Annotated in this window: 45 protein-coding genes, 1 tRNA gene, 4 pseudogenes and 1 other annotated feature (1 of these 51 only partly in view); of the genes and pseudogenes, 34 read left to right on the top strand and 16 right to left on the bottom strand. The window is 61.8% G+C overall.

Annotated elements, in window-relative coordinates; genetic code table 11:
• Nucleotides 1–29 precede the first annotated feature (29 nt).
• Nucleotides 30–1,270 (bottom strand): IS3 family transposase gene (locus B2J86_RS07995; RefSeq protein ID WP_173024986.1). Its coding sequence is split into 2 segments (ribosomal slippage): nt 30–973 and nt 973–1,270, totalling 1,242 coding nucleotides; the frame shifts between segments, so codons are not numbered across the junction.
• Between the two features lie 266 nt (nt 1,271–1,536).
• On the opposite strand from B2J86_RS07995, the gene B2J86_RS07990 reads away from it, so the two are divergent.
• Nucleotides 1,537–2,823 carry a pitrilysin family protein gene (locus B2J86_RS07990; protein ID WP_173025164.1) on the top strand — a complete coding sequence of 429 codons (1,287 nt, stop codon included), beginning with the start codon at nt 1,537–1,539 and terminating at the stop codon, nt 2,821–2,823.
• A gap of 51 nt (nt 2,824–2,874) precedes the next feature.
• Entirely contained in the window at nt 2,875–3,510 is a 636-nt protein-coding gene (locus B2J86_RS07985; protein WP_371736282.1) for a dienelactone hydrolase family protein, read from the top strand.
• Nucleotides 3,511–3,802: 292 nt separating this feature from the next.
• Here B2J86_RS07985 and B2J86_RS07975 read toward each other — a convergent pair whose 3' ends face one another.
• Complete coding sequence (locus tag B2J86_RS07975) at nt 3,803–4,675, bottom strand: hypothetical protein (protein WP_173025162.1); 873 nt, start codon at nt 4,673–4,675, stop codon at nt 3,803–3,805.
• 1,956 nt (nt 4,676–6,631) lie between these two features.
• On the opposite strand from B2J86_RS07975, the gene B2J86_RS07970 reads away from it, so the two are divergent.
• Nucleotides 6,632–7,252 carry a hypothetical protein gene (locus B2J86_RS07970; RefSeq protein ID WP_173025161.1) on the top strand — a complete coding sequence of 207 codons (621 nt, stop codon included), beginning with the start codon at nt 6,632–6,634 and terminating at the stop codon, nt 7,250–7,252.
• Nucleotides 7,253–7,373: 121 nt separating this feature from the next.
• On the opposite strand, the gene trfA is transcribed toward B2J86_RS07970, so the two are convergent.
• The 3 genes and pseudogenes from trfA to B2J86_RS07955 all read right to left on the bottom strand — a co-directional run bounded on the left by trfA (nt 7,374) and on the right by B2J86_RS07955 (nt 8,576).
• Nucleotides 7,374–7,952, bottom strand: coding sequence for a plasmid replication initiator TrfA (trfA, locus tag B2J86_RS07965; RefSeq protein ID WP_173025160.1), 579 nt, complete (start codon nt 7,950–7,952; stop codon nt 7,374–7,376).
• Nucleotides 7,943–8,437: pseudogene (locus B2J86_RS07960) on the bottom strand (integrase core domain-containing protein); the annotation flags it as partial. The pseudogene B2J86_RS07960 and the gene trfA, both read right to left, overlap by 10 nt.
• Nucleotides 8,409–8,576, bottom strand: coding sequence for a hypothetical protein (locus B2J86_RS07955; RefSeq protein ID WP_173025159.1), 168 nt, complete (start codon nt 8,574–8,576; stop codon nt 8,409–8,411). The pseudogene B2J86_RS07960 and the gene B2J86_RS07955, both read right to left, overlap by 29 nt.
• An 808-nt stretch (nt 8,577–9,384) precedes the next feature.
• On the opposite strand from B2J86_RS07955, the pseudogene B2J86_RS07950 reads away from it, so the two are divergent.
• The 22 genes and pseudogenes from B2J86_RS07950 (at nt 9,385) to B2J86_RS07845 (ending at nt 29,473) form a co-directional block, all read left to right on the top strand.
• A pseudogene (locus B2J86_RS07950) lies at nt 9,385–10,571 on the top strand (IS3 family transposase).
• Nucleotides 9,663–9,778, top strand: a sequence feature (AL1L pseudoknot). It overlaps the preceding pseudogene by 116 nt.
• A gap of 397 nt (nt 10,572–10,968) precedes the next feature.
• The gene (locus tag B2J86_RS07945; protein WP_173025158.1) at nt 10,969–11,685 is read left to right on the top strand and encodes a beta-ketoacyl synthase chain length factor; all 717 of its coding nucleotides are present in this window, start codon (nt 10,969–10,971) and stop codon (nt 11,683–11,685) included.
• Nucleotides 11,678–12,454: a 1-acyl-sn-glycerol-3-phosphate acyltransferase gene (locus tag B2J86_RS07940; RefSeq protein ID WP_173025157.1), complete on the top strand. Its 777-nt coding sequence runs from the start codon at nt 11,678–11,680 to the stop codon at nt 12,452–12,454. Before B2J86_RS07945 ends, B2J86_RS07940 begins: the two co-directional genes overlap by 8 nt.
• Nucleotides 12,441–12,719: a phosphopantetheine-binding protein gene (locus B2J86_RS07935; protein WP_173025156.1), complete on the top strand. Its 279-nt coding sequence runs from the start codon at nt 12,441–12,443 to the stop codon at nt 12,717–12,719. Before B2J86_RS07940 ends, B2J86_RS07935 begins: the two co-directional genes overlap by 14 nt.
• Nucleotides 12,720–12,747: 28 nt before the next feature.
• Nucleotides 12,748–13,008, top strand: a complete 261-nt coding sequence (locus B2J86_RS07930; protein ID WP_173025155.1) for an acyl carrier protein — start codon at nt 12,748–12,750, stop codon at nt 13,006–13,008.
• 18 nt (nt 13,009–13,026) lie between these two features.
• Nucleotides 13,027–13,614 carry a hypothetical protein gene (locus B2J86_RS07925; protein WP_371736279.1) on the top strand — a complete coding sequence of 196 codons (588 nt, stop codon included), beginning with the start codon at nt 13,027–13,029 and terminating at the stop codon, nt 13,612–13,614.
• 5 nt (nt 13,615–13,619) lie between these two features.
• Entirely contained in the window at nt 13,620–15,326 is a 1,707-nt protein-coding gene (locus tag B2J86_RS07920) for an AMP-binding protein (protein ID WP_173025171.1), read from the top strand.
• Nucleotides 15,327–15,328: 2 nt separating this feature from the next.
• Entirely contained in the window at nt 15,329–16,093 is a 765-nt protein-coding gene (locus tag B2J86_RS07915) for a glycosyltransferase family 2 protein (RefSeq protein ID WP_173025154.1), read from the top strand.
• 98 nt (nt 16,094–16,191) lie between these two features.
• Nucleotides 16,192–17,076 carry an acyltransferase gene (locus tag B2J86_RS07910; RefSeq protein ID WP_254067998.1) on the top strand — a complete coding sequence of 295 codons (885 nt, stop codon included), beginning with the start codon at nt 16,192–16,194 and terminating at the stop codon, nt 17,074–17,076.
• 36 nt (nt 17,077–17,112) lie between these two features.
• A complete protein-coding gene (hutH, locus tag B2J86_RS07905) occupies nt 17,113–18,663 on the top strand; it encodes a histidine ammonia-lyase (protein ID WP_173025152.1) in 1,551 nt (516 codons plus the stop codon).
• Nucleotides 18,653–19,093: a thioesterase family protein gene (locus B2J86_RS07900; RefSeq protein ID WP_173025151.1), complete on the top strand. Its 441-nt coding sequence runs from the start codon at nt 18,653–18,655 to the stop codon at nt 19,091–19,093. Before hutH ends, B2J86_RS07900 begins: the two co-directional genes overlap by 11 nt.
• A complete protein-coding gene (locus B2J86_RS07895; protein ID WP_173025150.1) occupies nt 19,090–19,770 on the top strand; it encodes an outer membrane lipoprotein carrier protein LolA in 681 nt (226 codons plus the stop codon). The genes B2J86_RS07900 and B2J86_RS07895 overlap by 4 nt, the downstream gene beginning before the upstream one ends.
• A gap of 12 nt (nt 19,771–19,782) precedes the next feature.
• On the top strand, nt 19,783–22,149 hold the full coding sequence (locus B2J86_RS07890; protein ID WP_254067997.1) for an MMPL family transporter: 2,367 nt from the start codon (nt 19,783–19,785) through the stop codon (nt 22,147–22,149).
• A gap of 115 nt (nt 22,150–22,264) precedes the next feature.
• Entirely contained in the window at nt 22,265–23,506 is a 1,242-nt protein-coding gene (locus B2J86_RS07885; protein ID WP_173025149.1) for an NAD(P)/FAD-dependent oxidoreductase, read from the top strand.
• Between the two features lie 11 nt (nt 23,507–23,517).
• Nucleotides 23,518–24,147, top strand: coding sequence for a DUF3261 domain-containing protein (locus B2J86_RS07880; protein WP_173025148.1), 630 nt, complete (start codon nt 23,518–23,520; stop codon nt 24,145–24,147).
• A complete protein-coding gene (locus B2J86_RS07875; protein ID WP_173025147.1) occupies nt 24,144–25,337 on the top strand; it encodes a beta-ketoacyl-ACP synthase in 1,194 nt (397 codons plus the stop codon). Before B2J86_RS07880 ends, B2J86_RS07875 begins: the two co-directional genes overlap by 4 nt.
• Nucleotides 25,338–25,350: 13 nt before the next feature.
• On the top strand, nt 25,351–25,830 hold the full coding sequence (locus tag B2J86_RS07870; protein WP_173025169.1) for a hypothetical protein: 480 nt from the start codon (nt 25,351–25,353) through the stop codon (nt 25,828–25,830).
• Nucleotides 25,823–26,566 (top strand): 3-ketoacyl-ACP reductase FabG2, encoded by a 744-nt coding sequence (locus B2J86_RS07865; RefSeq protein WP_173025146.1) that lies wholly within the window; start codon nt 25,823–25,825, stop codon nt 26,564–26,566. The genes B2J86_RS07870 and B2J86_RS07865 overlap by 8 nt, the downstream gene beginning before the upstream one ends.
• Nucleotides 26,563–27,807 carry a beta-ketoacyl-ACP synthase gene (locus B2J86_RS07860; protein ID WP_173025145.1) on the top strand — a complete coding sequence of 415 codons (1,245 nt, stop codon included), beginning with the start codon at nt 26,563–26,565 and terminating at the stop codon, nt 27,805–27,807. The genes B2J86_RS07865 and B2J86_RS07860 overlap by 4 nt, the downstream gene beginning before the upstream one ends.
• Before the next feature lie 9 nt (nt 27,808–27,816).
• Complete coding sequence (locus B2J86_RS07855; protein ID WP_173025144.1) at nt 27,817–28,212, top strand: hypothetical protein; 396 nt, start codon at nt 27,817–27,819, stop codon at nt 28,210–28,212.
• A 65-nt stretch (nt 28,213–28,277) separates the two neighbouring features.
• Nucleotides 28,278–28,712, top strand: a complete 435-nt coding sequence (locus B2J86_RS07850) for an excinuclease ATPase subunit (protein WP_173025143.1) — start codon at nt 28,278–28,280, stop codon at nt 28,710–28,712.
• Nucleotides 28,709–29,473, top strand: a complete 765-nt coding sequence (locus B2J86_RS07845) for a 4'-phosphopantetheinyl transferase superfamily protein (RefSeq protein ID WP_173025142.1) — start codon at nt 28,709–28,711, stop codon at nt 29,471–29,473. Before B2J86_RS07850 ends, B2J86_RS07845 begins: the two co-directional genes overlap by 4 nt.
• A 1,343-nt stretch (nt 29,474–30,816) precedes the next feature.
• Here the strand turns inward: B2J86_RS07845 and B2J86_RS07840 are convergent.
• Both B2J86_RS07840 and B2J86_RS07835 read right to left on the bottom strand, forming a co-directional pair.
• On the bottom strand, nt 30,817–31,614 hold the full coding sequence (locus B2J86_RS07840) for a hypothetical protein (RefSeq protein ID WP_173025141.1): 798 nt from the start codon (nt 31,612–31,614) through the stop codon (nt 30,817–30,819).
• Nucleotides 31,615–32,492: 878 nt separating this feature from the next.
• Nucleotides 32,493–33,288 (bottom strand): IS5 family transposase gene (locus B2J86_RS07835; RefSeq protein WP_371736275.1). Its coding sequence is split into 2 segments (ribosomal slippage): nt 32,493–33,017 and nt 33,019–33,288, totalling 795 coding nucleotides; the frame shifts between segments, so codons are not numbered across the junction.
• A gap of 525 nt (nt 33,289–33,813) precedes the next feature.
• On the opposite strand from B2J86_RS07835, the pseudogene B2J86_RS18380 reads away from it, so the two are divergent.
• A pseudogene (locus B2J86_RS18380) lies at nt 33,814–34,287 on the top strand (DUF6573 family protein).
• A gap of 204 nt (nt 34,288–34,491) precedes the next feature.
• Here the strand turns inward: B2J86_RS18380 and B2J86_RS07830 are convergent.
• From B2J86_RS07830 to B2J86_RS07815, 5 genes and pseudogenes are all read right to left on the bottom strand, one after another.
• Nucleotides 34,492–35,967 carry an integrase gene (locus tag B2J86_RS07830; protein ID WP_254067996.1) on the bottom strand — a complete coding sequence of 492 codons (1,476 nt, stop codon included), beginning with the start codon at nt 35,965–35,967 and terminating at the stop codon, nt 34,492–34,494.
• A gap of 198 nt (nt 35,968–36,165) precedes the next feature.
• A pseudogene (locus tag B2J86_RS18375) lies at nt 36,166–36,330 on the bottom strand (DUF6538 domain-containing protein); the annotation flags it as partial.
• A gap of 134 nt (nt 36,331–36,464) precedes the next feature.
• Nucleotides 36,465–36,554: transfer RNA gene (locus tag B2J86_RS07825), tRNA-Ser, on the bottom strand.
• A gap of 67 nt (nt 36,555–36,621) precedes the next feature.
• Nucleotides 36,622–37,539 carry an SPFH domain-containing protein gene (locus B2J86_RS07820; protein WP_173025138.1) on the bottom strand — a complete coding sequence of 306 codons (918 nt, stop codon included), beginning with the start codon at nt 37,537–37,539 and terminating at the stop codon, nt 36,622–36,624.
• Between the two features lie 22 nt (nt 37,540–37,561).
• Nucleotides 37,562–37,987, bottom strand: a complete 426-nt coding sequence (locus B2J86_RS07815) for an NfeD family protein (RefSeq protein WP_173025137.1) — start codon at nt 37,985–37,987, stop codon at nt 37,562–37,564.
• Nucleotides 37,988–38,137: 150 nt separating this feature from the next.
• Here B2J86_RS07815 and B2J86_RS07810 point away from each other — a divergent pair, with 150 nt between their 5' ends.
• Nucleotides 38,138–40,522, top strand: coding sequence for an arginine/lysine/ornithine decarboxylase (locus B2J86_RS07810; RefSeq protein ID WP_169167408.1), 2,385 nt, complete (start codon nt 38,138–38,140; stop codon nt 40,520–40,522).
• A 61-nt stretch (nt 40,523–40,583) separates the two neighbouring features.
• Here the strand turns inward: B2J86_RS07810 and B2J86_RS07805 are convergent, their stop codons facing one another.
• Nucleotides 40,584–41,441, bottom strand: a complete 858-nt coding sequence (locus tag B2J86_RS07805) for a DNA ligase (RefSeq protein WP_173025136.1) — start codon at nt 41,439–41,441, stop codon at nt 40,584–40,586.
• Between the two features lie 102 nt (nt 41,442–41,543).
• On the bottom strand, nt 41,544–42,341 hold the full coding sequence (gene fabI / locus B2J86_RS07800) for an enoyl-ACP reductase FabI (RefSeq protein WP_169167406.1): 798 nt from the start codon (nt 42,339–42,341) through the stop codon (nt 41,544–41,546).
• A gap of 104 nt (nt 42,342–42,445) precedes the next feature.
• Between fabI and B2J86_RS07795 the strand changes: the two genes are divergently transcribed.
• The 4 genes from B2J86_RS07795 to B2J86_RS07780 are packed head-to-tail and all read left to right on the top strand — an operon-like array spanning nt 42,446 to nt 48,226.
• The gene (locus B2J86_RS07795; protein ID WP_169167405.1) at nt 42,446–44,302 is read left to right on the top strand and encodes an extracellular solute-binding protein; all 1,857 of its coding nucleotides are present in this window, start codon (nt 42,446–42,448) and stop codon (nt 44,300–44,302) included.
• A gap of 3 nt (nt 44,303–44,305) precedes the next feature.
• Entirely contained in the window at nt 44,306–45,337 is a 1,032-nt protein-coding gene (locus tag B2J86_RS07790; RefSeq protein ID WP_173025135.1) for a microcin C ABC transporter permease YejB, read from the top strand.
• Entirely contained in the window at nt 45,303–46,478 is a 1,176-nt protein-coding gene (locus B2J86_RS07785) for an ABC transporter permease (RefSeq protein ID WP_206041548.1), read from the top strand. Before B2J86_RS07790 ends, B2J86_RS07785 begins: the two co-directional genes overlap by 35 nt.
• Before the next feature lie 11 nt (nt 46,479–46,489).
• Nucleotides 46,490–48,226 (top strand): ABC transporter ATP-binding protein, encoded by a 1,737-nt coding sequence (locus tag B2J86_RS07780; RefSeq protein WP_254067995.1) that lies wholly within the window; start codon nt 46,490–46,492, stop codon nt 48,224–48,226.
• Between the two features lie 71 nt (nt 48,227–48,297).
• Here B2J86_RS07780 and B2J86_RS07775 read toward each other — a convergent pair whose 3' ends face one another.
• On the bottom strand, nt 48,298–48,876 hold the full coding sequence (locus B2J86_RS07775; protein ID WP_169167402.1) for a lipocalin family protein: 579 nt from the start codon (nt 48,874–48,876) through the stop codon (nt 48,298–48,300).
• A gap of 253 nt (nt 48,877–49,129) precedes the next feature.
• On the opposite strand from B2J86_RS07775, the gene B2J86_RS07770 reads away from it, so the two are divergent.
• Nucleotides 49,130–50,455 carry an MFS family transporter gene (locus B2J86_RS07770; protein WP_169167401.1) on the top strand — a complete coding sequence of 442 codons (1,326 nt, stop codon included), beginning with the start codon at nt 49,130–49,132 and terminating at the stop codon, nt 50,453–50,455.
• Here B2J86_RS07770 and B2J86_RS07765 read toward each other — a convergent pair.
• Nucleotides 50,406–53,054 carry a cation-translocating P-type ATPase gene (locus tag B2J86_RS07765; RefSeq protein ID WP_169167400.1) on the bottom strand — a complete coding sequence of 883 codons (2,649 nt, stop codon included), beginning with the start codon at nt 53,052–53,054 and terminating at the stop codon, nt 50,406–50,408. The genes B2J86_RS07770 and B2J86_RS07765 overlap by 50 nt on opposite strands.
• Nucleotides 53,055–53,268: 214 nt before the next feature.
• Between B2J86_RS07765 and B2J86_RS07760 the strand changes: the two genes are divergently transcribed.
• Nucleotides 53,269–54,501 carry an MFS transporter gene (locus tag B2J86_RS07760; protein WP_173025134.1) on the top strand — a complete coding sequence of 411 codons (1,233 nt, stop codon included), beginning with the start codon at nt 53,269–53,271 and terminating at the stop codon, nt 54,499–54,501.
• 21 nt (nt 54,502–54,522) lie between these two features.
• A protein-coding gene (locus B2J86_RS07755) for an RNB domain-containing ribonuclease (RefSeq protein WP_169167398.1) crosses the window boundary here: on the top strand, nt 54,523–54,572 show its start. 1,432 nt of this gene lie beyond the right edge of the window; the window shows 50 of its 1,482 coding nt (coding positions 1–50); its start codon is at nt 54,523–54,525; its stop codon lies off the right edge, out of view.

Here is a 54,572-nt window from a genome sequence, read left to right as displayed (position 1 = left end):
TGATCTTGCCCCCGTATTTCAGGACACGGCTATTCGCAATGTAGCGTCTCGGCTTGAGCGAGACGTCCCTGGGCAGCGCGCTGCTGCCTGAACTCCCTGGGTGATTTCATCTTCAGGCTCGAGTGCGGGTGCACCTCGTTGAAGTGCTCGAAGGCGGCCTGCATTTGCGCCATCACGGTCCTGGCATCGGCGAGGTCCATGCGGCTGACGTAGTCGCGTTTGAACGTGTTCACGAAGCTCTCGGCAATGCCGTTGCTCTGCGGGCTGCACACTGGGGTGTTGACCGGCTTCAGCCCCAACTGCCGGGCAATTTGCCGGGTCTCGGCCGCGATGTAGGCACTGCCGTTGTCAGAGAGGAACTCCAGCACATGCGCGCTGGGAATGGCGTCCACGTGTCCGAAGCGCTTTTCTACCGCCTCGATGAGCATCTCGCGCACCGGCTCGCCCGGTAGCCCTTTGCCTTCCCACGCCCGATACGCCACGATCTCGCGGTCGCAGCAGTCCTTCGTAAACGTTGCAGTGACGGTCTGGCCCGAGTCGCATTTGATCTCGAAGCCATCCGAGCACCAGCGCGCATCGCTTTGGTCGACCGCCACCTTGCCCTCGTGGGGTCGGCTGGACTGTCGACGCCTCGGCGCCTTCGGCAGCAGCAAAGCCTGGCCCGCCATCACCCGGTAGACGCGCTTGGCGTTCACGCGCGCAGCGCCGGTGCTGACCCGCTGGCGATTGACCAATGCGCAAGCGCGCCGATAGCCGTAGGTCGGCAGGTCTGTGATCTGAGCCGTGATCTCAGCGAGCAACGCAGCGTCGCTGGCGGCAGCGGTTCGCTGTGTTCGACCGTCAACCCAGTCCCGAGGTCGAACTTGCAGGCGATGGATGTTTGAGCGCGCCAACCCCAGCGCACGGCAGACGGCCTTCACAGGCCGTCCCCGTCCAGCAAGGGTGAGCGCGCAATCCACTTTTTTTCGGCGGCGTACTCCACGGCTTCCTTGAGGATCTCGTTCTCCAGGGTCTTCTTGCCGAGCACACGCTGCAGCTTGGCGATCTCGGCGCGGGCGGCAGCCAGCTCGGATGCAGGCACCACTGCCTCGCCGGCCGATACAGCGGTGAGCGCCCCTTGTCGTTCCAGCTTGCGCCACTGGAACAGCAAGCTGGCAGCGACACCTTCCTGGCGTGCAACGAGCGACACGCTCATACCCGGCTCGTAGGTTCGACGAACCAGCGCGGCCTTCTCTGCAAGGGACCAGCGCCTGCGACGCTGGTCTCTCATGATCACTTCAACGGTATCCGTATTCCTAGTCGTACTCACAGTCCTACTCCTATCTTTAAAGATAAGCGATAGACCGTGTCCTGTCATTCAAGGGGCCAGCTCACAGGTGGGCACGGATTTTCTTTCGTTGCTTTTTCTGACTGTAAGCGGCGTACTCGCTTAGTTGAATGCGCGGGACTGGCCTGTCTGCCTTTGATGGGGCACTGCGACAATGCCATATGAGTCAAGAACAGCCTTCGACGGCATTCGAAGTTGAGCGCCCAACCATGATCCAGCACACGCTCCCGAATGGGGTGCGTCTGCTGGCCATCCCCATGCCCCACGTGCAGAGCGCCAGCGTGGGCATATTCCTGCGCGTAGGCTCCCGAGACGAGACGCCGGCCACTAATGGCATCAGCCATGTTCTCGAACACATGGCGTTCAAAGGCACCGACACCCGCTCCGTGCAGGCGATCAACCTGGATGCGGAGCGATTGGGGGCTGAGGTCAACGCTTTCACCGGGAAGGACACCACCGGGTACTTCATGACCGGCCTCGGTCGGCACACGCAGCAGTTGCTGCGCATGATGGCCGACATCGTCCTGAACAGTACGTTTCCCGAGCATGAATTGCAGCGGGAACTGGAGGTGATCCGCCAGGAGGCCATCGAGTATGAAGAGGATCCGGAGGAGAGCGCCAGTGACCTTCTCGACCGTGCCATCTGGGGTGACGGCGCAATGGGCATGCCGGTGATTGGCACAGTCGCCAACATCGAGGGATTCACCCGGCAGGATCTGGTCCGCCACGTGGAATGCCACTATGTCGCGGAAAAGACGGTCGTGGCTGGGGCGGGCAACTTCGATGTCGATGCCTGGATGACACTTGCCGGAGAACTGTTTGCAGACATTCGTCTGTCGACCGATCTGCCTGTGGTGCAACAACCCAGGCCCGCGAAGTACGTTGGTCATGCTCTGGCCCGGCGTTTTACGCAGGTCTCTCAGGTGTTCGTGAACATAGCTTACCCCCTGGGGCCCGTGGAGCAGCAGGAGGTGCCTCAGCGGCGCTGGCGCCTTGCGGCTTCGCTGGCGGCCCATCTGTTCGGGGAAGGGATGTCGTCGCCCCTGGTCGACACCGTGCGCGAGCAGCTTGGCTTGGCCTATACGACCTATGCGACGATGGAAAGTGGGGACGTCTGGGCCAACTTCATCGTGCACGCGGTCACGACCCCGGACAAGCTCGACGCGTTGCTGACCGCCACCGGCCGTTTGCTGCGTGCACAGGCTACCTGCATTGACCCGGTGCACCTGGAGCGGGCCAAGAACCAGCTGACCGTATCCCGGGTTCGTGCTGGAGAGCGGCCCTACGCCACGATGGAGCAGGCTGTGGAAGAGCTCTTCGCCAGCGACACCGTGACGCCGATGGCTGAAACTTTGGCGATAATCGATGACATTGGGTCGGAAGAGGTACGGATGGTCTTCGAGCGGATGTTGGCCAACCCTCCGGCGCTGGCCATTGCTGGCAAGGGAGCCAGTGCAAAAACCGCTCGGCAACTCGCCGCCCGTCTGGAAGCCTGAGTCGATCCTGATCGCAGCTCATCGTCAACCATATGGGTGCACCAGCAGCATGTGCTCCCCACCGATGTGAAATGGGCGGGCGGCGTGGCGGTCTATCCCGGCTGCAACATGCGCTACCGGGTGGATCAGCACAGCAAGCTACCTGCTCCGATCCTCATGGTGCCGGGTGAGAAAGACGACATGACCCCGACCAAGCCGTGCATGGAGTTGGCCGACGAGTACGCAGCGGCAGGCCATCCGGTCAGCTACAAGGTCTATCCCGGTGCCACGCATGTCTTAGACCGGCTCAACCAGCCATGGAAGAAGTACAACGAGGGCAACTTCAACCTCTGCTCAATGGACGTGTGCATGCCCTATGTTTCCAATGACCGCAGCAGTTGGGGGCCAGCGCACGACAAAAGTCTCGGGGAAGACGTTCACCGACGACAAAGAGTGGAATGCCCACATGCCGAAGTGCAAGCAGACCTCCTGGATCCCGGTGGAGAGCAACGACAAGGCCCGCGAGGAAGCCGTGAAAGATGTGCTGACCTTCCTGAAGGCCGCCAAATGAGCCGCCGCCTGATACTTGTGCTGGCCGTCACCATGCTCCCGACGCTGCGCCCTGCGGCGCTATTGAAAGACCTCAGCGGCGGCCAGACGGGCAGGTTTGAGTATGAGTCAATCAAGCCACCGAATCGGCAACTCTAATCATGAAGGCTGGCAGCGGCATGGGCAACCACATTTACGACTTAAAAAGAAGCGCTCCCTGGCGACTGACCCGGAACTTGGACTAGCCGTCAATCAATTCCAGGCGATGTGTCTGGATCACCCGGCGACGGTGATACGAAAGCAATACGAGCCCAAATAGTTCGGTGCGATTTGGATTTTATAAATATCATTAGATGAGTTTCAAGAAACCACAGTTTTCGTGTCTTGCCTAATGATTTTTGTGAGGTTGATTCACCGCGAAAATCCTCGTCGCCCATAAGTAAAATAGGAACTACTTCAGAATCTCTTTCATCTTTTTCGCGCTCAATTGATCGCAAGTTTTAATAAGCCTATTCAGAGTGAATTCATCGCCCCCCGCGTCTGATGTTGCATAAAAAATGCCAATCCCTTCCGGAAGCATCCACCCCTCAAAGAATGGATCGGACCTGCTTTGCCAACCCTTTATACGATCGTACTCAGTATCTGTTATGAGTGCGATTCTGTTTTCAAGCAGTGCAGGGCGCTCTTTGTAGATATGGCAGAAACACATCCAAATACCGTGTATCTCTGGATTGCCTGGAGGATCATATGCAACGCACTGGTACTCAGCTGTCTCCCCTATGTCCATGGCTGACTCTGCAAGGGTCTTTGGCTTTCCTATGATTGCCGTCGTTACAGCAACTTTGCGGCCATCACGGGCAACTGCAGAATTTGTGTCAACACAGAATACTTGGTCATATGTCGCAAGAACTTTTTCTATGCCAAGAAAATGGCTGCCAGGGAGCTGGAAGTATGCATGCAGTATCTTATTTTTATTTTTCCTTGCGTAATATGTAGTCAGTGTGGATCGCGCATCACCTAAATGTCCATTTGACACGATTATTGGGGAATATATTTGTCCAATCTCTGAGGTCGTCAGATTGGCATACATTTCTCGGATTTTAACCTTTTTCCCGAAATCGATTTCTAGTTTGGAGAAACGCTCATTCCGAGGCTGGTTCGCTTGTTGCTTTGGCAAAACAAGCATCAATCCTTCGGCATCCAGCATGTTGCTTTTTACGCCACTCAAGGTAATTTCTAGAATTTGTGCAGGCGGCATATCCTCAGGAAAACGCTGAAAAAGCACTTGGCCTTTTGCAGCTTCAAGCATTTTCTCCAATCGCATGCACGCCTCCGTCATCACAGAAATAACCTGAGCTTACGTCATATCCAGTGTCATGTAAGGTCAACCGCACAACGCAAGTGAAGAGGGCTGAGGTCATGCGCTGTATCCGCAGCCCTCCAGTTGTCATCGGCGTGAAGCAGTGTTCCCCGCGTACGGTTAGGATGGGTGGTGACCTCTACTAAGCAGGGGACGCCCTCCAATGACGGCAAGATCACTGTGCTGCGGAGTGCAAGCGGCTTGCAAAAGCTCAAGGACCCGGAGTTCCCACACGGCAATTGCCATGATTCGCTGATACCGCCTAGTAAAGGACAGAGCTTGCGTGAGTGGCTGAAAAAATAGGCTGCTGCACAGAATGGATTCAACTACCATGGTCTGTTGCCCGCGCGTGGAAGGCCGTAAGACGATCGGCGCGCTAAGACTGCAGTGCCCTCGTATGTAACGCCAAAACAGCGTTGGTTCCTGGCGATGCCGAAACCACCATCTCCAACAATGGAATGTCCAACGACGTTCCAGTAGCTCTGATCCAACCGCAAACCGGATGGTAGAAACGATGGTAGATAAAAACAAAAAAGCGCCCCAAGAGGCGCTTGTTTTCTTGCTTACTGGCGGAGAGGGCGGGAGTCCGGCCAAAAAGAAAAACACCTTTGTAAAACAATGACTTAGACGCATCCTCAAGTAGTGTTTTGTACCTGAGGATGTCCGTTATTTTGTACGAAAATGGGGAGAGTGCCTCTACCATACCGAGCTTTTCAAGCTTGCACCACCGACTTCACGAAACCCTCGGCCGCATTTCGCCGATCAAGTGTCGTGTCAAGCTGTTCCCTAACCCCCACTTCTGTCTGACTCAGGAATTCGATGGACTTCAGCCCCTCGTCAGTTAGATGAACTAGCAACTCGGTGACGGGTACACCCAACTAACTCCATTGAATTGGGGCCTCACTTGCACGTGCATCTTGCAGCCATTCTCGTATGTGATAGTGCAGTCTCCGTTGTAGCACCGAGAACTGCATCGGATAGTTGGAGTGTTTGGTCGGCAGCTTTGCGGCACCTGTTGAGGCTTAGCTGCAACCGGAGTCTTGGCAACTGTAAAATTACCTTTGATCGCACCGAAGGCTTGATTTTCGCAAAGCAACTCACTTTTCTTCTCGCAGAATCGCTTTCCTTCCTCAAGCGCGAAGCTGCCTGTGTGAGAGCCATACTGCAAATAGTACTCAACAACTTTACCTTCGTTTACGGCGGCGTACACCGCATAAAAACCAGGCGTCGCCTCCGTCCAAACAACCTTACAACTTGGATCAGCACAAAAAGCTAAGGCTTTTTTCTCTGCGTCGACTTTGCTTCTAGTACTGGTGCTAAAGCCTATTCTCCCATCACCCACTGCGCGAGAAATGGCAGACGCGTATTCAACGGCGCATTTTTTCCCCGGATAGGACTCTCTGCATGCCTTTAGCGCGGCAGTTTCTGCTTCTTTGCGAGTTGACTGCACAGACCATCCACCCCAGCCTCCATCTTCAAGATAGGCTACTGCCGCATGCTCTGCATGCGATGCCATACATATAAAAATTAGTCCAACAGTTGCAACGAACTTTTTAAAGCGACCCATCACCCCTCCAAGTGAAACAATTTGTTCAATTGTAGGGTGTGGGCCAGAAAAAAACCCACACAAGGCAACCCTCCGGGGGGTCGCGCTGAAGATCGAACGACCCCAACCTGAAGAGCCATTGGTGCGAGCAAGGCGCTATAGCTAGACGTGACATTGCCAGATCCCTTGGGTATGGATGTTCACGATGCCCGTGGGCGCCTCCAGGTGACGGCAACCCTGGCAAGCGCAAAACGCCAACGCCTACCTTCGCGCCGCTCTTTAAGTGCTTGATTGGGTTGGCCGACACGTCTTAATTTGTTACAATTTCTCTTGACGTTAGCAAAAATTTGGGGGTTGTCTTGAGAACACGTGTAATGGTCAGCGTTGTGGCAGGTGCCGCACTGCTGTCGGGTTGTGTCGCTGCTGATTTGGTAAATTTGGCGGTGCATACCACCGAAGAGGGTTTTTCGGTCAAGTACTTTCCGAAGTTGGAAAGAGGAGTTGCAATAGAGCCTTCGCTGAAGGCGGTAACCGCCATGCCTTACAAACGCCATTTCCTACGCGAAGAAGGCAAATGCCAGTTCGATGGCGTGGTTGTGCCGTGGGAGCGGACTTGGCCAGTGCCAGTACAAAGTGGTGATAGCGGTAGCCAGAATATGCTGCCTCCTGAACCGGGCAAGATTGCTGGGTATGCCAGCGTGATCTACCAACGCACTTGCCCCAACGCAGCACCTGAAAGCATCTTGCATGTGGGCATCCAAGGCACGGGTGTTTTTGCCAAGCCCTTCATAATTTCTGCCAACTCTATGGCGGCGCAGGATGTCATGGACACACCAGTCGGCAACCGTCCCCAGTGGTTGTCGCAAGTGATTAAACGATTGGTGGATTTGGCGCCAACCCACTCTGCGGCCAAGCAGGCCGTTGTGATTGCGCAAGACAAGCTGGTGGAGGCATCGCCAGACATGGCCTCTGCGATCAAAGCTATGGTGCAGTAAGCCGTCGCCTCTCTTTCAACGGGAAGCTGCGGGCACGTCATTCGTGACGTTTGTGCGCGAAGCTTCCCTGAAAGACACCTTACGCTTGCGCGCCCTTAAGTGGACCACTTTTAGCTGGGGGTCAGTCCAATCGGAATTTATCAGATATGTTCGTGTCTTCAATGGATGTCTTCTTTGCCCGTTTCCTAGGCTTGTAGCCCTTTTGCACAACCACTTTGCCCGCGTATGGACCGACTTTGACTACTTCGCATTGCACCCATTTAGTCGCCTCTCGTACACGTACAAGAGCTTTATCAAGGGCGTGCAGCCATTTACTGTCTTGCATCGAATCGCGTCCCATCAACGCTTTAAGCGTCGAGGGGAACATAGGAAAAGCGGATCTGTGTGATGTGTAAAAAGCGTGCAAACCTTTGGCCAGTGGATCGCTTGCAAGTTGTTCCCGTTCTTTGCCAAGCAATACAAGCCATTCCCCTCCGTCAAGTAGTGCGGCAACCCCATCTGATATCGAGACTCGGTAGTCGTACAGCTTTTCTTCATCATTGAAGCGTTCAATGCACGAAACCAGCCGAGAACGCCCGACCGTTCCTGGCACGCTATAAGCAAAGTCTGCTTGATAAAGCCGCATTAATGAGTCATCAAGTAGAGCGTCTGTCTTGCCACTGATCTTGCCCCCGTATTTCAGGACACGGGCTATTCGCAATGTGGCGTCTGCCCGCTCTGAGCAAGACGCTGTTGGGCAGCACGCTGCTGCCGGAACTCCCTGGGCGATTTCATCTTCAGCGCCGAGTGCGGATGCACCTCGTTAAAGTGCTCGAAGGCCGCGGCCATCTGCGCCATCACCGCCTTTGCGTTGGCCAAGTCCATGCGGCTGACGTAGTCGCGCTTGAATGTGTTCACGAAGCTTTCGGCCATGCCGTTGCTCTGCGGGCTGCACACCGGCGTATTCACGGGCTTGAGGCCCAGCTGCCGGGCGATCTGCCGGGTCTCGGCAGCGATGTAGGCGCCGCCGTTGTCCGAGAGGAACTCCAAGATGTGGGTACGAGGGACACCCTCGACACCACCGAAGCGCTTCTCCACGGCCTCGATGAGCATCTCGCGCACCGGCTCGCCCGGCAGCCCTTTGCCTTCCCAAGCCCGATAGGCCAGGATCTCGCGATCACAGCAATCTTTCGTGAAGGTCACGGTCTGCCAGCACGCCCGTGAAGTCCACGAACGACACTAACTGAGCCTCGAAGTCATCAGCGTTGGTTGGCAGAGCTTCTGTCACCAGCAGCGGCAGGCCTTGCACCTTCAATGGATAGTCATACTGCTCTTCTGCATCCATCTTGAACGCATTGACGAGCGCTGTCGGCCCATCGTGTTCCCCATTTGCCAACTCCGTCTTGACCAGCTCCGGGAACAGGGCGGGCGTATGGTGCCGCAGCAGCGTGCTACCACCCGCCCTCTGGGTGCGGCTATCTGATCCAGCATCCGCGCTGTCTGGCGGAGGCCTGATGGCGGCAGCGGTTTTGGGTTTTTTGCTTCCTACGGGCGCACCTGCAGCTTTCAGGCTGGTCAGTAGGTCCAGGCGTACTTCTGCTCAGAGTGGGGAGCAGTGGTTCGCGCCGGAATCAAGCAGCCGGTCGCGTGATCCGATCAAATTCTGCAAGCAAGGGAGCGGTAGTCCTGAAAGCCGTGGTTTGGGTCGGCACAATGTCGCGCTGACGAACGGCAATAAAGTGGCCTTTACTTTATAGTGCGCGTGCCGCGAACACCGGGCAACAACCGCTGCCGATCATCCGGTCACGCGCTCGGAGTCAATGACCGCAACAGGCTGATCTGAGTCATTCACGGTTCAGTGCCTGAGCGGCAACAACCGCCAACACCAGCCATTGAACCCCGCCTGTCCTGAGCGGCCGCTTCAGCCTCGCAACCGGCCGCTCGACTGCGCGGCTCGCCGCGTACCGGCTTGAACGACCGTTTCTGCGCGCAGTGACAGGCTCATGTCGACCCAGAGCAGCCATCGGCGTATCGCGAGCAGTGACGGTCTCGCAGCAATGGCTGCACGTCCTCACTGCAGGTTGACTACTCGCTTTTGAACTCTGAATCGCCCCAGTTTTTGAGGAGGCTCAACACTCTGAGAGGATTGAGCCGTGAAGAAGTCGAACAAGTTCTCACCCGAGGTCTGTGAGCGGGCGGTAAGGATGGTGCAGGAGCGTCGTGGGGAGTACCCGTCGCTGTGGGCGGCAATCGAGTCCATCGCGCCGAAGATTGGCTGCGTGCCGCAGACGCCGCACAAATGGGTCAAGCGTGTCGAGATTGACACGGGCGTGCGCGAAGGCGTTACGACCAGCGAGGCCCAGCGGATGAAGGAGCTGGAGCGCGAGGTCAAGGAGCTGCGCCGGGCCAACGAGATACTGAAGCTGGCGAGCGCGTTTTCGCCCAGGCGGAGCTCGACCGCCGGCTCAAGTCCTGAAGGATTTCATCGACAAGCATCGCGATACCTTTGGGGTCGAGCCGGTCTGCAAGGTTTTGCAAGTCGCCCCGTCGGCGTATCGACGACATGCCGCGTTGCTGCGCGAGCCCCACAAGCGCTGCGCCCGGGCTCAGCGCGATGATGTGCTGGTTCCGGAGATTCAGCGTGTCTGGCAGGCCAACATGCAGGTCTAAGGCGCCGACAAGGTATGGCGGCAACTGACTCGTAAAGGCGTAACCGTGGCCCGCTGCACGGTAGAGCGGTTGATGCGCCGGCTGGGACTGCGAGGCGTGATGCGCGGCAAGGTTGTGCGCACCACCGTCGGTGATGCCAGGGCGCCATGCGCTCTGGACCTGGTCAACCAGCAGTTTCGTGCCGAGCGGCCGAACCAGCTGTGGGTCAGCGACTTCACCTACGTCTCGACCTGGCAGGGCTGGCTCTATGTGGCCTTCGTCGTTGACGTGTTTGCCAGGCGCATCGTGGGCTGGCGGGTGAGCAGTTCAATGCGAACCGACTTCGTGCTCGATGCGCTGGAGCAGGCCCTGTATGCCCGGCAGCCGGAGCGCGATGGGAGCCTTGTTTGTCATTCGGACAGCGGGTCGCAGTACGTCAGCATTCGCTACACCGAGCGGCTGGTAGAAGCGGGCATCGAGCCGTCTGTGGGCAGCAAGGGCGACAGCTATGCCAACGCTGTACAAGGCCGTGCTGATTCACCGCCGGGCGACATGGAAAACCAAGAAGGCGGTGGAGTTGGCGACCCTGGAGTGGGTGTCCTAGTTCAACCACCATCGCCTGCTCGAACCCATCGGCTACATCCCGCCTGCAGAGGCTGAGGCAAACTACTACCGGCAACTCGCCAGTTAGGTCACCGAGGTGGTGGCCTGACTTAAACCAACCAGCCTCCGCGAAAGCCAGGGCGATTCAGGGCGATTCACGGCATAAACCAGTCCAAGTTCCCACCCGCACCCCTCCTGAGGGTTACTGGGTCACTTCTGTGTGGAAATCAACACAGAGCGTGCCGGGCGCGCCCGGGCCACACGCTATTTTGTTGATCCGGGGCACCAATTGAAAGCTCCCGGCTTTGCTTTGGGATGGTCACTTGAATTTCGGATTAGAATTTGGTATCGAAATGTACTTTGTGTAGACTCGCTGCATCTCGGGCCGGCGTACTGTCACTTTTTTAATGTGCTGCCACTTAGGTTGCATAAGAACATGGGAGTGAGTTGTGTGCGTTGCGTTTGCCTTGCGGGCATGGTCTGCCATGGCGCCCGGTCTGCTCAGTCCCGCGCAGTGGATACAGTGGACAGAGGCCGCCACTTTGCCTGCGGGTGAGCTGATTGTTGATTTGCCCAGGGTTCCGTCCATGTCGCGCCGCAGACTGGGGCGCCTGGCCAAGATGGCGGTGTCGGTAGCGGACGATGTGCTTGAGCAAGCGCAGTCTGCAGATATTCCCGTGGTGTGGGCATCGCGCTATGGCGATGCGGACAAGTCCCTTGCCTTGCTTCAGTCCCAAGCCGTGCAAGAACCCATGTCTCCCGCTGCCTTTGGGTTGTCGGTACATAACGGCATTGGCGCCCAGCATTCCATTTTGCGCGGTATGCATGCCAATGCCGTATGCGTGGCCTCATCGCATTGCGCCCCGGAGGCCGGGGTGGTAGAGGCTATGGGCCTGCTGCACGAAGGCGCGCCAGAAATCTTGCTGGTCTGCTATGACGAGCCACTGCCGCAGACCTATTCCCAGTTTCATGACCAGCCAAGCGCGCCCTTTGCTTGGGCTGCGCTGCTGACGTGCTGTGTAAGCGGCGTTCCCGGATTTTCATTGCAGGCAATGTCGGATGGGTGTGATGTAGCAGAGACATCCGACCGTGTTTTGCCCCATGGCTTGGATGTGCTGCATTTTCTGCTGACACCAGAGCGTCAGGCACTGCAGCGCCACCATGCGTCGGGCTTATGGCAGTGGGAGCGCCTGCATGCTTGAGAGGCTGAACCGCGCCTGGCGTATTGTGGCCACGGGTCTTTGTTTTTCCGTGTTTGGCCTGGGCGGTCTGGTGTTGCGCTGCGTGTTCTTCCCCGCCCTCATGCTGAGCGTGCGCCAGCCCGCGCGGCGGCAAGAGCTGTCGCAGGCGGTGATTCACCATAGTTTTCGTTGGTTTGTGGCCTTGATGCAGGGCGTGGGCGTGCTCTCGTTTGAGGTGAGCGGTATGGAGCGGCTGCAGCGCCGCGGGCAGTTGATTCTGGCTAACCACCCGTCCTTGATCGACGTCGTGTTTCTGATTTCCTTTGTGCGGCATGCCGACTGCATCGTCAGAGCCGCGCTGGCGCGCAACCCTTTTACGGGCGGGCCCATCCGTGCCGCGGGGTTCATTACCAACAACGGCGGTGCAGAGCTGTTGCAAGACTGTCTTGAGTCGTTGCAAGCAGGGAATAACCTAATCATCTTCCCCGAAGGCACGCGCACACCCCTGCAGGGAAGCGCCAAGCTACAGCGCGGCGCGGCCCATGTGGCGGTCAAGGGGCGCGTCGATATCACGCCAGTGCATATTCACAGCAGTTTGCCCATGCTGACTAAGGGCATGCCCTGGTGGCAGGTGCCGCTGCGAAAACCCCATTTCACCATCCAGGTTCGTCAGGATATTGCTGTGGACGAGTTTTGTGTCGCCGCCGACAGTGAATCTCTGGCGGCGCGCCACGTGACCGCCTATTTGTCAGAGCAACTTTTTAGGGAGCCTTCGCGTGCTTCAATTTGAGCAAGAAATCAAAGAACTCATTATTTCGTCCCTGGCGCTGGAAGACATCACGCCGCAGGATATTGATGCTGCGCAGCCACTGTTTGTAGATGGCCTGGGATTGGACTCCATCGACGCGCTGGAACTGGGCCTGGCGCTGCAAAAGCGCTATGGCGTGACCATGTCCGCCGATTCCGAGCAGACCCGCAAGCATTTCGGCAGCGTGCAGGCGCTGACCGCTTTTGTGGTGGCCCACCGTGAGTGCGTCGGGTCCACTGCCGCATAGTCCGTTTGGTATTTACGCAAGTTCTGATATGAATAAACAAACCATTTACGAGCACATCGTCCATATTCTGCAGGAAACCTTCGACATTGAAGCGACGCGCATCACACCCGAAGCCCGTCTGTATGACGATCTGGATATCGATAGTATTGACGCTGTGGATTTGATCGTGCAGCTTAAGCCTTTGGTTGGCAAGCGCCTCAATGCCGAGGCCTTCAAGTCGGTGCGCACTATCCAGGAAGTGGTGGACGCGCTTTACCAGTTGGTTAATGAAGAGACGCCTGTCACCTGATGAAATAAGGCTGCCCGAATGATGCGCAAGGCTGCAACCGCGGTCCTGACGGTGTTGACAGTGCTCTACCCATTGGGCGTGTATGCCGCCATGGGACACGTGGAGCCGCATTGGCTTGCCCTGTTGCTGGTGGCCTTGGCTCTGGTGCGGGCGCTGCTCACGCAGCAACGCTTTTGGTGGACTGTGTCGGTAAGCGCGGCCGTGCTGGGTGTAGCTGCCTGGTGGTGGCAAGACCCGCTGGCGGTCAAGCTCTACCCGGTGCTGGTCAATGCCGTGCTGCTGGCAGTGTTTGCCTTCAGCTTGCACAAGCCGCCTTCGGTCGTGGAGCGGCTGGCGCGGCTGACAGAGCCGGACCTGCCGCATTCTGGTGTGCGGTATACGAAGCAGGTCACGGCGGTCTGGTGTGTTTTTTTTGTGCTCAATGGCGCGGCTTCGGCCTATACGGCCTGCTTTGGCAGCGATGCGGTCTGGGCGTTTTACAACGGGCTGCTGGCCTATTTGCTCATGGGTAGCCTCATGGGCATCGAGTGGTGCGTGCGCCAATGGGTCAAGCGTTGCAATGCGGTCGCCGATGGCGAGGCCCTGTCTGAGATAGCAAGGAGTTGAGCACGGTGAAGAGAGGCCTGGGGCTGGCAGATGTGGCGTTGCCGCAAGCGCGTGCGGTAACGCACGGTGTGGCCGTGGTAGACGGTCACGTGGTGACGCATGCGTACTGGGTGCGCTCGGTGCAAGCGTGGTGCGCGGCATTCCAGCGTGTGCCGGGCAAAGAGGTGGGTCTGTACTTTGATGACCCGCTAGCGTTCTCCGCCGCCCTTTGGGGTGCGTGGCATGCGGGTAAAACGCCGGTACTGGCCAGTGATTTACAGCCCCATACGCTGGCGCATTTGCTGCCCACGATGCAAGCCTGTGCAGGCTTGTTGCCGGGTGCGCTGCAGGCCGACGATGTGGAAGCTGATGCCGTGCAGCTGGCGCCATTACCGCTGGGCGATACCCAGGTGGCGCTGTTCACCTCGGGCTCTACGGGGCAGCCGGAGCGCATCGTCAAGCAACTGTCGCAACTCAATGCCGAAGTCCATGCGCTCGAGGCTGTTTTCGGCGCGGGCGTGGATGCGGTTGACCTGCGGGTTTTGGCCACGGTCTCACACCAGCATATTTACGGGCTGCTGTTTCGCATTCTCTGGCCTTTGTCGGCCGGGCGCAGTTTGGGCATGCACATGCTGCGCTACCCGGAAGAGTTGGTGCACCAGCTGTCGCAAGCGCAGAGCTACGTACTGATCTCAAGCCCCGCCATGCTGAGTCGCTTGCCAGCACATCTGGATTGGTCGCAGGCGGAAGAGCGTTTGCGGATCGTGTTTTCTTCGGGTGGCCCGCTGGCACCGGAGGCATCGGAGCATTGCCTGGGCTTACTCGGGCATTCGCCCACTGAAGTGTTTGGTAGCTCGGAGACCGGTGGTATTGCCTGGCGACGGCGTGCCGAGCAGGGGGATGCTTGGCAGCCCTTGCCGGGGGTGGAATTTCGGCTGGAGGACAGCGGTTGTCTGGCGGTTCGCTCCGCCCATTTGCCTGATGCAACTCAGTGGTGGGCCACGGCCGACCGCGCGCTACCGCTGGGCCGTGGTGCGGGGTTTGTGCTGCAAGGGCGAGTGGATCGCGTGGTCAAGATCGCAGAAAAGCGCGTTTCCCTGACCGCAATGGAAAACTCCTTACAAGCCCATGCCTGGGTGAAACTGGCCAAGGCCGTACTGCTGGAACAGACGGATGCGTTGGCGCGCGTGGGCATGGTGCTAGAGCTGAGCGATGCTGGCTGGCAGGCTTTGCAGCAGCAGGGGCGCAGGCAGGTAGGTGCTGCATTACGCACTAGCCTGGAGCCGCTGGTCGAGCGGGTAGCTTTGCCGCGCAGCTGGCGCTATGTGGCGCAGATGCCTCTAAACGCCCAAGGCAAGACCACGCAGCACAGTCTGTTAACCCTGTTCAATCCGCTCATGCCGCAACCCGAATGGACCGAGCGCAGCGCGCTCAAGGCCACGGCCAGCATGCGGGTAGAGTCCCATTTGCGTGTGCTGGAAGGGCATTTTCCCGATGCAGCCCTGGTGCCCGGCGTAGCCCAGCTGCACTGGGTAGTCAGCCTGGGTGCCCAAGCGTTTGGTATTACTCCACAGTTTGCGCGGGCCGAGGTGCTCAAGTTCCAGCAACCCATCTTGCCGGGCGATTACGTGCAAGTGCAGCTGCAGTGGCTGCCTGAAAAGAGCAGTTTACAGTTTGCTCTGGTGTCAGCACGCGGTACGCATGCCAGTGGGCGGTTGGTGCAGGGAGCATGAGTATGGTTTTTGCGCCAGTGGTGATTATCCCCGTCTACAACCACCCCGACACGATCGGTGCCATGGTGCAGGGCGTTCTGAGCGCAGGCTTGCCGTGCATCCTGGTGGATGACGGTTGTGAGCCCGTTTGCGCCGCGGTGCTGGACGCTTTGGCGCAAGAGCATGCGCCGCAGGTGACGCTGCTGCGCCTGCCGGTCAACGAGGGCAAGGGCGGCGCCATGATGGCTGGCATGCGCCATGCGCTGACCCATGGCTTTAGCCACGGCCTGCAGATTGATGCCGACGGCCAGCATGCGGTGGCCGATATTCCGGCCTTTGTGGCCCTGGCCCAGGCGCGGCCCCAGGCCATGGTGTGCGGTGCACCGCGCTATGACGCGAGCGTCCCGAAGGCCCGCCTATATGGGCGCTATGCCACCCATATCTGGGTCTGGATCAATACGCTGTCGCTGGATATTCAAGACTCCATGTGCGGTTTTCGTGTCTACCCTTTGCGCGCAGCAGTGGTGGTGCTCGATCGGGCGGTCATTGGCAAGCGCATGGAGTTTGATACCGAAATTCTAGTGCGCATGCATTGGCAGGGCGTTCCCTTTTTGACGCAGCGCACGGCGGTGACCTATCCGCAAGACGGCCTTTCGCACTTTCGCGTGTGGCGTGACAACGTGCTGATCTCGGGCATGCATGCGCGTTTGTTTGCCGGCATGTTGCTGCGCAGCCCGGTGTTGCTGGCGCGCAAGCTTGTGGGCCGCAAGGGCGAGGCGGTGGCATGAGCCAGTCGGTAAACGATGCTCGCCCGGGAGGTGCTGAAGGTGATACACCGCAAGCTAGGCATTGGGCCCAGATTGGCGAGAACACCTTTGTGGCCGGCATGTGGCTGCTCTATCAAGTGCACCGTTTTCTGGGGCGCTGGCCGTTTTTGTTGTGCCTGTATCCGGTGGTGGCCTACTACTGGCTCAGCCGCCCGCTAGCACGGCGCTCGTCGCTACAGTATTTGACGCGGCTGCAGCAGGCCCATGGTCTTTGGACCAAGCAACCGGGCTGGTGGCAAAGCCAGAAGCACTTTCGTATGTTTGCCCAGGTGATTCTCGACAAGCTGCTGGCCCTCACGGGCCGCTACCGCAGGGACAGCGTGCATTTTGCTGGGCGCCAGCCTTTGATTGACATGATCCAGCGCGGGCAGGGCGCCATTGTGGTAACGGCGCATATGGGCTGTCTGGAGCTGTGCCAGGCCATTGCCGAGCAGCGCTCGAACCTGCGCCTCAATATTCTGGTGCACACGCACCATGCACAGCAGTTCAATCGCTTGCTCAAGCGCTTGGCGCCCGACAGTGGCGTGCAACTGCTGCAGGTGGCCGAGTTCAGCGCCGCCACGGCCATGATGCTGGCCGAGCGCGTGGCGCGCGGCGAATTCATAGCCATTGCCGGTGACCGTGTGCCCGTGCGCGAAAGCAAAACTACGCGCGCGATGTTCTTGGGGCATGAGGCCGACTTTCCCTGCGGACCCTATGTGCTGGCAGCCGCACTCAAGTGCCCGCTGTACTTCATGGGCTGCGTGCACGACGGCACGGGTTATGCCGTGGAGTTTGTGGAGCTGGCCGCCCAGGTGGAGTTGCCCCGCGCTCAGCGTCAGCAGGCACTGGCCGACTATGCCGCGGCCTATGCGCAGCAAGTGGAGCGGCTGCTGTGCAAAGCCCCTTACGACTGGTTCAACTTCTTTCCTTTTTGGGAGCAGGGTAGCCGTCTTCGCCCTTGATGCGCTTTCCCACCTTCTTCGAATGAGTTTTTTCGCATGACACAGAACGCCAGCCCTGCGCTTGTCCTCTTTGATGGCAGTCCGCTGAAGATTGAGCAAATCGTTGCCATTGCCCATGGCCAGGCCAAGGCGGCGCTGTCGCCTGCGCCCGAATTCCGCGCCCGTATCCAGAAGGGGGCAGATTTCCTGGATCGTTTGCTGCGCGAAGACGGTGTGGTCTATGGCGTGACCACTGGCTATGGTGACTCTTGCACTGTGGTCGTGCCGCCGGAGTTGGTGAGCGAGTTGCCCCACCACCTCTATACCTACCACGGATGTGGTGCCGGACGTTTACTGACGGCGGTGGAAACACGTGCCGTGCTGGCCTGCCGCCTAGCGTCGCTGAGCCAGGGCTTTTCGGCTGTGAGCTGGGCCTTGCTGCAGCAACTCGAACATTTGCTGACCCACGACATCCTGCCGCAGATTCCGGCCGAAGGCTCGGTGGGCGCCAGCGGCGACTTGACGCCACTGTCCTATGTGGCCGCCGTGCTGTGTGGTGAGCGCGATGTGCTGTGGAGCGGGCAGGTGATGCCCGCTGCAGATGCCTTCCGGCAAACCGGCGCGACACCGTTGAAGCTGCGCCCCAAGGAGGGCTTGGCCCTGATGAACGGCACGGCCGTAATGACGGCGCTGGCCTGCCTGGCCTGGCAACGCGCGGATTATGTAGCGCGCCTTGCATGCCGAATTACGGCTGCAAACGTTGTGGGGATTGCAGGGAATGCTCACCATTTTGATGAAACCCTGTTTGCGACCAAGCCCCATCCTGGGCAGCAGCGTGCCGCAGCACGCATTCGCTGCGACCTGGTGGCTGAGGCGCCGCTGCGCAACTCCCACCGCCTGCAAGATCGCTATTCGCTGCGCTGTGCGCCCCATGTGATTGGCGTGCTGGAAGATGCCTTGCCGTTCATGCGCCAGTTTGTGGAAGGCGAGCTGAACTCGGCCAACGACAACCCCTTGATTGAGCCCGATCAGGAGCGTGTGCTGCACGGCGGGCACTTCTACGGCGGCCATATTGCCTTTGCCATGGATGCGCTCAAAACCGCAGTGGCCAATGTGGCCGATCTACTGGATCGCCAACTGGCCTTGTTGGTAGATACGCGTTACAGCCAGGGCCTGCCACCCAATTTGTCGGCCGTGCAGGGTGCACGCCAGCCGATCAATCACGGCCTCAAGGCATTGCAGATCAGTGTCTCGGCCTGGACTGCGGAGGCTCTGAAGCAAACCATGCCGGCTTCGGTGTTCTCGCGCTCTACCGAGTGCCATAACCAGGACAAGGTGAGCATGGGCACGATTGCCGCCCGCGATGCCCATCGGGTGCTGGAGCTGACCGAGCAAGTGATAGCCGCCATGCTGATTGCTGCGCGCCAGGCCGTGGTGCTGCGCCAGCGCGTGCAAGCCGACGTACCCGTGGGTCAGACCATGTTGGCCTGGATTGCCGATCTGGCCGAGCGCATTGCCCTGGTGGAGGAGGACCGCGCTCTGGATAAGGACTTGCAGCGCTTGCTGGTTGATATCCGCGCCCAGGCCTGGAGCTTGTATGTCCACTGAAAAAGAACTGGCCTCGCGCGAGCGTCTGAGCTGCGAGATTGATATTGCCCCAGCGTTCTATGACATCGACGTCATGGAAATCGTCTACCACGGCAACTATGTGCGCTATCTGGAGCTGGCACGCAGCGCCTTGCTGGCGCAGTTTGACTACGACTACCCGCGCATGCGCGATTCGGGCTTTGCTTGGCCAGTGGTGGATATGCGGCTCAAGTACGTGCGCCCGGCCACCTTTGGCCAAGCGCTCAAGCTCCGCGCAAACATTACGGAATGGGAAAACCGCCTGCGCATCGACTACGTGATGCGCGATGCGCAAACCGGCCAGAAGATCAACACGGCCCACACCATTCAGGTGGCGGTGGACATGCGCTCCAAAGAGATGTGCTTTGTCTGCCCGCCCGTGCTGTGGGAACGTTTGGGAGTACAGCCATGAAGGGCTTGGCAAGCTTGCTGCCACGCGCGCTGTGCGTGGCCCTACTGTGTGGTGGTCTGCTTGGCGCAGCGCAAGGGGCTCAGACTGCAGCACCAACCAAAGACGCTGCGAGCAGTAACGCTGCCACTCAGAGCTTGCTGGCCCAGGTGCGCCAGCGCGTGCTGGATGCGCCCGTAGTGCGCGGCCGCTTTGAGCAGCAAAAGACCATCAAGGGCTTCAAGCAGCCTCTGCGTTCCGCAGGGGACTTTGTGGCGGCGCGAGGCAAAGGCATCGTCTGGCATGTGGTGCAGCCCTTTGAGTCGCTGCTGATTGTCAAGCCTGACAGCTTGCAGTCCCGCCGTGGCGATGGCGAAGTCAGCATGCAGATGCGTGCCGAAGATGAGCCGGTGCTGCGCACGGTCAATGCCATGCTGTTTGCCGTAATGGCTGCCGATCTGGCGCAACTGACCCAATACTTTGAAGTTACGGGTCAGGTACAGGCCAGCGGCTGGAAGCTGCACCTGGTACCGCGCGACCCCATGCTGGCCCAGTGGCTCAAGGATGTAGAGCTGCAAGGCAACCAGTTTGTGCAGGACGTCAAGCTGCAGGAAGCCCGGGGTGACAGCAGTCATATCCGAATTCTGGAAGCCACCGCCGAGCGCACTTTGCGTGCTCGGGATGCGGCGCAGTTTGAGTAACACCAGAGCCGCATGCCGCATTCCCAAGATTTCGCCGCAATGAGCGATGCGGCGCCCGGCCACTTGTGGCGCTGGGCAGCCATTGGCTGGCTACTGTTTGTTATCTGTGTGGGCGCGCACCAATGGCGCTTTTGGCAGCAAGACCGCATCGACACTGATGTGCTGGCGCTGTTGCCCATCAATGAGCAGGCGCCCGATATTGCGCTGGTCACCCAGCAGATGGCCGATCAGCTCTCGCGCCAGATGGTGGTGGTGCTGGGTACAGCCCAGTGGCAAGACACGCGTGCGGCGGCACAGCAATTTCGCGATCAGTTGGCAGGACAGACGCATGTACCGCTGCGCGAGGAAGCCATTGCGCGCCAGACCTCGATGCAAGCAGCGCTAGACTTTTACCACCCTTGGCGCGAGCGGCTGCTGACAGCGCCGCAGCGTGAGCAATTGCCCAAGACCTCAGACGTTGCACTGGTGCAGCAGGCGTTGCAGGACTTGTACCAACCGGGCGTGCAGGCACGCCTGTCGGACTGGGTGAGCGACCCGCTGGGCTTGTGGACCCAGTGGTGGACGACCCGCGCCGCACAAAGCCAGGCCCGGCTCCGTGATGGCGAGTTGTGGGTGGCGGCAGACGGCCAGCAATGGGTGGTATTGCAGTACGCTTTGACGGGCTCGGCCTTCCGCCTCTCGGGTGAGCCGGTGCTGGATGAGGCCCTGCAGCAGGCGCTAGCCCAGGTGCAGACATCCTGGCCGGATGCCCGCATGCTAGTGGCTGGCGTGCCGTTGCACGCCGAGGTCGCTGCAGTGCAGGCGCATGGCGAGATCAACACCATTGGCTGGGGCTCCTTGGCCGGGGTGCTGCTGCTGGCCTGGCTAGCATTCCGTTCGGTGCGACCAGTGTTTTTAGTCGGCGTGTCCCTGCTGGTCGGCACGGCCGTGGCATTGAGCGTGACGGCGCTGCTGTTTGACCAAGTGCATCTGCTGACCCTGGTGTTTGGCGCCAGCCTGGTGGGGGTGGCCGAGGACTATGGCATCCATTACTTTGCAGCCCGCCAGGGCGAGCCACAGCGCACGCCCCATGGGCTGATGCGTGGCTTGCTGCCAGCCCTGTGGCTAGCGTTGGGCACCAGCATGATTGCATATCTAGCGCTGGGGGCTGCTGCGTTTCCGGGCTTGCGGCAGATGGCTGTGTTTTCGGTGGTGGGCTTGGCGGCAGCCATGCTTACAGTGGTGTGCTGGTTCCCTTGGCTGGACCGGGGCACGGTGCCCGCCAGCCGCGTGGCGACGTGCATTGGTCAGACATTGTCGGCGTGGCCGCGCTGGCGTCAGGCATTTGCGGGGTCACTGTTGCTGTGCATCGTCGCTGGCTTGGCGCTGTGGCAAGGCCAATGGCTGAATGTGCAAGACGATGTGCGCCAGTTGCAAAACGCATCCAGCAGTCTGGTTGCGCAGCAGCGCCAGGTCAGCGAAATGCTGGGTTTGCCCAGCCCGGCGCAGTTCTACCTGGTCAAAGGCAGCGATTCACAAGAGGTGTTGCAGCGCGAAGAAGCGCTCAAGGAGCGGCTGGATGCCTTGGTGCTGCAAAAGCAGTTAGCGGGTTATAGCGCCGTGTCGGACTGGGTGCCTTCGGCGCAGCGCCAGGCCAGCAATGCCCAGCTGGTGGAGCATGTGCAAAAGGTGGTGCTGCAAGGCGTCAACGTCCAGTTAGGCGAGTCCTTTGAACCGGCTGCCGCCAAACCTGCACCACCATTGACCGTGCAAGCCTGGCTGGCGCAGCCAATTGCGGCAGCTGCCCGTCCCCTCTGGTTGGGCGAGCAAGGCGGTGTGTACCGCAGCATGTTGATGCTGCGAGGTGTGCGTGGCCAGGAGGCATTGCCGGCTTTGGAGCAGGCGGCTCAAGGCCTGGAAGGTGTGACCTGGGTGGACAAACCCGCAGAAATATCGGGTTTGCTACAGCGCTACCGGATTTCCATGACCGAGTTGTTGGTTCTGGGCCATGTATTGGTGCTGGCGGCTCTGTGCCTGCGCTTTGGCCGCAAGGCCTGGCGGGCCTGGGTGCCCACGGTGCTGGCCAGCCTGGCCGTGGTGCTGGTGATGGCGGTGCTGGGCATGCCTTGGCAGCTGTTCAACGTGCTGGCACTGATGTTGTTGCTGGGCGTAGGCATTGATTACGGCATCTTCTTGCAAGAGCACGAAGATGATCCCCATGCTTGGTTGGCTGTGGTGGTTGGTGCGGGCAGTACCTGGCTGTCTTTTGGTTTGCTGGGCTTGTCGCAGACACCGGCTTTGAAAGCCTTTGGCATCACCTTGATGCTGGGCTTGCCCCTGGTGCTGGTGCTGGCGCCGCTGTTTCGCAGCCCAGTAACGGCCAAGAGTGGCAAGGCCTAAAGTGATTCCAATGATCGACAGCGGTTCCAACACCGTTTTATTGATCTAAACGATAAGAAAGGTGGCCTGGCAGCCGTGCCCATCCGGTACAGAGCCATGCCAAAAAGGAGTGGAAATGCGTCGAGTAGAACAAACAGAGATTTTGATTGTGGGTGCAGGCCCTTCGGGCGCTGTGGCCGCAGGCCTGCTGCGCAAGCAAGGCCGCAAGGTATTGATTCTGGAAAAAGAGACGTTCCCGCGTTTTTCTATTGGTGAGAGCTTGCTGCCCCAGAGCATGGCCTACATCGAAGAAGCGGGCATGCTGCAGGACGTGGTGGAAGCCGGTTTCCAGTACAAGAATGGCGCCGCTTTTGCCAAGGGCGATTTGCGTACGGCTTTTGATTTTCGCGACAAGTTCTCAGCTGGCTGGGGTACGACCTACCAGGTGCAGCGCGCCAACTTTGACAAAGTACTGGCCGATGCGGCAGAGAAGGTTGGTGCCGAGATTCGCTACCGCCACACGGTGACCGCCGTCGATGTCTCTGGCGATCAGCCGCAGGTGATGGCCCGCTCGCCCGAAGGTGAGGAATATGTGGTGCAGGCCCGTTACCTGCTGGATGCCAGCGGCTTTGCCCGGATCCTGCCGCGCTTGCTGGCGCTGGAGCAGCCTTCCGACTTCCCCGTGCGCGGTGCGCTTTTTACCCACATTGAAGACCGCATTGCTTCTGGTGAGATGGACCGCAACAAGATACTGATCTCGGTGCACCCCTTACACCAGGATGTCTGGTTCTGGACCATTCCGTTTTCCAACGGCCGTTGCTCGCAAGGCGTGGTGGCTACGCCGGAGTTTTTGGCGGGCTACCAAGGCACGGAAGTGGAGCGTTTGCGCGCCATCATTGCTGAGACTCCGAGCCTGTCGCATGTGCTGCGCAATGTGCACTGGGATACGCCGGGCCGCTCCATTACCGGTTATTCGGCCAATGTAACTTCGCTGTGGGGCAAGGGCTTTGCTTTGCTTGGCAATGCCGGGGAGTTTCTGGACCCGGTGTTCTCCAGCGGCGTGACGATTGCCTTCAAGTCGGCCAGCCTGGCTGCCCAGTGCATTGAGCGCATGTGGCAGGGCGAGACCGTGGATTGGCAGCAGGACTATGCCGTGCCGCTGCAGGCGGGGGTCAATACCTTCCGTGCTTTTGTGCAGGGCTGGTATGACGGCGGCTTTCAGGATGTGATCTTCCACGAAGGCCATAGCCCTGAGATACGCCGCATGATCGCCTCCATTTTGGCTGGCTACGCGTGGGACCAGAAGAACCCTTATGTGGCCGAGCCCCAACGACGCTTGCGTGTGCTGGGTGAGCTGTGCCGTTTGCAGGCTGCGTAGGCAGTGCCCGCGTGAGCAAGAGCGTAAGCACGATGCCGTTGCGCGGCTGGATGTCAGGCTTGGGCTTGGGCGTGTTGCAGTCCTTGCTGGCTGGCTGTAGCTCGGTGCCATCGGTATCGGTCGATGCAGGTGTTGCTGGGCAATCTGAGTCAGCACCGCTGCTGGCGCTGTCCCCGGCTGCTTTGGGCTGTGCTGTGTCCGTGCAGCAGCGCTTGACCGTCTTGCCCCCGAACCAGGCTCCGCAAGAGCTGGAGGCTTTGCTGGAGGTGGATGCCCAGGTGGTGCGCCTGGCCATCTTCCATATGGGACAGCGCATGGGAACCTTGCTATGGAACGGTCAGAAATTCGATCAGCAGCTGTCGCGCTGGTGGCCAGCGCAGCTGGCACCACAGCAAGTTCTCAGCGATTTGCAGCTGGCCCTGTGGCCTGCAAATGCGGTGCAGCAAGCCGTGCAATCCCCTTGGCGCGTAGCGGTGGATGCCAGCAGCCGTCAGCTGGTGCGTGGGGATCATGTGCAGAAACTGGTGCGCTATGTCGGGCCCAAGACGCTGGAAATCGTCTACCCGCAAGCCAGCTGGTCGCTGCGCATCGAGTCGCCCGAAGGCACAGCCTTGTGCCCTGTATCGTTGGAGCGGCCATGAAAGCCCATGTGTTCATGCATGCAGCCAGCGCATACAGCGCCTTGGGCACAGATGCGCAAAGCCTGCGAGATCAGATTTTTTCTGTGACCGATCCGCAGGCTTTGACGTGGACCGATTGCTACTCCTCGGGGCGGCAGCTCCCGCTGGGCTGCTTGCCGTCCAGCGTGGTACTGCCAGCGCTGGACTTTGCTCCCGCCTGGCAACGCTCTCGTAACAATGCGCTGGCCTGGGCCGCTGTGCGGGATTTGCGTGCCGATATCGACCAAGCCGTTGCGAAATGGGGCCCGGCACGCGTGGCGTTGATCGTCGGCACCAGTACGGCTGGAGTGCAAGAAGGCGAAGCTGCGGCCAGCGGCCTCCAGCAACATGGGCAATTTCCGCAGGGTTTTAACTATGCGGTACAGGAAATGGGAAATGTGGCCGTGTTCCTGGCCCAGCATTTGGGCATTCAGGGGCCTGCACACACTATTTCAACCGCCTGCTCATCAGGTGCCAAGGCCTTGGCGTCGGCGGCCCGTCTGTTGCGTTCGGGCATGGTGGATGCCGTGGTCGCCGGTGGCGTGGATGCCCTGTGCCGCTTCACCGTTGCGGGCTTCAGTGCTCTGGAGGCCGTGTCTGCGCAGCGCTGCAATCCCTTGTCGGCCAACCGCAATGGCATCAATCTGGGCGAGGCTGCGGCCTTTTTTGTGCTGAGCCGTGATCGCGGCCCTGTGCGGTTGGCCGGTTGGGGTGAATCTCAAGATGCCCACCATATGTCGGCGCCAGACCCCTCGGGTCAGGGGGCTGTGGCCGCCATGCAGCAAGCCTTGCAACGCGCGGACATGGTTGCGGCGCAGGTGGACTATGTCAACCTGCACGGCACGGCCACGCAGCACAACGATGCGATGGAGAGCAAGGCCGTGGCAGCGGTGTTTGGTGCAGAGGTCGCAGTCAGCTCCACCAAACCCCTGACTGGGCATGCCCTGGCCGCCGCTGGTGCGCTGGAGGCTGCCATTGCCTGGCAGGTGCTTCAGAGCAACCCAGAGGGAAAGCTGCCCGTTCACTGGTGGGATGGCGCTGCAGATGCCCAGCTGCCGGCGCTGGCCGTGGTGCAGCCGGGCACGCAACTGGGCCGCCCGGTGCGCGCCGTGATGAGTAATTCCTTTGCCTTTGGCGGCAGCAACAGCGCCTTGCTGTTTGAAGCGACATGAAGGTGGTTATGTGATGCCTGAATTTTTACCCATTGAGAATTACGTGCCGCACCGCAGCGCGATGCTGCTGCTGGACCGTTTGCTGGATGCCGACAACGAAAGCGCGGTGGCTGAGGTGACCGTACCCTGCGACGGGCTGTTTTTGCAAGACGCCGGCATGCCGGCCTGGGTAGGGCTGGAATACATGGCCCAGACCGTGGCTGCCTGGGCGGGCTGGCAGGCGGTGCAAAAGAGCGAGCCCGTCAAACTGGGCTTTTTGCTGGGCACGCGCAAATACAACGCCACGCAGGCATTTTTTGCCCCCGGAACTTGCCTGCGCGTGAGCGTGCACTGCGAGTTGGTGGCTGACAACGGCCTAGGCATGTTTGACTGCCACATCCACCACCAGGAACAAGAGCTGGCCGTGGCCCGCATTTCGGTCTACGAACCAGAAGATGGAAGTGCATATATTCACGCGCTGGAAAAAGAGGGAGCTGAGAGCCCAAATGAATGAGTCAATTCCCACACATACGGTGCTGGTCACGGGATCGAGCCGTGGCATTGGCCGTGCAATTGCCTTACGCCTGGCGCGCGACGGCTACGACATCGTGGTGCATTGCCGCAGTGGCCTTGAACTGGCGCAGAAAACCGTGGCAGATATCGAGGCCCTGGGCCGCAGCGCCCGCTTGCTGCAGTTTGATGTAGCCGACCGCGCCGCCTGCGCGGCCGCGCTGGACGGCGATATGGAACAGCATGGTGCCTACTACGGCGTGGTGTGTAACGCCGGTATTGCCCATGACAACGCTTTCCCCGCCATGACCGGGCAGGAGTGGGATGCTGTGGTGCACACCAACCTGGATGCGTTCTACAACGTGTTGCACCCTGTGGTCATGCCCATGGTGCGTCGCCGCAAACCAGGGCGCATTGTGACCCTGGCATCGGTGTCGGCCTTGATGGGCAATCGCGGTCAGACCAATTACAGCGCAGCCAAGGCAGGCGTGATTGGTGCCACCAAGTCACTGGCCATTGAGTTGGCCAAGCGGGAGATCACCGTCAACTGCGTAGCGCCCGGTCTGATCGACACCGACATGGTGAGCGACGAGGTGCTGGAGCACGCACTGGGCATGATTCCCATGCGACGCATGGGCTCGGTGGATGAGGTCGCCTCCGTGGTGGCATTTTTGATGGGACAGGATGCGTCGTACGTCACACGCCAGGTCATCTCTGTCAATGGAGGCATGATCGGATGAGTTCCATTGCTAAACGTCGTGTGGTCGTCACGGGAATTGGCGCGCTCAGCCCGCTGGGCAATGATTGGGCCAGCGTTCGCTCCCACCTGCTCAGTGGCCGCAATACCATCCGCGTCATGCACGAGTGGAAGGATTACGAAGGTCTTATCACCCAGCTGGGTAGCACCGTGCCAGCGTTTGAGCTGCCAGCGCACTACAACCGCAAGACAATGCGCAGCATGGGGCGCGTGGCGCTGATGGCCACACGCGCCAGTGAATTGGCGCTGGAGAACGCCGGTCTGCTTGGCGATCCCTTTGTCAAAAGTGGCCAGATGGGCGTGTCGTATGGCTCCTCGGCTGGTACGCCAGCAGCCATTGGCGATTTCGGCCGCATGATGGCGGAGAAAAGCACGGAAGGCATCAACGCCAACACCTACATCAAGATGATGTCGCACACGGCGGCCGTGAACATTGGCGTGTTCTTCGGCACCACGGGTCGCATCATCACCACGTCCAGCGCCTGTACCTCGGGCAGCCAGGGTCTGGGCTATGCGTTTGAAGCCATTCAAAGCGGCAAGCAGCTGGCCATGCTGGCAGGTGGCGCCGAAGAGCTGGATGCCACGCAGGCCGCAGTGTTCGACACCTTGTTTGCGACCAGCGTGAAAAACGACACGCCCGAGCTGACCCCGCGCCCCTTTGACGTCCATCGGGACGGACTGGTGCTGGGTGAGGGCGCCTGCACCTTTGTTCTGGAAGAGCTGGAGCACGCTAAAGCGCGCGGCGCCCGCATCTGGGCCGAGCTGATCGGCTTTGCCAGCAACTCGGATGGTACCCATGTGACCCATCCCAACCCCGCTACCATGGCGCAGGCTATGCGCATGGCGCTGTACGATGCTGGTGTGGCGCCAGGGGCGATCGGCTATATCAACGCCCACGGTACGGCCACGGACCAGGGCGATATCGCTGAATCCACGGCAACCCATGCGCTGTTTGGCGACCGCGTCCCGGTGAGCACCCTCAAAGGCTATATGGGCCACACCCTGGGTGCCTGCGGTGCGCTGGAAGCCTGGATGACGCTGGAGATGATGCGCGAAGGCTGGTTTGCACCCAATGCCAACTTGATCGAAACCGATCCGCGCTGCGCTGCGCTGGACTACATCATGGGCGAGGCGCGCCCGGTTAACACCGACGTGGTGATGAGTAATAACTTCGCTTTTGGCGGCATCAATACCTCTTTGGTTTTTAAGCGCTGGATGGATTAAAAAAAGATGATGAATAAATGGATATCTGCTTTTGCACTGACGGTGTTGGCTGTGTGCAGTACGGGCGCCAATGCCAGAAATACAGCTATATATGAGCCAGCCAAGGTACTTTCGGCAAGCCAGTCAGATGTTAATCTGCGGCAGATACGCGATCGCATTGCTATCGCAGGTCAATCACTGGGCTGGCAGGTTATCAGGGACGAGCCCGGTCGCGTGGATTTGCGTTTCGACAAGCAAGGAAAACATCAGGTAACTATTGCGGTTAATTATGATGAGTCCGGCTACGAAATCGAATATATCGATAGTGTGAATTTAAATTTTGCGCAAGAAGACGGTATTCGGAAGATTCACCCTAATTACAATCGATGGATTCGCAATCTCATCAAGAAAATTGGTGGGTTTTAAAACCTGATTGCATGGCCGTCTCAAGATTTATAACAAGTCTCCAAAATTAGAGGTGAGGGAAGCCTATGAAGCAGATCGCTATGGCATTGGTGGCCCTATCGGCCGTGACTTTGGTGCAAGCCCGTAATGATGCGCTGATGCTGCCTCTGGAACAGGTCGTGCAGATGGGCCTGGATCAGGGCAAGCTCGACGGCAGTGTCAAGTTCTACCTGTCGGGCGCCAAGACTCCCAAGACCAGCGCCAATCTTGGTGTGGACATCTCTAACAAGAAGACCAATGGTGTGGGCAAGGACGATGTCACTGCATGCAATTGGGCCGCATTATCGGTATTAATCGCTTTTGAAGCATCGGCCAAGCAAAAGGGCGCCAATGTAGTGGTGGACATACATAGCTTCTACAAGCGCAATGTAGTTAAGGACTCGGTGAACTATGAATGTCATGCGGGCAACATTATGACGGGCGTGACGCTCAAGGGCAGCTACGCGCGTATCGGCAATTGATTGCTACACCTGCGCTGCAGCTATTGGTCGCCGGGCAGTCCGCAATGTGGGAGCTGGCCCGGAATCAACCCGCAGGGTGGCTGACGCAGGATGAGCAGTCCCGGCTGGACAGCCTGAGCCGGTCGGGGCGGCGTCAGGAATTTCTGGCCTGCCGCTATGCCTTGCGCCATTTGCTGGCGTGGGCTGGAGGTATGCCAATAGAGCATTGGCAGCTTGATGCGAAACAGGGCAAGACCCCGCAATTGAATGTGGATCACCATGGCGCGGACGCAGCGGCTGCATTCAATTTATCGCTCTCCCATAGCGACCTGTTTTTAGCGTGCGCAGTCGCTTCCAAGCCGGTTGGCATTGATTTGGAAGTGCTAAATCCCGTAACTCACAGAATAAATGTGCTGACGTTGGCTGAAATGGCTTGCAGTGCGCGAGAAATCGATTATTTGAAGTCGATCAATTGTGAGAGTCTGCAGCGGCAGCAGTTTTTACGGTGCTGGAGTTTGAAAGAAGCTTATTTCAAATTCATGGGGTCTGGCGTTGATTTTTCTACGATTCGTCTTTTGGAGTGTCGCCCTTTGATTGAAAGTGGATTTCATGTCTTGGCATATGCGAAGTCATGGCAAGGCATCACAGATCAGGGTCAAGAAATATTTCTTGCGATTTGCACTAAAGAAAGTATTCCGGAATCCCAATTGACTGTTGGATCTGATATTGCATGGCATCAAGAGTGCGACTGGAGTCTGATTGGACTCTCCTCGGACAAGTAGTCAAGCAGTTGGTTGCGCAGGACGACTCTCATTACCAGTCGACACGAGCCGGAGCGCATGCGCTGAAGTTCTAGCTCGACCAGACGGCAGCGTCTGCGATGGCTACCTACACATCAAATCAACCCGCTATCACTAACCTGTCCGGCTGTTTTTACAGAGTTTATTTTCTATCAGAAGGTTAAAACCGCCGGCTTCCAGCGGGTCAGCTTCAGCTAGGAATTGGTGCCGTGCGACCGGTTCACGCTGGTTGCCGTCATCCAGTTTTGGCGGACCGATGACCACTGCCGCCATTACCGGTCATTGGGGTCTTCGCGGGCAGAGTGTCCGCTGCACTGCCAGGACCGGCCACTGGGCAGAGCTCTCGCATAGGCGGCTGCCGGACGACACGGAAAAATAACCAATATCACACCAAAGCCGACTGCCTTCGCCGCTCAATAATTTCGAAGCGCCGGCTTAACGTCGGCGACGGGTCGGTTAGGCGCTTGCGCAACTCCGGCAGTGCTGCCTGCATGGTATGCGACACACACATTGACGTGGATGCCGAAGTCGCCGTGGGCGATGCGATTGAGCGTCTGGCGCACTACCCGCACGTCCCCGGGGCGATTAGACTCGCCGGGAATGGCCGCTTCCAAGAAGTACGACCATTTCTTGTGGGTCGGTTGCGTGATTCGGCCGGACGGTGTAGCAGTCATCCAACGGCGCGCGACCCATGGCTGCGCACTAGATCGTCGTAAATGATGGAAGCCCCTCAGGACCGGTCCTTCGTGCGTTTATTACCCGGACGCATCAATGGCCGGTATGCCACCGACAGCGTGAGTCGCCTCCTCCGGTGGTCGATGGTCAGCAAACGCTGCACAACAGACATAGCCGGTAGCAACTCGAACGGAGACGATGGGTCGATTGCTGCCGGTGGTTAGATCAAGCATGCCGGTCAACGATGACCAGCACCTGCAAACAATTCTAGGTTGAATAGAAACTGTCGTTTCGAACACTAAACGATAGTTTTCCGAACTGGGTAGATGGTATTGGTATAGAGAAAATGATAGCGAGTTGGAACAAAAATGGCTCATCGGTGAGCTGATACTCATAGCTTGGTCTGGGTGATCAACATTGTCGGTGCACGCAGTATTTCCTCTATAAGTTTTCGCGTGCGCCATTGTCCATGACGGCACCACGCAAAAAGCTGTCCCCGGCAGATATGACTCTGCCGGGGACAGCCCAACTTTTAATACAAGCGGCGGCCGGTGACGCGTTCCGCAGGGCTATCGTCAAAATTTATAACGATAGCGAGTAAGTTGTCGTTAAGCGCCGCACCAGCCCAGCAGCGCTCCCTGACCTGCAATTTATAAAAACAATGTTTCCTGGAATATGTATAGCGCAGATTCGAAGCTTGACAGCGCATCGACTTGCTGTCGAGTCCACCCCATACTTTCGAGATCGCGCCGCAGTTTGCTTTCAAAAGCCGGGGTACAAATGAAGATCAAGCGCCCCCAAGCCTGCCCAGGCGCCAGAAGCCGTGAGCCGTCGCGCCGGGTGCTGTCTTGCAGCACCTTCCCCAACCAGATCAAAAGTGCCTTGTAATCTTTGGCGTTTTTGCGGGATCGCTCAACCTCAACCCACCATACCTGGTTACCGCTGCGCAGCAGCACGTCGGGCCGCTTGCCTGCGATGCCGGCTTCGCCGCCCAGCCACAGGCCTTGCGCGATTTCGCGCTCAGTCGATGCACGAAAGCCTTCCACCATCCCCGAAATCGCGATTTGGTTGGCAATGCTTCGATGACGGTAGTAAGCAGCACTGAAACCGCGCACGAGATCCTTGCCGCTGATTGCCGTCACACCCGCGTTTTTCAGCGCCCGCGCGCCGCTTTCAGACAGCGCGTATATGACGCTGCCGTCCGGCCCTTGGCTGGTGATGACCATGCGGGCATCACGCAGGCGGCGCATTGTGCGTTGCGCCATTCTCACCGCCGATGCGGTCGGCTGCATTGGCCCTACGCTTGGCGGGCCGCTGGGCCTGGATGCCCAGCGCCGCCAGCACAGCGCCGCCAGGTCGCGCGTGCGCAGCCAGCCAAAACGATGCAATGCTCGTAGCACTCGCACCTCGTTCTCCCGAGCAGTTTGCCGTCCATCCTTTTGACTCATCATGACCCTCCCCGTTGTTGTCATGATTCGTATAGCGCTGCACCCCGTTCATGCCCCTGTACGACTGGGGACGAACAGGGGAAACGAACAGCCGCAAGGCGGCTGAAGCTCACCACCCCCTTCTCCCCGGCTGGACGCCAGGCCGGGTGTTTGTCCGGGCTGGACGCCCGGCCATGCGCTTTGAAATACCGGCGCCCCCGTCCCTTCGGGAGCCCGCTTCGCGGGCCGCTTATCGCGCGGGCAAGGATCTCCGCCCGGCACGCTGGACGCGTTTGTGCTGACACCCTTGCCCGCGCGAAAAGCCTTCCGCGAGGGGGCGCTGGGTTTCACTCCCCACACTTCACCGCAGCCCTTGGGGGCTACTATTGCTTGCGCGACAGACTGCGTCTTGCTGGCAATTGCAGTGCGGCTCCCCCCGCGTCACTTCGACCGCCATGGGTGGCGGTGCTACGTGCCGGGCTGAGGCTGACCGCCTTGCCCCACTCTGCCATTGAGCTTTGCTCCGCTGTCGAGCGGCCCCCTCCCTCCTGCATCACCCTGTTTGCTAACAGCGTGGCTGCGCGCCTTCGGCTTGCAAGAACAGCCCCCGCACTGACAGCCTGCGGCAGACAGTGCAGGCCATTTCCGTGACGCCGTCACAGAAACGGATTGGTTTTCGTGGCGATCGCCATGAAAAACCATGAAATCCAGCGTCCGAACGGAGGTGCAGAGCTTGTGTTGAGTTCCGAAGTGTCTTTTCCGTGACGGCGTCACGAGGCGATGGCCCTTTTTCGTGACGATTCACAAAAATAACTCGTTCATGCACCGTCACGCGAGCTATACATAGTATGCGAGACGAAAACGACCACATCACCCTTGACCTGCTTCTTAGAACGTGTTCACGATCTCCTGAGCAACAGAGCCAGGAATGCCAAGTGAATGAACTGCAAGCTGGTGCCGAGCTTTCTCTCGCAGTTCTTCCAAAGCCGCCTGCTTTTCTCCAACCACGCAAAGCTGCGCTCCACCACCCAGCGCTTGGGGATCACGGCAAACTTGTGCAACTCACTGCGCTTGGCAATCTGCACTGTCACCTCCTGCCCCAGAGTGTCCCGCATCGCTTGTGCAAACGGCTGACCCACATAGCCACTGTCAGCCAACAAGCTTTGCACCTTGCCCAAGTTGGCCTTGCACCGGCCCAGCGCCTGCAGCGCCCCCTTGCGGTCCGTCACCTCGGCCGTCGTCACCGCGATGGCGTGCGGCAGCCCTTGCGTATCCACCCCAATGTGGCGCTTGATGCCAGAGACCTTCTTGCCCGCGTCATAGCCTTTGAGCGCAGCCGTGTCCGTGGTCTTGACGCTTTGCGCGTCCACGATCAAGAGCGTTGGAGAGGCGCTGCGCCCCAGTTTCAAACGGGCCGCGCCAACCTGATTTTTTGAGTGCCCGCTCCAGAACGCTGATGCCGTCCTGGTCGGGCTCGCTCCATTTGGCAAAGTATGAGCGCACCGTGCGCCATTTTGGAAAATCGCTGGGCAAAAACCTCCACTGGCAGCCCGTGCGCAGCAGGTACAGCACCGCGCAGAACACCTCATACAGGTCCACCGTCGTGGGCTTGGTGCGCCGGCGCACGCTCTGCAGCAGGGGCCTGATTTCTTCAAACTTCTCGCGGCTGATGTCGCTGGCGTATCTGTTTCTCATCGCACCATTTTCGATGCAAAAGAAAAGATCGTGAACACGTTCTTAGCGAGGCAGCCCCGCCACCCTCATGCGCAACCAAGCCTAAGCTTGGCCGTCCGAGAAAAGCCGACGCACTCACCGACGCCGAGCGCGCCAGAAGCTATCGCGCTCGAAAGAAAGCTCGCTTCGCTGAATTGCGGGACAAGAGCAAGCCGGTGAGCTCCAAGATCATTGACTTGTCTGCGCTCCCGCCTTGGAAACGCAAGTAAAGCGGCTGTGAAGCCGCCTCGGGTTGTCGCCAGCCCTACGGCATGGTTACCGCCGTTCTTCTGAGTTCGTCGCTATTTCTGCGATGTGACCTCAAGCCCAACTGACTGCACAAGATCCTGTGGGTCACTTCGTGCGCTTCTGCACCCGTTCCCCTGCGGAGCTGCGGCTTTGACTGCGCCTGTTCCGTCCGTTTACCTCGTGGCCCTTGTACGCAGGCGACGAACTCAGAAGAACGGCGGCAGCAATGCCAGCGGGCCCCATGCGACACCCCGGGAAATGCATGGATTCAGGCTCGGAATCTTGAAGCCCGGCAGCATATTTGGAGAGACTATGCAAACAGACCCTTTGGACTTGAAGGCCATATTTGGAGAAGCAATCTACGCCTACACGCGCGCGCAGGCGTTAAACGATGGCTTGTTGGTGGACGTCACGGAAACCGCACGGGATGCTGGCTTCCGGGTACCTGTCGCCCTTACATCCGCCGCATGAAGTAAAGCAGTGGCATGGTCTGACGATGACTCTGACTGTCAAACCCTTCAGTATGAGTCGGGGAGATTGTGGGATGTCATCTGGATGAGCTACGTAGCTGCCCGACGAGCTAGCGGAGGCTATAGGGTGCCGGTTCAACTCTATGTTGTGCCACGCGACGGGAAAGCAACACGCCCTCGATTGACAACGCTGCAAATGGTCATAGGCCCTGGTAATGAAGGTGAGCCGGTTATTACCCTCATAAATCCAGACGAAGACTGACACCGCAAGACCCCGCCCTGATTGGGCGGGCTAGACCTCCAACCAAAGAGAAAACCTTATGCGCAATAACCCCTGTGAGCACAGCCAGGACATCAACCCAGCGAACGGCTTGCCGATGATTGACGACACCGATCTTGACGTTGGCGGCAATCCGTACGGCACAGACCGGAACAACTGGGAACCGGTCTACGACACGGGCCCCAGCTATGTGCCCCCATCGCCAAGTTTCGACCTCTGGTGATGGTGACCTGAACGGCTTTGGCGCGCGGTGGACGGAATCAGCACTGGAACAGGCGTTGGCAGCTCTATCGCGTAGTAGAGCTTTGCGAGCCGGTCAGCTTTGACGTCGAGCGAGAGTAATAACGTTTCGTCTTCGTAACCATCTGCGACAGGGTTGTCAGACTCGTCTGCGTGACCGCTGATGCAGCGCAGGTTGACCCGACTCTTTCGCCCGTAGGTAAGTAGGGTATGGCGGAATGCATGCGACCCCCGCACCGCGTTGCCCTTCTCATTTGAGACGCCGTGAAGCCCGATGCTGCGCAGGTAGTTGGCGACCCACTTGCCAGGTGCCGCGCCCGCATCACCGTTGGTCGATGACCACTGCGGGAAGAGTCGCCGCGCGCCGCCGTGCTTCAATCGTTCGAGGTACTCAGGGAGACCTATGCGGACCAGCTCGGCATGCATGGAGATAGTTCTCGACTTGCCCGTTTTCACAGACTTGATGACGTCCGGGGCGGGAAGCTCGCCGACTTCATCAGTGAAGCGTAGCCACCAGATCCCGTCTCTGCACCCCCAGTCATGCTGCGGGTTGAGCTGACAGATTTCACGAACGCGTGCCCCGGTATACAACTCGATTGCGAGCAGCCAAAACTTGTGCGCTTTTGTTGGGGTCTTGATGATTTTCTCCATGGCTTCACTGAAGAAAATTTGACGCATTTCTTCTGGTCTGATTGCCCGCTGTTTGCGTTCAACCTTCGTCCGCGTACCCACATATGGGACGCTAGCCGACAGCGTCGTAGGAAAGCCAATGTCTTGCCAGTCTCGCTTTGCGCGCTCAAGAAACGATCGCAGCGAAGCGATGTAGGCCCCCTCGTAGGTATTCAAGGAAAGCGTTTCAGGCCAAGCTTCGTTTGCAATCTCGCGTATCGTCTGACCGTTTTTGCGCCGAAGATCAGACCAACGGGGTGGAAGCTTCTGGACCGTGCGCAAAAAATCATTCACGTGCCCCTGGCGCAGCTCAGTGATAGGCATGTCACCAACAACTTCAAGGAATGCTGGAAGTATGAAGGCGTGCTTTTCGTTCATCGCACGCTTGCCCGGCGCGAGTGTTTGCAGGAACTCTTTGACAGCTGTGGACAGCTGCATCGTTGGAGCAATCGGGGCTGACACCTTCGCCGCCCGCAGAAGTGGTGCGCTGGCATGTCTTGACACCGATGCCTTGCCGCTGTATTCGCCTTCGAGCACGTCCAGGGCGTCGCGATATGCCGCGGCATACGCGATAAGCAACTGGCGCTCCTGGAGGGATCCATCCAGTTCCGGGGAAAGGCAATAGCCGCTGCGTCTCAGCGTGCCAATCAGCATGTCCGACAAGCCGCGCACTGCGGTTTCTTCGCCGTGCGTTGCGAGCAATGCCCAACCCCGAATTTTTTCGATTTCTCTCAGCTTCTCGGCAGGGTTCACGGCAACAAGGGAGCGATGGCGCAGCTCTCTGTCCGCGCCTATCACTTGCTCAACGACTGTAGCGTGTAGGCCAGCTATCAAATCCTGAGTGACGTGACGGATAGGCGTGAGTGCTGGTTCAGATGGTGCATTCGGTGGGGCTGTTATCGGATCACTATTCGCAGGGCGCCGGATGGCATCACCCGACCGGGCTGACGCAATCTGCTGGTCTGTCTCAACCGCAAGCTCTCGGCACCGCTGGCTGGCACGACGGAAGTCGCCCCCCAGGACCAATTTGAATTCTCGCTTACCAATGGCATCACGGACATCGGCAGGGACGCCACGGCGGAACACGTAGCCGGTACCGCGTGGGCTTTTGAACATGAATTGAGGCATGACTTTGTCATCTACGGCCTCGCTCCTGCTGCCCTCAGCTCGTACCTTCTTTTGTACCATGGCAAAAAATAACCCCTTGAATTTCCTAGAGATTCTAGTATTTCAAGGGGTTATCTATGTCTTGGCGGAGAGGGCGGGATTCGAACCCGCGGTGGGGATTAGCCCACACACGCTTTCCAGGCGTGCGACTTAAACCGCTCATCCACCTCTCCGAAGCCCGCTATTCTAGCAGCGTTTTGGCTGGTTTTTTGGTCCACACGGGGCGATGATCTAAAAACCTCAGGAAACAGGGCGCTGCGCCTGCACCATCTTCATGGCCGAGCCGATCAGCGCCGACACCTCGGTCATATTGCTGGGCACGATGAGCGTGGTGGTGGCGTCGGCGGCCACCTTGCTGTAGGCCTCGACGGCTTTTTCTGCCACCTTCAGCTGTACGGCCTGCTCGCCGCCCGGCTGGCGGATGGCGGCCGCCACACGCTCGATGGCCTGGCCTGTGGCTTCTGCCACGGTCAGGAGGGCGGAGGCTTCGCCCTGGGCGTTGTTGATGGCGGCCTGCTTTTCGCCTTCGGAGCGGGCAATGAAGGCCTCGCGCTCGCCGGTGGCGATGTTGATCTGCTCCTGGCGGCGGCCTTCCGAGGCAGCGATCAGGGCGCGCTTTTCGCGTTCGGCCGTGATCTGGGCCTGCATGGCGCGCAGGATCTCTGCAGGCGGCGTCAGGTCTTTGATTTCGTAGCGCAGCACCTTGACTCCCCAGTTGAGCGCCGCCTCGTCGATGGCCTGGACGACCTGGGCGTTGATGATGTCACGCTCCTCGAAGGTCTTGTCGAGCTCGAGCTTGCCGATCACGCTGCGCAGCGAGGTCTGCGCCAGCTGGGTCACGGCCATGATGTAGTTGCTCGATCCATAGCTGGCGCGCATCGGGTCGGTGACTTGGAAGTACAGGATGCCGTCCACCTGCAGTTGCGTGTTGTCGCGCGTGATGCAGACCTGGCTGGGCACGTCGAGCGGGATTTCCTTGAGGCTGTGCTTGTAGGCCACGCGGTCGATGAAGGGCACGAGAAAGTTCAGCCCCGGTGTGAGCGTGCCGGCGTACTTGCCCAGCCGCTCCTTCACCCAGGCGTTCTGCTGGGGCACGACCTTGACCGAGCGCACGATGAAGATGGCGGCGATGACAAAGATGACGATGGCTAATTCCATGGGGTTCCCTCGGGTGGATGGTTCAGATTTTGTCGACCAACAGGCGGCTGCCCACCACTTCGGCCACGCGATGGAGACCGGGTGAGGGGGCATTGCCGGGGCGCAGCAGCACCGTCCACTGGGCACCGCGGTATCGTACCTGCGCGGTACCGTCGGGATTCCAGGCATCCACCTGCACGGTCTCTCCTACGTCCAGATTCACATCGCGGTTGCTCGCGGCAGGTTGCACACCGGGGCTGCGCCGGCGCACCAGGTAGCAGGCAAAGACGGCACCGCCGCCGACCACGGCCGCCACCACCAGTTGCACCGCCATCTCCGCGCCAAGGTGGGCGGCAAGGGCGCCGGCCGCCAGGCCGATGGCCAGCATGAGCAGGTAGAACGTGCCGGTCAGCAGTTCGGCCACGATGGCCGCTCCGGTCATCAGCCACCACAGGGTGGAATCATCCATGGGCCCGGCTCCTCTCGTTGTCTGTATTGGGGTTTCATATTCTGGGTCATCAGAAGCCGCGTTCGGGAAGTGCTTCACACTTATTCCTTACACTGCGCGCCTCTTTTTGTTTTTTTGGCCGGGCAGGGCACGTTTGCACGGAGGCTGCGCATGAAATTTCGCTTTCCCATCATCATCATCGACGAGGATTACCGTTCCGAGAACACTTCGGGGTTGGGAATCCGTGCGCTCGCGCAGGCTATTGAGAGCGAAGGCTTCGAGGTGCTGGGGGTGACCAGTTACGGAGACCTGTCGCAGTTTGCGCAGCAGCAAAGCCGCGCCAGCGCCTTCATCCTGTCTATCGACGACGAGGAGTTCACGCTGGGCGCGGGCCAGGATCCGATCGTGCACAGCCTGCGCAGCTTCATTGGCGAGGTACGCCGCAAGAACGCCGACGTGCCGATCTATATCTATGGCGAGACCAAGACCAGCCGCCACCTGCCGAACGACATCCTGCGCGAGCTGCACGGCTTCATCCACATGTTCGAGGACACGCCCGAGTTCGTGGCCAAGCACATCATCCGCGAGGCCAAGAGCTACCTGGAAGGCGTGCAGCCGCCGTTCTTCAAGGCGCTGCTCGACTACGCTGAAGATGGCTCGTATTCGTGGCACTGCCCCGGCCACTCGGGTGGTGTGGCCTTCCTCAAAAGCCCCGTGGGCCAGATGTACCACCAGTTCTACGGCGAGAACATGCTGCGCGCCGACGTGTGCAACGCGGTCGAAGAACTGGGTCAGCTGCTCGACCACAACGGCGCCATTGGCGAGAGCGAGCGCAACGCCGCGCGCATCTTCAATGCCGACCACTGCTTCTTCGTGACCAACGGCACCTCGACCTCCAACAAGATCGTCTGGCACCACACCGTGGCGCCGGGCGACGTGGTGGTGGTGGACCGCAACTGCCACAAGTCGATCCTGCACGCGATCATCATGACCGGCGCGGTGCCGGTGTTCTTGAAGCCTACGCGCAACCATTTCGGCATCATCGGCCCGATCCCGCAGAGCGAGTTCGAGCCCGCCACCATCGAGGCCAAGATCCGCGCCAACCCCTTGCTCAAGGGCGTGGACCCCAAGCAGGTCAAGCCGCGCGTGCTGACGTTGACGCAGTCCACCTACGACGGCGTGCTCTACAACACCGAAACCATCAAGGGCATGCTCGACGGCTACGTCGACAACCTGCACTTTGACGAGGCCTGGCTGCCGCATGCGGCGTTCCACCCGTTCTATGGCGCCTACCACGCGATGGGCAAGAAGCGCGCGCGCCCCCGGCATTCGGTGGTCTACGCCACGCAGTCGATCCACAAGCTGCTGGCCGGCATCAGCCAGGCCAGCCATGTGCTGGTGCAGGACTCGCAGACCGAAAAGCTCGACCGCCACCTGTTCAACGAGGCGTACCTGATGCACACCTCGACCTCGCCGCAGTACAGCATCATTGCCAGCTGCGACGTGGCCGCCGCCATGATGGAGCCGCCGGGCGGCACCGCACTGGTCGAAGAAAGCATCCTCGAGGCGCTCGATTTCCGCCGCGCCATGCGCGAGATCGAGGCCGAGTTCGGCAAGGACGATTGGTGGTTCAAGGTCTGGGGGCCGGATCAGCTGGTCGACGAAGGCATTGGCCGCGCTGAGGACTGGATCATCCGTGCCGACAAAAAGGGCAAGAAGAGCGGCAACAAGTGGCACGGCTTTGGCCAGCTGGCCGACGGCTTCAACATGCTCGACCCGATCAAGTCGACCATCGTGACGCCGGGCCTGAGCCTGGACGGCAAGTTCGACACGACCGGCATTCCGGCGTCCATCGTCACCAAATACCTGGCCGAGCACGGCGTGGTGGTCGAGAAGACCGGCCTCTACAGCTTCTTCATCATGTTCACCATCGGCATCACCAAGGGCCGCTGGAACACCTTGCTGACCGCGCTGCAGCAGTTCAAGGACGACTACGAGAAGAACCAGCCGATGTCGCGCATCCTGCCCGAGTTCTGCCAGAGCCACCGCCGCTACGAGCGCATGGGCCTGCGCGACATGTGCCAGCACGTGCACCAGCTTTACGCCAAGTACGACATCGCGCGCCTGACGACCGAGATCTACCTGTCCGACCTGACCCCGGCCATGAAACCGAGCGACGCCTACGCGCACATTGCACACCGCCAGACCGAGCGCGTGGCCATCGACGACCTCGAAGGGCGCATCACCGTGGGTCTGATCACGCCGTACCCGCCGGGCATTCCGCTGCTGGTGCCAGGCGAGGTGTTCAACAAGAAGATCGTCGACTACCTCAAGTTCGCGCGCGAGTTTGCTGCCATGAGCCCGGGCTTCGAGACCGACATCCATGGGCTGGTCGAGATCGAGGACGAGGACGGCCATGTCAGCTACTACGCCGACTGCGTGGCGCTCGACAAGCCGGCGGCCAAGACCAAGCGGCGCGGTGCGGCAACCAAGACCTCGGCCAAGGACAAGCTGGTGCAGGTGGGCTCGGACGGCCCGTTTGGCCGCACCCTGTGATGCGGTAACGCGGCGCCCGACCCGGGTGCACCGTGCAATGGGAGGCTTGGCCTCCCATTTTTCATTCGGGCGGCAGGTCTTCGCGCACGCGCATGAAGCTGGCAAAGCGCGGCAGGCCGCCGTCGTGCGTGCCGCGAAAGCGGTAGGTGACCCAGCTGCCCACGGGCGGCGGATCGCGGCGCTGGGCGTCGCTCAGGCCCGTGCCCAGCTTGAAGCGCTGGCCCTGCGGCGTCTCGACCCACAGGGCGCCAAGCTGTCCCGCGTGGCGGCCCTTGCCGGGCAGGTGGGCGATGACGCGCGCTTCGGCGTCATCGTGTGTCTTGAGCTTGATCAGGTCGTCGCTGCGGCCGGCGCGGTACAGCGAGCTGCCGCGGTGCAGCATCAGCCCCTCGCCGCCGCCGCGCACGGTGCGCTGCAGCAGTGCCTGCAGGGCGGCGTCGCTGGCGATGCGCTGCTGGGATACGGCCTGTACCCACGGCTGGGCGATCTGCCGCACGCGCGCTTGCAGGACCGGCAACCGTTCGTCGAACGGGCCGCCATGTCCGGGCAGGTCGAACACCATGAAGCGCATCTGGCGCCATGCAGCGTCGTTGGCTTGCTGCTGGCGCGTGGTGGACTGGGCGTGGCCAAAGCGCCCGCGCCCGGCCCACAGCTCGCCGTCGAGCGGCTCGGCCGGCCAGCCGGCCGTGAACCAGGCCGGCGCGTGCACGGTTTCGCCGCCGCGCGTGCGCAGGGCCCGGCCGTCCCAGTAGCCGCGCACGCCGTCGTATTTCTCGCTGACCCAGTAGTCCTGCAGCGCCACGCCGGGGCGGTAGACATGGGCCAGCAGCAGGGCCGGCGCGTCTGCAGCCCAGGCAGAAAAAGAAATGCCCCACGCCGTCCACGCCAACAGGGTGAGGGCGCGGCGGCGGTGGAGCATGGACTACTCAGTTTTTAATAGCTATCAGCGCTTGCTGCATCAGCGCTGGAGCCACTTTTTTGTGGTATTTGGCATGGCAGCGCAATGGCGCAGCCAAGCCGCTCAGGCCAGGGCCTCGCTGCCCGCGCTGATGCCGGCGGTCTGGCTGAAGCCGCCGTCGACATAGGTGATCTCGGCCGTCACACCGCTGGCCAGGTCGGACAGCAGGAACGCGGCGACATTGCCCACGTCTTCGATGGTCACGTTGCGGCGCAGCGGCGAGGCGCCGGCCACCATGCCCAGCAGCTTGCCGAAATCCTTGATGCCGCTGGCCGCCAAGGTCTTGATCGGGCCGGCGCTGATGCCGTTGACGCGCATGCCGCGCGGGCCGAGCGACTCGGCCAGGTAGCGCACGCTGGCTTCGAGGCTGGCCTTGGCCAGGCCCATGGTGTTGTAGTTGGGGATGGTGCGCAGCGCGCCCAGGTACGACAGCGTCAGCAGCGCCGACTTGTCGTTGAGGTAGGGCAGGGCCGCCTTGGCCATGGCCGGGAAGCTGTAGGCGCTGATGTCGTGGGCGATGCGGAAGGCTTCGCGCGAGAGGCCGTCGAGGAAGTCGCCGGCAATCGCCTCGCGCGGGGCAAAGCCGATGGCGTGCACGAAGCCGTCGATCTTGGGCCAGGTCTGCGACAGGTCGCGGAACATGCGTTCGATCTGCTCGTCGCTGCCCACGTCGCAGTCGAACACGAGGCTGGAGTCGAACTCGGCGGCAAAGCCGGTGATGCGCTCCTTGAAGCGCTCGCCGACGTAGCTGAAGGCCAGCTCGGCGCCCTGCGCGTGGCAGGCCTTGGCAATGCCGTAGGCGATGGAGCGGTTGGACAGCACGCCGGTGATCAGCAGCTTCTTGCCGGTAAGAAATCCCATGTGAGGCTCTCCTGAGGGGGTATTGGGGGCGCTGCGCTGCCCCAAGACGCCCGTTGCCAGCGCATCTGCCCGGGCAGCGCAGCCGGGTAGGGCAGAATTGTCGCATGCGTTTTTGGCTGCTTTGCTTGCTGTGGGGGAGTGCGGTTCCGGTCTGGGCGGCGCATGCGTACGCGCTGTGGGGCGCGCCCCGGTACCCGGCGGGTTTTGCGCACTTCGACTACGTCAACGCGAACGCCCCCAAGGGTGGCGAGCTGCGCCTGGTCAGCAACCTGCGCACCTCCACCTTCGACAAGTACAACCCGTTCACCATCAAGGGCAGCGCACCGGCCTACCTCGCGCAGCTGATGTTCGACTCGCTGCTCACCGGCTCGCTCGACGAGACCGCCACCGGCTACGGCCTGCTCGCCGAAGACGTGGACGTGGCGGTCGACGGTCTCTCGGCCACCTTCCGCCTGCGGCCGGAGGCACGCTTTCACCACGGCAAGCCGGTGCTGGCCCGGGACGTCAAGTACAGCTACGACACGCTGGTCGGCCCGTTCACCTCGCCGGCCTACAAGACGATGCTGATCGACGTCGCCGGCGTCGATGTGCTGGACGAGCGCACCGTGCGCTACCGCTTCAAGAAGCCCAACCGCGAGCTGCCGCTCACCGTCGGCGGCCTGCCCGTGTTCAGCCGCGACTGGGGCATGGAGGGCGGCCAGCCCAAGCCCTTCGACCAGGTGGTGATGGACGAGCCGATCGGCAGCGGGCCGTATCGTGTCGGCCCGGTGCGCTTTGGCAAGGACATCACCTACGTGCGCGACCCGAACTACTGGGCGCGTGGCCTGAACGTGCGCATGGGCACGGCCAATTTCGAGCGCATCACCGTCAAGATCTACAAGGACGCCACCGCGCGGCTCGAAGCACTCAAGGCCGGCGAATTCGACCTGATGCGGTTTTTCAGCGCAGGCGACTGGGCGCGGCGCGTCAATGGCAAGAAGTTCAATACCGGCGAGCTGGTCAAGGGCGAGTTCCAGCACAAGCTGCCCTCTGGCTTTCAGAGCTATGTGCTCAACACGCGCCGCCCGCTCCTGCAGGACGTGCGCGTGCGCCAAGCGCTGGGCCTGGCGGTTGATTTCGAGTGGATGAACCGGCAGATGTTCTATGGCTCGTACCAGCGCGTGAACGGCCTGTTCGGCAACACCGCCTGCGACACGCAGGGCTTGCCGTCGCCGCAGGAGCTGGCGCTGATGGAGCCCTGGCGCAAGGACTTGCCCGCTGCCGCCTTCGGCCCCATGACCGTGCCGCCGCGCACCGATCCGCCCGCATCCCTGCGCGGCAACCTGCGCCGCGCCCAGCAGCTGCTGAAGGACGCCGGCTGGAGCGTGCAGGACGGCGTGCTGCGCAACGCCGCCGGCCAGGCGCTGGTGCTCGAATACATGGACAGCAACGAAGGCGGCGTGCGCACCGTGGCGCCGTGGATGCGCAACCTCGAAAAGCTCGGCATCACGCTGCGCTTTCGCTCGGTGGACTTTGCGCTGTACCAGCAGCGCCTGCAGAAGTTCGACTTCGACATCACGAGCATCGCCTACGGCGGCACCAACAACCCCGGCCAGGAATTCGCCGACCTGTTTGGCAGCCGTGCGGCCGACACCGAGGACTCGGGCAATTTCGCCGGCGTCAAGAGCCCGGCCGTGGACGCCTTCATCACCGCCATGACCGCCGCCAAGACCGAGGCCCAGCTGCTGCCCGCCTGCCACGCGCTCGACCGCGCGATTGCGCACGGCCACTACCTGATCCCGCAGTGGACCGCGCCCACGCACCGCATGGTCTACAACGCCTGGCGCCTGGTGCGGCCCGCCGTGGCGCCGCCCTATTCGCCGGGTGAGAGCTGGGTAATCGACACCTGGTGGGCCAAGCTGCCGCCGGGCCCGGGTGCTCCCAATCCTATAGCTGCCAGCGCAAGAGGGCAGGGCGGTTGAGCCATGTTTGCCTATATTCTCAAGCGCTGCCTTCTGATGCTGCCCACGCTGCTGGGCGTGCTGCTGCTGACTTTCGTCGTGCTGCAGTTCGTGCCCGGCGGGCCGGTCGAGCAGTACCTGGCCGAGGCCAAGGCCGGGGCGGGCGGCGGCGGCGCCGAGGGCGGGGGCTTGAGCTACCGCGGCGCGCAGGGCGTGGAGCCGCAGCGCCTCGCGCAAATCAAGGCGCTGTACGGCTTCGACAAGCCCGCGCCCGAGCGCTTCGTGCAGATGCTTAGCCAGTTCGCGCGTTTCGACCTGGGGCGCAGCTTTTTCCAGAACAAGGACGTGTGGCAGCTGATCCGCGAGAAGCTGCCGGTGTCGATCAGCCTGGGGCTGTGGACTTTTTTCATCAGCTACCTCGTGGCCGTGCCGCTCGGCGTCGCGAAGGCGGTGCGCGCGGGCTCGCGCTTCGATCTGGTGACCACGCTGCTCATTCTGGTGGGCTACGCCATTCCCGGATTTGTGCTCGGCGTGGCGCTGCTGGTGGTGTTTGGCGGCCAGCTGCAATGGTTTCCGCTGCGCGGGCTGACCTCGGCCAACTGGGACGAGCTCTCGTGGGGGGCTCGCATCGTCGACTACCTTTGGCACATCACCTTGCCGATCATCGCCATGGTGCTGGGCAGCTTCGCCGTCACGGCCATGCTGACCAAGAACGCGTTCCTCGAAGAAATCCGCAAGCAGTACGTGCTGACCGCGCGCGCCAAGGGCCTCTCCGAGCGCCAGGTGCTGTGGAAGCATGTGTTCCGCAACGCGCTGATCCCCATCATCACGGGCTTTCCGGCGGCCTTCATTGGCGCGTTCTTCGCCGGATCGCTGCTGATAGAGACCCTGTTCTCGCTCGACGGCCTGGGCCTGCTGAGCTACGAGAGCGTGATCCGGCGCGACTACCCCGTGGTGCTGGGCACGCTGTACCTGTTCACGCTGATCGGGCTGGTCACCAAGCTGATTTCCGACCTTTGCTATGTGTGGGTGGACCCGCGTGTCAAGTTTGATTAGCCCCCCTGAGTCGGCCGATGGCCGCCTTCCCGCCGGAGCGGGGACGCCACTGGCGGCCGGACCAAGCCCGACCCGCGGGGGCTCTGGCGATGGCGCGGTGGTGGCGTCGGCGCCGCCGTCCTTGTCGCCCAGCCGCCGCGCCTGGCTGCGCTTTCGGCGCAACCGGCTCGGCTACTGGAGCCTGATCGCTTTTTGCGCGCTGGTGCTGCTGAGCCTGGGCGCCGAGCTGGTGAGCAACGACCGGCCGCTCATCGTGCGCTACGAAGGCCAGACCTATTGGCCGATGCTCAAGGACTATCCCGAGACCACCTTCGGCGGCGACTTCGCCACGCCCACCGACTACCTCGACCCGTTCATCAAGGAGCGCATCACCGAGGGCCGCAACTGGGCGCTCTACACCCTCAACCCCTACGGTCCGAACACGCTCAACTACTTTGCCCAGGCGCCGAACCCGTCGGCGCCGTCGCCAGACAACTGGCTGGGCACGGACGACCGCGGTCGCGACCTGCTGGCGCAGCTGCTCTACGGCTTTCGCGTCAGCGTGCTGTTTGCGCTGGCGCTGACGTTCACCGGCGTGCTGCTGGGCGTGGTGGCGGGGGCCATCCAGGGCTTCTTTGGCGGCAAGACCGACCTGGCGTTCCAGCGCTTCATCGAAATCTGGGGCTCGATGCCCGAGCTGTACCTGCTGATCATCTTCAGCGCCGTCTTGGCGCCCAGCATTGCGCTGCTGCTGGTGCTGCTCTCCCTGTTCGGCTGGATGGGGCTCTCCGACTACGTGCGCGCCGAGTTTTTGCGCAACCGCCAGCTCGACTACGTGAAGGCCGCACGCGCCCTGGGCGTGGGCAACGGGCAGATCATCTGGCGCCACATCCTGCCCAACAGCCTCACGCCCGTGGTCACCTTTCTGCCGTTTCGCATGAGCGCGGCCATCCTGGCGCTGACCTCGCTCGACTTCCTGGGCCTGGGCGTACCGCCCGGCACCCCGAGCCTGGGCGAGCTGCTGAGCCAGGGCAAGAACAACATCGACGCATGGTGGATTTCGCTGTCGACCTTTGCGGTGCTCGTGGTCACGCTGCTGCTGCTCACCTTCATGGGCGATGCGCTGCGCGATGCGCTCGACCCGCGCAAAGCCGAGCGTTGAATGGAACTTACATGAATGCTCCTAACGCACGGACGCAGATGCCAGCCATGGCCCAGGGGGCGGGCAGCATCGGCAATGCACGCGGGGTGGGCCCTGGCGCAGAGCGGGGTGGAACAGGCGCCGCCGCCTTGCTGCAGGTGCAAGACCTGGCCGTGCATTTCGGCGCCAAGGCGGTGGTCAACAGGGTCAGTTTTTCCGTCCATGCCGGCGAAAAGCTCGCGCTGGTGGGCGAATCGGGCTCGGGCAAGACCGTCACGGCGCTGAGCCTGTTGCGTTTGGCGGGCGATGCCAGAATCACCGGCAAAGCCATGCTGCGCGGTCGCGATCTGCTCTCTTTGTCAGAGCGTGAGATGCGCGGCGTGCGCGGCGGAGACATCGCCATGGTGTTCCAGGAGCCGATGACGGCGCTCAACCCGCTCATGACCATCGGGCAGCAGATCGCCGAGGTGTTGCAGCTGAAGAAGGCGCTGACGGGCGAGCAGTGCGCGCAGGCGGCGATCGCACTGCTGGCGCAGACCGGCATCCCCGAGCCTGCGCGCCGCGCCAACGCCTTCCCGCACCAGCTCAGCGGCGGCCAGCGCCAGCGCGCCATGATCGCCATGGCTCTGGCCAGCGAGCCCGCGCTGCTGCTGGCCGACGAGCCGACGACGGCGCTCGATGTGACGCTGCGCGGTCAGATTCTGGACCTGCTGTCCGACCTGCAGCGCCAGACCGGCATGGCCGTGCTGCTCATCACGCACGACCTGAACCTGGTGCGCCGCTTTGCCGACCGCGTGGCCGTCATGGAGCAGGGCATGCTGGTCGAGCAGGGCCGCGTGGCCGAGGTGTTCCGCGCGCCACAGCACGCCTACACGCGCCGCCTGATCGCCAGCCAGCCGCGCCGGGACGTCGTGGAGGCCGTGCCACCGCCCGGTACGCCGCCGGTGCTGTGGGCCCAGGATTTGCGCGTGGCCTATGCCACGCCGCTGCCCGGCGTGCGCGGCTGGTTCCGCAAGGGCGAGTTCGTGGCCGTGCAGGGCGCCGCACTGCAGGTCCTGCCGGGCCAGACGCTGGGCGTGGTGGGCGAGTCGGGTTCGGGCAAGTCGACGCTGGCGCAGGCCATCTTGGGCCTGCTGCCGCACGGCGGCGAACTCACGGTGGTGGGGCAGGCGTGGCAGCAGCCCGCCATGCGCAACACCCCGGCCAACCAGGCCCTGCGCCGGCAGGTGCAGGTGGTGTTCCAGGACCCGTTCTCGTCGCTGTCGCCGCGCCTCACGGTCGAAGAGATCGTGGGCGAGGGCCTGCGCGTGCACGACGGCGCCCTCGGCAGCGCCGAGCGGCGCACGCGCGTGGAGGCGGCGCTGCTGGAAGTGGGCCTGAGCGAAGCCCAGTACCCGGGACTGCTGGCGCGCTATCCGCACGAATTCTCGGGCGGCCAGCGCCAGCGCCTGGCGATTGCGCGCGCGCTCATCGTGCAGCCGCGCGTGCTGGTGCTCGACGAACCGACCAGCGCGCTTGACGTGACCATCCAGCAGCAGGTGCTGGCCCTGCTGCAGCGGCTGCAGCGCGAGAAGGGCCTGAGCTACCTGCTCATCACCCACGACGTCGACGTGATCCGCGCCATGGCGCACGCGGTCATCGTGATGAAGGAGGGCGAGGTGGTGGAAAGCGGGCCGGTTGCGCAGGTGCTCGATGCGCCGCAGCACCCGTATACGCAGCGGCTGGTGGCCGCGGCCACGGTGCCAGAGGCCGCTGCTGATTTAGAGTGAAAAGGGGCTCCAGCGCTGAAGGGGTAAGCGCTGGAAGCTATCAAAACAGAGCTGAACGTCGTGCGCAGAGCCTAGAGCCCTGTGGGGTTCACGCCGTCTTGCTGCACCCACCGCACCTGGTTTTCGTCCACGCCCAGCGCGCGTGTTCTGGCCAGGAGCTGGTTTTTGATGCCTTCGGGCAGCGTCGGGGTGCGCGAAAGGATCCAGAAATAGTCGAGGCTGGAGCCCACCACCATGGCCCATTGATACTCGGGGTCGAGCGCCACCACGTGGTAGCCGCCATAGAACGGGCCGAAGAACGACACCTTCAGCGCGGCCTGCGTCGGGTCGCCCAGGAAGCGGGCCTTGCCCACCGACTCCTTCCAGCGCTGGTGCACCGGGTCGAAGCCGCGGTTGAGCACCTCGATCGTGCCGTCGGCGTTGCGGCTGTAGTGCGCGCTGGTGCGGATCAACCCTTTTTCAAAGCGGTGGTCGATGCGCGCCAGCTCGTACCAGTGGCCGGCATAGCGGTCCACATCGAAATGGACCGCGTGCACGCCAGCGGGCGTGGACGTGGCGCACGCGCTCAGCGCCAGCACCGACAGCAACGCAGCGAAACCGAGAGCGGCAGGCAGCCACGGGCTGCGGTGGACGGAGGGGCGGATGCGCATCGGGAGATTCCTCGGATAAATGAACAGCCATCGCACCAGGGCCGGTGCCGGGACGCTGGCCGTGTGACTTGCACTGTAGGGGCGCCCGCGGCGTCCCTGCTGTAGGCCGCCGCTGGCAGCGCGTGTCAGGCGGGGGAGCACAAAAGCCGCCACGGCGCAGGCGCCACGCCCCAAGCAGGGGTTTGTGGCCTGGTGCGCTGAAACAGCCCGGAAGTGCTAAGGTTTTGGCACCGTCGCTTCGCCGGAAAACGCCATGAAAACGGTTCCCGCCACCCCCGTACCCACATTGGCTCCCCTGCCCAGCTATACCCACGAGGAAAAGCGCAAGCGCGTCTTTGCCATCGTGGCGGCCTCGTCGGGCAACTTGGTCGAGTGGTTCGACTTTTATGTCTACGCCTTCTGCGCGATCTATTTCGCGCCCTCGTTCTTTCCCAAGTCCGACCCCACGGCGCAGCTGCTGAACACGGCGGGCGTGTTCGCCGCGGGCTTTCTGATGCGGCCCATCGGGGGCTGGGTCTTTGGCCGCATCGCGGACCGGCGCGGGCGCAAGACCTCGATGGTGCTGTCGGTGCTGATGATGTGCGGCGGCTCGCTGCTGATCGCTGCCTTGCCCACCTACGCCAGCATCGGTGCCTGGGCACCGGCCTTGCTGCTGCTCGCGCGGCTGGTGCAAGGGCTGTCGGTCGGGGGTGAATACGGCACCACCGCCACCTACATGAGCGAGGTGGCGCTGAGCGGCCAGCGCGGCTTCTTCTCGTCGTTCCAGTACGTCACGCTGATCGGCGGGCAACTGCTCGCGGTGCTGACGGTCGTGCTGCTGCAGCAGTGGCTCAGCGAGGCCGAAATGAAGGCCTGGGGCTGGCGCATTCCGTTCGTCATCGGCGCCCTCACCGCCGTGGTGGCGCTGTTTTTGCGGCGCACGCTCAAGGAGACTTCGACCGCCCAGGCGCGCGCCAGCGCGGAGGCGGGCAGCGTGCGCGGGCTGCTGCGCAACCACCGCGCGGCCTTTCTCACGGTGCTGGGCTACACGGCCGGCGGCTCGCTGATCTTCTATACCTTCACGACCTACATGCAGAAGTACCTGGTCAACTCGGCCGGCATGTCGATCAAGACCGCCAGCTACGTGATGACGGCCTGCCTGTTCCTCTACATGTGCATGCAGCCGCTGTTCGGTGCGCTGTCCGATCGCATTGGCCGGCGCACCAGCATGATGCTGTTCGGCAGCCTGGGCGCGCTGGCCACCGTGCCCATCCTGACCGCGCTGCAGCATGTCACCAACCCGTACGCCGCGTTTGTGCTGATCCTGCTGGCGCTGGCCATCGTGAGCTTCTACACCTCCATCAGCGGCATCGTGAAGGCCGAGATGTTTCCGCCCGAGGTGCGCGCGCTGGGGGTGGGGCTGGCGTACGCGATCGCCAATGCGATCTTCGGCGGATCGGCCGAATATGTGGCGCTGGGGCTCAAATCGCTGGGCCACGAATCGAGCTTTTACTGGTATGTCACGGCCATGATGGTGATCGCCTTCCTGGTCAGCCTGCGCCTGCCGCGCCACGCCAGCTACCTGCGGACCGACCCGTAAGCGCCCGAACCAGCTCCAGCCACGCCAGAGACAGGGCCAGCAGCGCACCGCCCACCGCCAAGCCCCCGGGGCCGGGTAGGGCCAGGCCCATCAGCGTGCGCAGCCAGGGCAGGCCCAGCACCGCCACGAGCAGCAGCGCCATGGCAGCGGCCATGCGCCACAACCAGGGGTTGCGGTCGGTCACGCCATGCCAGGCGGGGCGCGAGAGGTCGCGGTTGGCCAGGATCAGCAGCATCACTCCCAGCACCAGGGTGCTGAACACCGTGGCGCGGCCCTGTTCGGTGCTCCAGCCTTGCGCCACCATCCAGGCCTGGCCGGCCAGTAGCAGCGCGGCCAGGCCCAGGCCTTGCAGCACCGAAAACACCAGCGGCGCAGCGGCAAAGGGCGAGTCGGCCACCGGCCGGGGTGCACGTTCCATCAGGCCGGGGTCTTCGGGCTCGGCCTCGAAGACGATGGAGCAGGCCGGGTCGATCAGCAGCTCCAGCAGCACGATGTGCACCGGCAGCAGCAGCACCGGCCAGTGCAGCAGCGTGGGCACCAGCGCCAGCGCGATGATGGGAACGTGCACGGCAAAGGTGAAGCGCACGGCTTTGCGGATGTTGTCGTCGATGCGCCGGCCCTGGCGGATGGCGGCCACGATGCGCGAAAAGCTGTCGTCGAGCAGCACCAGAGCGGCCGCCTCGCGCGCCACGTCGGTGCCGCGCTCGCCCATGGCGATGCCCACGTCGGCGGCCTTGAGCGCGGGCGCGTCGTTGACGCCGTCGCCGGTCATGGCCACCACCTCGCCGGACGCGCGCAGCCGCTGCACCAGGCGAAGCTTGTGCTGGGGCTGCAGGCGCGCGCACAGGTCCACATGCCGCAGCCGTGCTGCCAAGGCGGCGTCGTCCAGCGCCTCCAGCTCGGCGCCGGTGATGATGTCGGGTCGCTCCGACAGACCCACCTGCTGCGCGATGGCACGCGCCGTGGCGGGGTGGTCGCCCGTCATCATGACCACGCGCACACCGGCGCGCCGGCATTCGGCCAGGGCGGCGGGCACCTCGGCGCGCGGTGGGTCGGCCAGTGCCACCAGGCCGAGGAATTCGAAGTCGAAGTCGTGCTGGCTTTGCGGCCAAGGCGGATCAAAGCCGGGCGCGGCGGGCGCGCCGCTCCAGCGCCCGCGCGCCACGCCAAGCACCCGCAGGCCGCGTTCGGCCATGTCCTCGACCTGCTGGCGGATGGCATCGCGCTGCGCAGCGCCGAGGTGGCACAGGTCGGCCACGGCCTCGGGCGCGCCCTTGGTGGCCAGCAGGTGCTCGCCGTCGCCGCCGCTCGCAAACACGCGCGTCATCGCCAGGATCTCGCCCGAGAGCGCGTACTCGAACTCCGGTTCGCGCCCGTCGTGCACATGCTCGGTGCCTGCCAGCCACTGGTGGCCAAAGTGCTGGATGGCCTTTTCCATCGGGTCGAACGGGTCGCCCGGCGTGGCCAGCATGGCGAACTCGGTCAGCCGGTGGAATTCCTCGGGCAGCTCGCGCGCGCCTTCGGGCGTGAACTGCGCCTGGGCCGTGGCCAGGCCCGCCACCGCCATGCGGTTGACGGTGAGCGTGCCGGTCTTGTCGACCGCGAGCACGGTGATCGCGCCCAGCGCCTCGACGGCCGTGATGCGCCGCGTCAGCACTTTTTGCCGCGAGATGCGCCAGGCGCCCAGTGCCAGGAACACGGTCAGGATGACGGGGATCTCCTCGGGCAGGATGGCCATGGCGAGCGCTATGCCCGAAAGCAGGCTTTCGAGCAGCGGCCTGCCGTTCCACCACCAGCCCAGCAGCACCTGGGCACTGGCCAGCACCAGCGCGCCGGCGCCGAGCCGGCGCACCAGCGTGCGCGAGGCCTGCTGCAATGCCGAAGGCGGCTCGGTGGTGGCGGCCAGGTCGGCGCCGATGCGGCCCACGGCGGTGTGGGCAGCGGTGGCGCGCACCTGGGCCAGGCCGACGCCGCGCGTGACCACGGTGCTGGCGAACAGCGCCGCCACCGCGTGGCCGTCAGCCGGGCCTGCGGGCACGGATGCGGGGGCGGCGTTCGCGGTGCCGGATGCGGGCGCCAGCGGCAGCTTGGCCACCGGCACCGCTTCGCCGGTGAGCAGCGATTCGTCCACCTCCAGCTGGCCGTCCAGCAGCTGCGCGTCGGCGGCGATGCGGTCGCCCTCGTGCAGCACCAGCAGGTCGCCGCGCACCACGTCACGCCCGGCAATGCGCTGCTCGCGTCCGTCGCGCAGCACCAGCGCGCGCGGGGCCGACAGGTCGCGCAGCGATTCGAGCGCGCGCTGCGTCTTGCGCTCCTGCACCAGCGTGATGCCGATCACGACGAAGACGAAGCCGAGCAGGAACAGCGCCTCGGCGCGGTCGCCCAGCGCCAGGTAGATGCCGCCGGCGGCCAGCAGCATCAGGAACATGGGCTCGGTGAGCACGCCCTGCACGATGGTCCAGGTGGACTTGGGCGCGCTGCCCGGCAGCACATTGGGGCCATCGGCCGCCAGGCGGCGTGCGGCCTCGGCGCTGTCCAGGCCTTGCCCGTCCGGTGTGGGCAGGGTGGGGCGGGCCGGGGACGTCTTGGAGCTGGGCATGGCGGTGGTCCTTGCGGGTCGGGTTGGACGGTGCGGCGGAGTTTCTCCAGTGTAGGGAGGGCCTCTTGCGCACGGCTTGCGTTGCTTCAGCTTTTGGTGAAAAAGGCCTCTATCGCTTGCCCAGAAAGCGCAAGTTGCTATGAATTATGTAGTGAAGTCTGCCCGCACCCGGGATGGGCACAATGCTGATTCCACCCCGCCCTGGACGTACGCCATGAGCCAGCCAGTCCGCGATCCCCCAGCGCCCGAGGCCGTCACGCCCGCACAGCGCACGGCCCTGCACCCCGACGTGCTGCGCTTGGGGCTGGTGAGTTTTCTCACCGACCTGAGCTCGGAGATGATTTTTGCGGTGTTCGCGGTGTTCTTTACCACCGTGGCGGGCGCGTCGAGCGCGCTGCTCGGGCTGATCGAGGGGCTGGCGGACTTTTCGGCCTCGTCGCTCAACTACCTGGCCGGCTGGCTGTCGGACCGCAGCGGGCGGCGCAAATGGCTGGCCGTGGCGGGCTATGGGTTTTCGACCCTGGCTAAGCTGATCCTGCTGTTGTCTTCCTCGGTGCTGGGCTTGTCCATTTTTCGTGTCGTGGAGCGCCTGGGCAAGGGCTTTCGCGGGCCGCCGCGCGATGCCTGGCTGTCGGCCGTGGCGGGCCAGGCGTCGCGCGGCTATGCGTTTGGCGTGCACAAAGCGCTCGACAAGTCTGGCGCCGTGCTCGGGCCGCTGGTGGCCTATGGGCTGCTGTCGTGGCTGGGCGAGTCGCCCGGCAGCTACCGCACGCTGTTCCTGGTGGCCTTCGTGCCGGCGGTGCTCGGCGTGCTGGTGCTCGCATGGGCTCCGGACCAGCCCGGCTTGCCGCATGCGCGCGAGAGTGTGCGGCAGAACTGGCAGCAGCTCAGCCCTGGATTCAAGCGCTTCCTGGTGCCCGCGGGGGTGTTTGCGCTGGCGTACTTCAGCCTGGGCTTCATCTTGCTCAAAGCCCATGACTTGGGTTTTCGCATCACCGACGTGGTGCTGCTCTACGCGCTGTTCAACACCACCTGCGTGGTGGCCGCGCCCTGGGTGGGCCGGCTGGGCGACCGGGTGGGACGCAGCCGCGTCATCGTGCTCGGCTATGCGCTCTACGCCACCATCAACCTGGGGCTGGTGCTGGCCAGCAGCCGTTGGGAGATGGTGGCCTTGCTGGCCACCTACGGGGTGTTTTATGCGATTGACGAGTCGCAAAGCAAGGCCTTCATCGCCGATCTGGAGCCCGAACGGCGCGCCACGGCGGTGGGCGTCTACAACACGCTCACCGGCGTCCTGTACCTGCCGGCATCGCTGCTGGCCGGGGCGCTGTGGGCGCTGGCGCCGGGCTGGGCCTTCGGGCTGGCGGTGGCGCTGTCGCTGGCGGCCATCGCCGTTTTTGCTGCCCTGCGCCCCGCCGCCGCGCCAGCGCGCTTGCGCCGACGCTGAGGGCGCCACTACCATCGCGCCATGGACACCACCACTACCACCTACCACCGCAGCGATCTGGTGCGCATTGC

It is taken from the genome of Acidovorax sp. SRB_14, assembly GCF_012932145.1.
In the GTDB taxonomy this organism is placed as follows: domain Bacteria; phylum Pseudomonadota; class Gammaproteobacteria; order Burkholderiales; family Burkholderiaceae_C; genus Simplicispira.
Note: the sequence above shows the minus strand (reverse complement) of the source record. Positions and strands in the feature narration are given on the sequence as shown.

Bases quoted from the DNA above. Each gene is read 5' to 3' on its own strand.
- B2J86_RS07990 (WP_173025164.1), top strand. From the start codon at position 1,537: ATGATCCAGCACACGCTCCCGAATGGGGTGCGTCTGCTGGCCATCCCC.
- B2J86_RS07975 (WP_173025162.1), bottom strand. From the start codon at position 4,675: ATGCGATTGGAGAAAATGCTTGAAGCTGCAAAAGGCCAAGTGCTTTTT.
- B2J86_RS07970 (WP_173025161.1), top strand. From the start codon at position 6,632: ATGGTCAGCGTTGTGGCAGGTGCCGCACTGCTGTCGGGTTGTGTCGCT.
- B2J86_RS07955 (WP_173025159.1), bottom strand. From the start codon at position 8,576: ATGGATGCAGAAGAGCAGTATGACTATCCATTGAAGGTGCAAGGCCTG.
- B2J86_RS07945 (WP_173025158.1), top strand. From the start codon at position 10,969: ATGGCGCCCGGTCTGCTCAGTCCCGCGCAGTGGATACAGTGGACAGAG.
- B2J86_RS07940 (WP_173025157.1), top strand. From the start codon at position 11,678: ATGCTTGAGAGGCTGAACCGCGCCTGGCGTATTGTGGCCACGGGTCTT.
- B2J86_RS07930 (WP_173025155.1), top strand. From the start codon at position 12,748: ATGAATAAACAAACCATTTACGAGCACATCGTCCATATTCTGCAGGAA.
- B2J86_RS07925 (WP_371736279.1), top strand. From the start codon at position 13,027: ATGATGCGCAAGGCTGCAACCGCGGTCCTGACGGTGTTGACAGTGCTC.
- B2J86_RS07915 (WP_173025154.1), top strand. From the start codon at position 15,329: ATGGTTTTTGCGCCAGTGGTGATTATCCCCGTCTACAACCACCCCGAC.
- B2J86_RS07910 (WP_254067998.1), top strand. From the start codon at position 16,192: ATGTGGCTGCTCTATCAAGTGCACCGTTTTCTGGGGCGCTGGCCGTTT.
- hutH (WP_173025152.1), top strand. From the start codon at position 17,113: ATGACACAGAACGCCAGCCCTGCGCTTGTCCTCTTTGATGGCAGTCCG.
- B2J86_RS07900 (WP_173025151.1), top strand. From the start codon at position 18,653: ATGTCCACTGAAAAAGAACTGGCCTCGCGCGAGCGTCTGAGCTGCGAG.
- B2J86_RS07895 (WP_173025150.1), top strand. From the start codon at position 19,090: ATGAAGGGCTTGGCAAGCTTGCTGCCACGCGCGCTGTGCGTGGCCCTA.
- B2J86_RS07890 (WP_254067997.1), top strand. From the start codon at position 19,783: ATGCCGCATTCCCAAGATTTCGCCGCAATGAGCGATGCGGCGCCCGGC.
- B2J86_RS07885 (WP_173025149.1), top strand. From the start codon at position 22,265: ATGCGTCGAGTAGAACAAACAGAGATTTTGATTGTGGGTGCAGGCCCT.
- B2J86_RS07875 (WP_173025147.1), top strand. From the start codon at position 24,144: ATGAAAGCCCATGTGTTCATGCATGCAGCCAGCGCATACAGCGCCTTG.
- B2J86_RS07870 (WP_173025169.1), top strand. From the start codon at position 25,351: ATGCCTGAATTTTTACCCATTGAGAATTACGTGCCGCACCGCAGCGCG.
- B2J86_RS07865 (WP_173025146.1), top strand. From the start codon at position 25,823: ATGAATGAGTCAATTCCCACACATACGGTGCTGGTCACGGGATCGAGC.
- B2J86_RS07860 (WP_173025145.1), top strand. From the start codon at position 26,563: ATGAGTTCCATTGCTAAACGTCGTGTGGTCGTCACGGGAATTGGCGCG.
- B2J86_RS07855 (WP_173025144.1), top strand. From the start codon at position 27,817: ATGAATAAATGGATATCTGCTTTTGCACTGACGGTGTTGGCTGTGTGC.
- B2J86_RS07850 (WP_173025143.1), top strand. From the start codon at position 28,278: ATGAAGCAGATCGCTATGGCATTGGTGGCCCTATCGGCCGTGACTTTG.
- B2J86_RS07840 (WP_173025141.1), bottom strand. From the start codon at position 31,614: ATGAGTCAAAAGGATGGACGGCAAACTGCTCGGGAGAACGAGGTGCGA.
- B2J86_RS07820 (WP_173025138.1), bottom strand. From the start codon at position 37,539: ATGGAATTAGCCATCGTCATCTTTGTCATCGCCGCCATCTTCATCGTG.
- B2J86_RS07815 (WP_173025137.1), bottom strand. From the start codon at position 37,987: ATGGATGATTCCACCCTGTGGTGGCTGATGACCGGAGCGGCCATCGTG.
- B2J86_RS07810 (WP_169167408.1), top strand. From the start codon at position 38,138: ATGAAATTTCGCTTTCCCATCATCATCATCGACGAGGATTACCGTTCC.
- B2J86_RS07805 (WP_173025136.1), bottom strand. From the start codon at position 41,441: ATGCTCCACCGCCGCCGCGCCCTCACCCTGTTGGCGTGGACGGCGTGG.
- fabI (WP_169167406.1), bottom strand. From the start codon at position 42,341: ATGGGATTTCTTACCGGCAAGAAGCTGCTGATCACCGGCGTGCTGTCC.
- B2J86_RS07795 (WP_169167405.1), top strand. From the start codon at position 42,446: ATGCGTTTTTGGCTGCTTTGCTTGCTGTGGGGGAGTGCGGTTCCGGTC.
- B2J86_RS07790 (WP_173025135.1), top strand. From the start codon at position 44,306: ATGTTTGCCTATATTCTCAAGCGCTGCCTTCTGATGCTGCCCACGCTG.
- B2J86_RS07785 (WP_206041548.1), top strand. From the start codon at position 45,303: ATGTGTGGGTGGACCCGCGTGTCAAGTTTGATTAGCCCCCCTGAGTCG.
- B2J86_RS07780 (WP_254067995.1), top strand. From the start codon at position 46,490: ATGAATGCTCCTAACGCACGGACGCAGATGCCAGCCATGGCCCAGGGG.
- B2J86_RS07775 (WP_169167402.1), bottom strand. From the start codon at position 48,876: ATGCGCATCCGCCCCTCCGTCCACCGCAGCCCGTGGCTGCCTGCCGCT.
- B2J86_RS07770 (WP_169167401.1), top strand. From the start codon at position 49,130: ATGAAAACGGTTCCCGCCACCCCCGTACCCACATTGGCTCCCCTGCCC.
- B2J86_RS07765 (WP_169167400.1), bottom strand. From the start codon at position 53,054: ATGCCCAGCTCCAAGACGTCCCCGGCCCGCCCCACCCTGCCCACACCG.
- B2J86_RS07760 (WP_173025134.1), top strand. From the start codon at position 53,269: ATGAGCCAGCCAGTCCGCGATCCCCCAGCGCCCGAGGCCGTCACGCCC.